Source organism: Bradyrhizobium sp. USDA 4538, from assembly GCF_024171045.1.
GTDB lineage: Bacteria > Pseudomonadota > Alphaproteobacteria > Rhizobiales > Xanthobacteraceae > Bradyrhizobium > Bradyrhizobium australafricanum.
On the sequence record NZ_JALJZE010000002.1, the window covers coordinates 574,866 to 632,536 of the forward strand.

General features: G+C 61.5%; 42 protein-coding genes and 8 pseudogenes (2 of these 50 cut by a window edge). 24 read left to right on the forward strand and 26 right to left on the reverse strand.

What is annotated here, in order from left to right; genetic code table 11:
- Positions 1-287, forward strand: the end of a protein-coding gene (locus tag J2R78_RS43840) for a 4'-phosphopantetheinyl transferase superfamily protein (protein WP_253610476.1). The gene continues 457 nt to the left of window position 1, outside the view; only the last 287 of its 744 coding nucleotides appear in the window; its start codon lies beyond the left edge, outside the window; it ends in the stop codon at positions 285-287.
- Positions 288-449: 162 nt separating this feature from the next.
- Here J2R78_RS43840 and J2R78_RS43845 read toward each other — a convergent pair whose 3' ends face one another.
- Positions 450-2,567, reverse strand: coding sequence for a recombinase family protein (locus J2R78_RS43845; protein ID WP_253610475.1), 2,118 nt, complete (start codon positions 2,565-2,567; stop codon positions 450-452).
- A 149-nt stretch (positions 2,568-2,716) separates the two neighbouring features.
- Here J2R78_RS43845 and tnpB (J2R78_RS43850) point away from each other — a divergent pair, with 149 nt between their 5' ends.
- On the forward strand, positions 2,717-2,869 hold the full coding sequence (gene tnpB, locus J2R78_RS43850; RefSeq protein WP_210241749.1) for an IS66 family insertion sequence element accessory protein TnpB: 153 nt from the start codon (positions 2,717-2,719) through the stop codon (positions 2,867-2,869).
- 121 nt (positions 2,870-2,990) lie between these two features.
- The gene (locus J2R78_RS43855; protein WP_253610474.1) at positions 2,991-4,526 is read left to right on the forward strand and encodes an IS66 family transposase; all 1,536 of its coding nucleotides are present in this window, start codon (positions 2,991-2,993) and stop codon (positions 4,524-4,526) included.
- A gap of 48 nt (positions 4,527-4,574) precedes the next feature.
- Here J2R78_RS43855 and J2R78_RS43860 read toward each other — a convergent pair.
- The 3 genes and pseudogenes from J2R78_RS43860 to J2R78_RS43870 all read right to left on the reverse strand — a co-directional run.
- Positions 4,575-5,558, reverse strand: a pseudogene (locus J2R78_RS43860) (IS4 family transposase); the annotation flags it as partial.
- A gap of 38 nt (positions 5,559-5,596) precedes the next feature.
- Complete coding sequence (locus tag J2R78_RS43865) at positions 5,597-5,953, reverse strand: transposase DNA-binding-containing protein (protein WP_253610473.1); 357 nt, start codon at positions 5,951-5,953, stop codon at positions 5,597-5,599.
- A 522-nt stretch (positions 5,954-6,475) separates the two neighbouring features.
- A pseudogene (locus J2R78_RS43870) lies at positions 6,476-6,636 on the reverse strand (helix-turn-helix transcriptional regulator).
- Positions 6,637-7,009: 373 nt separating this feature from the next.
- Here J2R78_RS43870 and J2R78_RS43875 point away from each other — a divergent pair.
- Both J2R78_RS43875 and J2R78_RS43880 read left to right on the forward strand, forming a co-directional pair.
- Positions 7,010-14,962 carry an IPT/TIG domain-containing protein gene (locus J2R78_RS43875; protein WP_309145065.1) on the forward strand — a complete coding sequence of 2,651 codons (7,953 nt, stop codon included), beginning with the start codon at positions 7,010-7,012 and terminating at the stop codon, positions 14,960-14,962.
- Positions 14,963-15,341: 379 nt separating this feature from the next.
- Positions 15,342-15,788, forward strand: a pseudogene (locus J2R78_RS43880) (transposase); the annotation flags it as partial.
- 75 nt (positions 15,789-15,863) lie between these two features.
- Here the strand turns inward: J2R78_RS43880 and ltrA (J2R78_RS43885) are convergent.
- A complete protein-coding gene (ltrA, locus tag J2R78_RS43885; protein WP_253610472.1) occupies positions 15,864-17,117 on the reverse strand; it encodes a group II intron reverse transcriptase/maturase in 1,254 nt (417 codons plus the stop codon).
- A gap of 559 nt (positions 17,118-17,676) precedes the next feature.
- Here ltrA (J2R78_RS43885) and J2R78_RS43890 point away from each other — a divergent pair.
- Positions 17,677-18,528: pseudogene (locus J2R78_RS43890) on the forward strand (IS5 family transposase); the annotation flags it as partial.
- A gap of 486 nt (positions 18,529-19,014) precedes the next feature.
- Here J2R78_RS43890 and J2R78_RS43895 read toward each other — a convergent pair.
- Positions 19,015-19,911 (reverse strand): helix-turn-helix domain-containing protein, encoded by an 897-nt coding sequence (locus J2R78_RS43895; RefSeq protein WP_253610471.1) that lies wholly within the window; start codon positions 19,909-19,911, stop codon positions 19,015-19,017.
- A 295-nt stretch (positions 19,912-20,206) separates the two neighbouring features.
- Here J2R78_RS43895 and J2R78_RS43900 point away from each other — a divergent pair, with 295 nt between their 5' ends.
- The 7 genes and pseudogenes from J2R78_RS43900 to istA (J2R78_RS43930) form a co-directional block, all read left to right on the forward strand.
- Positions 20,207-21,298 (forward strand): IS5 family transposase, encoded by a 1,092-nt coding sequence (locus J2R78_RS43900; protein ID WP_253610470.1) that lies wholly within the window; start codon positions 20,207-20,209, stop codon positions 21,296-21,298.
- Entirely contained in the window at positions 21,298-21,456 is a 159-nt protein-coding gene (locus J2R78_RS43905) for a hypothetical protein (RefSeq protein WP_253610469.1), read from the forward strand. The genes J2R78_RS43900 and J2R78_RS43905 overlap by 1 nt, the downstream gene beginning before the upstream one ends.
- Positions 21,457-21,671: 215 nt before the next feature.
- Positions 21,672-22,145: a transposase gene (locus tag J2R78_RS43910; RefSeq protein WP_253610468.1), complete on the forward strand. Its 474-nt coding sequence runs from the start codon at positions 21,672-21,674 to the stop codon at positions 22,143-22,145.
- Positions 22,126-22,479, forward strand: a complete 354-nt coding sequence (gene tnpB, locus J2R78_RS43915) for an IS66 family insertion sequence element accessory protein TnpB (protein WP_253610467.1) — start codon at positions 22,126-22,128, stop codon at positions 22,477-22,479. The genes J2R78_RS43910 and tnpB (J2R78_RS43915) overlap by 20 nt, the downstream gene beginning before the upstream one ends.
- Before the next feature lie 52 nt (positions 22,480-22,531).
- A complete protein-coding gene (locus J2R78_RS43920) occupies positions 22,532-24,103 on the forward strand; it encodes an IS66 family transposase (protein ID WP_253610466.1) in 1,572 nt (523 codons plus the stop codon).
- Complete coding sequence (locus J2R78_RS43925) at positions 24,004-25,053, forward strand: IS4 family transposase (protein WP_253610465.1); 1,050 nt, start codon at positions 24,004-24,006, stop codon at positions 25,051-25,053. The genes J2R78_RS43920 and J2R78_RS43925 overlap by 100 nt, the downstream gene beginning before the upstream one ends.
- A gap of 173 nt (positions 25,054-25,226) precedes the next feature.
- Positions 25,227-25,988, forward strand: a pseudogene (gene istA / locus J2R78_RS43930) (IS21 family transposase); the annotation flags it as partial.
- 18 nt (positions 25,989-26,006) lie between these two features.
- Here the strand turns inward: istA (J2R78_RS43930) and J2R78_RS43935 are convergent.
- The 4 genes from J2R78_RS43935 to J2R78_RS43950 all read right to left on the reverse strand — a co-directional run bounded on the left by J2R78_RS43935 (position 26,007) and on the right by J2R78_RS43950 (position 29,245).
- The gene (locus J2R78_RS43935; RefSeq protein WP_253610612.1) at positions 26,007-28,073 is read right to left on the reverse strand and encodes a recombinase family protein; all 2,067 of its coding nucleotides are present in this window, start codon (positions 28,071-28,073) and stop codon (positions 26,007-26,009) included.
- Positions 28,066-28,236 carry a hypothetical protein gene (locus J2R78_RS43940; RefSeq protein WP_253603673.1) on the reverse strand — a complete coding sequence of 57 codons (171 nt, stop codon included), beginning with the start codon at positions 28,234-28,236 and terminating at the stop codon, positions 28,066-28,068. Before J2R78_RS43940 ends, J2R78_RS43935 begins: the two co-directional genes overlap by 8 nt.
- A 104-nt stretch (positions 28,237-28,340) precedes the next feature.
- Positions 28,341-28,814 carry a helix-turn-helix domain-containing protein gene (locus J2R78_RS43945; RefSeq protein ID WP_253603675.1) on the reverse strand — a complete coding sequence of 158 codons (474 nt, stop codon included), beginning with the start codon at positions 28,812-28,814 and terminating at the stop codon, positions 28,341-28,343.
- A gap of 164 nt (positions 28,815-28,978) precedes the next feature.
- Positions 28,979-29,245, reverse strand: a complete 267-nt coding sequence (locus J2R78_RS43950; RefSeq protein WP_253610186.1) for a DUF5372 family protein — start codon at positions 29,243-29,245, stop codon at positions 28,979-28,981.
- 44 nt (positions 29,246-29,289) lie between these two features.
- Here J2R78_RS43950 and J2R78_RS43955 point away from each other — a divergent pair.
- Positions 29,290-29,475: pseudogene (locus J2R78_RS43955) on the forward strand (IS21 family transposase); the annotation flags it as partial.
- Positions 29,476-29,549: 74 nt separating this feature from the next.
- Here J2R78_RS43955 and J2R78_RS43960 read toward each other — a convergent pair.
- Genes J2R78_RS43960 through J2R78_RS43975 form a run of 4 tightly spaced genes read right to left on the reverse strand, consistent with a single transcriptional unit; the run spans position 29,550 to position 33,067 of the window.
- A complete protein-coding gene (locus tag J2R78_RS43960; protein WP_253610464.1) occupies positions 29,550-30,683 on the reverse strand; it encodes a cysteine desulfurase family protein in 1,134 nt (377 codons plus the stop codon).
- Positions 30,680-31,066 (reverse strand): GFA family protein, encoded by a 387-nt coding sequence (locus J2R78_RS43965; RefSeq protein ID WP_253610463.1) that lies wholly within the window; start codon positions 31,064-31,066, stop codon positions 30,680-30,682. The genes J2R78_RS43960 and J2R78_RS43965 overlap by 4 nt, the downstream gene beginning before the upstream one ends.
- Positions 31,063-32,322, reverse strand: coding sequence for an MFS transporter (locus tag J2R78_RS43970; RefSeq protein ID WP_253610462.1), 1,260 nt, complete (start codon positions 32,320-32,322; stop codon positions 31,063-31,065). Before J2R78_RS43970 ends, J2R78_RS43965 begins: the two co-directional genes overlap by 4 nt.
- Positions 32,323-32,326: 4 nt before the next feature.
- Positions 32,327-33,067 (reverse strand): MBL fold metallo-hydrolase, encoded by a 741-nt coding sequence (locus tag J2R78_RS43975; RefSeq protein WP_253610461.1) that lies wholly within the window; start codon positions 33,065-33,067, stop codon positions 32,327-32,329.
- Positions 33,068-33,140: 73 nt separating this feature from the next.
- Here J2R78_RS43975 and J2R78_RS43980 point away from each other — a divergent pair, with 73 nt between their 5' ends.
- From J2R78_RS43980 to J2R78_RS44000, 5 genes are all read left to right on the forward strand, one after another.
- A complete protein-coding gene (locus J2R78_RS43980) occupies positions 33,141-33,809 on the forward strand; it encodes a metalloregulator ArsR/SmtB family transcription factor (RefSeq protein ID WP_253610460.1) in 669 nt (222 codons plus the stop codon).
- Between the two features lie 68 nt (positions 33,810-33,877).
- On the forward strand, positions 33,878-34,654 hold the full coding sequence (locus tag J2R78_RS43985) for a nucleoside phosphorylase (RefSeq protein ID WP_309145058.1): 777 nt from the start codon (positions 33,878-33,880) through the stop codon (positions 34,652-34,654).
- 105 nt (positions 34,655-34,759) lie between these two features.
- On the forward strand, positions 34,760-35,077 hold the full coding sequence (locus tag J2R78_RS43990; protein WP_183231859.1) for a helix-turn-helix transcriptional regulator: 318 nt from the start codon (positions 34,760-34,762) through the stop codon (positions 35,075-35,077).
- A 133-nt stretch (positions 35,078-35,210) separates the two neighbouring features.
- Positions 35,211-35,486, forward strand: a complete 276-nt coding sequence (locus J2R78_RS43995; protein ID WP_375167175.1) for an SRPBCC domain-containing protein — start codon at positions 35,211-35,213, stop codon at positions 35,484-35,486.
- Between the two features lie 73 nt (positions 35,487-35,559).
- Positions 35,560-35,844 (forward strand): MetQ/NlpA family ABC transporter substrate-binding protein, encoded by a 285-nt coding sequence (locus tag J2R78_RS44000; protein ID WP_253610459.1) that lies wholly within the window; start codon positions 35,560-35,562, stop codon positions 35,842-35,844.
- On the opposite strand, the gene J2R78_RS44005 is transcribed toward J2R78_RS44000, so the two are convergent.
- The 6 genes from J2R78_RS44005 to J2R78_RS44030 all read right to left on the reverse strand — a co-directional run bounded on the left by J2R78_RS44005 (position 35,841) and on the right by J2R78_RS44030 (position 42,198).
- A complete protein-coding gene (locus tag J2R78_RS44005; protein WP_253610201.1) occupies positions 35,841-36,881 on the reverse strand; it encodes an HlyD family secretion protein in 1,041 nt (346 codons plus the stop codon). The genes J2R78_RS44000 and J2R78_RS44005 overlap by 4 nt on opposite strands.
- A gap of 4 nt (positions 36,882-36,885) precedes the next feature.
- Complete coding sequence (locus J2R78_RS44010; protein ID WP_253610458.1) at positions 36,886-38,508, reverse strand: MFS transporter; 1,623 nt, start codon at positions 38,506-38,508, stop codon at positions 36,886-36,888.
- A gap of 114 nt (positions 38,509-38,622) precedes the next feature.
- Entirely contained in the window at positions 38,623-39,537 is a 915-nt protein-coding gene (locus J2R78_RS44015; RefSeq protein ID WP_253610203.1) for a carotenoid biosynthesis protein, read from the reverse strand.
- Positions 39,538-39,586: 49 nt separating this feature from the next.
- Positions 39,587-40,315 (reverse strand): hypothetical protein, encoded by a 729-nt coding sequence (locus J2R78_RS44020; protein ID WP_253610457.1) that lies wholly within the window; start codon positions 40,313-40,315, stop codon positions 39,587-39,589.
- Between the two features lie 249 nt (positions 40,316-40,564).
- A complete protein-coding gene (locus tag J2R78_RS44025; protein WP_253610205.1) occupies positions 40,565-41,242 on the reverse strand; it encodes a TetR/AcrR family transcriptional regulator in 678 nt (225 codons plus the stop codon).
- 581 nt (positions 41,243-41,823) lie between these two features.
- Complete coding sequence (locus J2R78_RS44030; protein WP_253610456.1) at positions 41,824-42,198, reverse strand: alpha/beta hydrolase; 375 nt, start codon at positions 42,196-42,198, stop codon at positions 41,824-41,826.
- Between the two features lie 253 nt (positions 42,199-42,451).
- Between J2R78_RS44030 and J2R78_RS44035 the strand changes: the two are divergent.
- Positions 42,452-42,745, forward strand: a pseudogene (locus J2R78_RS44035) (ATP-binding protein); the annotation flags it as partial.
- Positions 42,746-42,885: 140 nt separating this feature from the next.
- Positions 42,886-46,935, forward strand: a complete 4,050-nt coding sequence (locus J2R78_RS44040; protein ID WP_253610455.1) for a hypothetical protein — start codon at positions 42,886-42,888, stop codon at positions 46,933-46,935.
- A gap of 101 nt (positions 46,936-47,036) precedes the next feature.
- Here the strand turns inward: J2R78_RS44040 and J2R78_RS44045 are convergent.
- Positions 47,037-47,980 (reverse strand): IS630 family transposase gene (locus tag J2R78_RS44045; protein ID WP_253610454.1). Its coding sequence is split into 2 segments (ribosomal slippage): positions 47,037-47,639 and positions 47,642-47,980, totalling 942 coding nucleotides; the frame shifts between segments, so codons are not numbered across the junction.
- A 389-nt stretch (positions 47,981-48,369) separates the two neighbouring features.
- A pseudogene (locus tag J2R78_RS44050) lies at positions 48,370-49,106 on the reverse strand (IS66 family transposase); the annotation flags it as partial.
- A 617-nt stretch (positions 49,107-49,723) separates the two neighbouring features.
- On the opposite strand from J2R78_RS44050, the gene ltrA (J2R78_RS44055) reads away from it, so the two are divergent.
- Positions 49,724-50,920, forward strand: a complete 1,197-nt coding sequence (gene ltrA / locus J2R78_RS44055) for a group II intron reverse transcriptase/maturase (RefSeq protein ID WP_253610453.1) — start codon at positions 49,724-49,726, stop codon at positions 50,918-50,920.
- Positions 50,921-51,302: 382 nt separating this feature from the next.
- Here ltrA (J2R78_RS44055) and J2R78_RS45580 read toward each other — a convergent pair whose 3' ends face one another.
- The gene (locus tag J2R78_RS45580) at positions 51,303-51,545 is read right to left on the reverse strand and encodes a transposase (protein ID WP_375167176.1); all 243 of its coding nucleotides are present in this window, start codon (positions 51,543-51,545) and stop codon (positions 51,303-51,305) included.
- Between the two features lie 204 nt (positions 51,546-51,749).
- Positions 51,750-52,667 (reverse strand): IS4 family transposase, encoded by a 918-nt coding sequence (locus tag J2R78_RS44065; RefSeq protein ID WP_253610452.1) that lies wholly within the window; start codon positions 52,665-52,667, stop codon positions 51,750-51,752.
- A gap of 187 nt (positions 52,668-52,854) precedes the next feature.
- Here J2R78_RS44065 and istA (J2R78_RS44070) point away from each other — a divergent pair, with 187 nt between their 5' ends.
- Together istA (J2R78_RS44070) and istB are read left to right on the forward strand one after the other, a co-directional pair.
- Complete coding sequence (istA, locus tag J2R78_RS44070) at positions 52,855-54,357, forward strand: IS21 family transposase (protein ID WP_253610645.1); 1,503 nt, start codon at positions 52,855-52,857, stop codon at positions 54,355-54,357.
- Complete coding sequence (gene istB, locus J2R78_RS44075) at positions 54,354-55,196, forward strand: IS21-like element helper ATPase IstB (RefSeq protein ID WP_253610451.1); 843 nt, start codon at positions 54,354-54,356, stop codon at positions 55,194-55,196. Before istA (J2R78_RS44070) ends, istB begins: the two co-directional genes overlap by 4 nt.
- Before the next feature lie 115 nt (positions 55,197-55,311).
- Here the strand turns inward: istB and J2R78_RS44080 are convergent, their stop codons facing one another.
- Together J2R78_RS44080 and J2R78_RS44085 are read right to left on the reverse strand one after the other, a co-directional pair.
- The gene (locus tag J2R78_RS44080; RefSeq protein ID WP_253610450.1) at positions 55,312-55,875 is read right to left on the reverse strand and encodes a transposase DNA-binding-containing protein; all 564 of its coding nucleotides are present in this window, start codon (positions 55,873-55,875) and stop codon (positions 55,312-55,314) included.
- 1,563 nt (positions 55,876-57,438) lie between these two features.
- A protein-coding gene (locus J2R78_RS44085; protein WP_253610449.1) for a plasmid pRiA4b ORF-3 family protein crosses the window boundary here: on the reverse strand, positions 57,439-57,671 show its end. 370 nt of this gene lie beyond the right edge of the window; only the last 233 of its 603 coding nucleotides appear in the window; its start codon lies off the right edge, out of view; its stop codon occupies positions 57,439-57,441.

Consider the following 57,671-nt stretch of genomic DNA (forward strand, 5'->3'; position numbering starts at 1 on the left):
CTCCGGCGTATCAGCAAAGGCGTTTTTTCCAGTATTGGACGTTGAAAGAAGCGTTCGTAAAGGCACGGGGGATCGGTTTGACCCTCCCCCTTGACGAGTTCTGGTTCGACCTGAATGAAGCGTTTCCGCGGGTGCATTTTTCACCAAACTTTCCTTGTAAGGCAGAACGTTGGCAGTTTCGTCAGTATTCTCCCACTCTCCAACACATGCTTGCAGTAGCTGTTTCTCTGGCTAAGAGCGATTTGGATATCCGTTTGCAGTGGGTGGTCCCGGCAGCACGCTTGTAGCGCCCACTATCACGCGTTTATCCGCACGCGCTGTTCAGCGGCTCCGTTCAGATGTAACGTAAGCGGCAAGGAGACCTTTCAATTAGGGGCCGCCGCGGCGACCTGATCAAGATCATTTGGCATGATGGCCAGGGCGCATGTCTGTTCACGAACTACGTGCATTCATACTACACCTCCTTCAGCTTCAGTTGAGGGTTTTAGCACCAGTGACGTCGTGAGGGCGGCGGCTCGATCGACAAGACGATTCCATCGGCTGCATTGCTTGCGGGGCAGGTTCGATGTGGGAATCTCGTATAGGCAATAGTGTGCATTGTAGGCATGCCTGGTAACGAGTCCATGTTCAGCCCACCTTGCGAGGGTCGTTTCGTGGATGTTAAGGCGCGCCGCGGCTTCCCGTTTTGTCAGCATTCCGCGATCTCGCAGTCGGTCATAGCGTGAGTGCAAGCCATAGCGATGGACGAGATATGCGACCCGCAAGGCCGTGAAGCGGGTCTCATGGCGGCCGGGGCGCGCTGATCCACCCGGGCGATATCCTTGCTGGTTGAGAAGTTCGGCAATCTCGGAATAGATGTGTTTGTCGAGGAGCTTGTCGACCAACTCGACGATACCGGGTTGCGTCTTGACCTGCTGCGCGGAAGATTTTGGGCTCATGGTGGTGAGCGTTTGGATTTTGCCGCCCTTGAAGCGAACATGAATTTTGGTGGTTCGTTCCGCCGGCATCTTGATGAGGGTGACATCTTCGATGATGTGGGCGAGCAGCCGTTTGCGTTCACGATCCGGCGTGTCTGGATCTGCCCAAAGCTTTTTGAAGTCGACGGTCATCGCGGTCAGCCGCTCGCGAACAGCTTCATCGAGGAAGAGCTGATCCTGCTCTCGCGCGCGCTCGCGATCGTCGCGGGCTTTGGCCAGCACGCGGAGCTTGTCATTCCATTCGCCTTCGAGCGTGTCGGCGACGAGACGATTATTGGGGTCGACCAACATGAAGCGGCGCTGAGCGAGATCCGCTTCGATTTTGGCCCGTTCGATCGCCCGACAGCGCAGCCGGTCTGCTTCCTCATACCTGGCTTCGATCTCCTTGCGGATGTCGAGCGTCAACTCGACGGCGGCCGGCGTCATCTGTTCGGCAATCAGCATGCCGATGGCTTTATCGATCTGAGGCCCGGCGATTGACTGGCAGTTTGGCTCGCCACGATAACCGTGAGCGCGATCACAGACGTACCAGGCATCCAGCCGTCCGCGCCGGGCAGTGTAGCGGATGCGAAAATGTTTACCGCATTGCCCGCACACCGCCCGTCCTTGCAGCAGTGCCGTCCCCTCCCGAGGAGGCGATGCGCGCGCCACTTCATATCCTCGACCGTTGGTCTTGAGAATTTTGAGATTCTCCTGGAACTGCTCCCACGTGATGTAGCCGGGATGGGCATCCGGGATACAAGCCAGCCAGTCATCGTGGTCACGCCGCTGCAGAGTCTTCTTACCGTCGATGGTTCGTCGATAGCGCCGGCGTCCATAGGCGTAGGCGCCGGCATACCGCGGATTGTTCAAGACGCGTATCGCCGTTGACGCGGTCAGTGTCCGAAACACCGTGGTCTCGCTGTTGCGCAGACGCGAGGGAAACAGAAGGCCCTCCTTGCGAAAGGCCTTGACGGTCTGGCATGCGGAGCCCACGCGAGAGAACGTGTCGAAGAAATGGACGATTGTCTCCCTGATCTGAGTGTCGGGATCGAACGTCACGTTGCCGGAGTGGTCATAGATCAGCCCGGTTGGCAAGACGCAGCGGTACTCGCCGCGCCTGACCTTGTTGAGGATTCCGCCGCGCAGCCTTGCTTTGATCACATGCAACTCGGCCTCACTCATTGTGCCCTTGAGCCCGAGCAGGAGGCGGTCATTGAAGCTTGACGGATCGTAGACGCCATCCTCATCGAGGATCAGGGTGTCGGCTAGTGCGCAGATCTCCAGCAAACGCTGCCAGTCAGCATTGTTCCGCGCCAGGCGGGAGACCTCCAGGCCCATCACGATGCCGGCGTGCCCCATGCCGACGTCGCTGACCAGGCGCTGAAAGCCCTCGCGCCAGACAGCCGATGCACCGGACTCGCCCTGATCGCTGTCGATGACGATTATTTGCTCGTCGCGCCAGCCAAGGGCAATTGCGCGTCCACGAAGTGCATATTGCCGCTTCGCGCTCTCGACGTTCTCGATGACTTGTCGCATCGAGGACTGGCGAATGTAGAGGTAGGCACCCCGTTCGAGGTGGTGAGGCTGGACTTTGAGGGACTCCTTCATGGCGTTCTCCGCTCGGGTGTGCTCATCGCCATTGTCGCGAGCACGTAAACGACAGCTGTGTGCTCGTTACGCGGCACTGGTGGAGTATACGAGGCAACTGACTGTTGAACGGGGGCTGCGGCGGCCATCCGAAGAGTCTGCATTCTCAGTTGAGGTACAAGCGGTTGGAGCGCGGCCGCTTTTTGTGGCCATCGCTGGCGGACGGCGTTGTGACGATCAGCGTTGCGCAACTATCCTATCTCCTGTCCGGAATTGACTGGCGAATGCCGCAGGCAACCTGGCGTCCGCAGGCTTCCGGTTAAGCTGTGGCTTATTGACTCACGAGGGAGATCGGTCGCGAATTTTAGCGGCGAATATGATTGATTTGCCCTCGTGACAACGCCTTCCGATCCGCTTCCCGCCGACCTTGCCGCTGCGCACGCAATGATCCTTGCGCAGCGCGAACAACTGGCGCTGGCGAAGAGCGAAGTGACCGTCGGTCGACTGGAAATCGAGCGGCTGAAGCTGATGCTGGCCAAGGCACGGCGCGAACAGTTCGGGCAATCCTCCGAACGCGGCAAGCTGCTGGTCGAACAGCTCGAGCTTGCCATCGAGGATCTCGAAGAGACGCAGGCCGAACAGGAAACCAAAGCCGAACTCGCCGCGCCAGGGGCCGCCAAGGAGAAGCGCGCGCAAAATCCACGGCCGCCGCGACGTCCGTTGCCGGACAATCTGCCGGTCGAGCGCGTCGTCGAACCCGCGCCTTGCGCATGTGGTAAGTGCGGCAGCGAGCGGCTGCATAAGCTCGGCGAGGTGGTCTCGAAGACCCTGGAATGCGAGCCGCGGCGCTGGAAGATTATCGAGCATGTCCGCGAAAAGTTCTCCTGCCGAGATTGCGAGGCGATCACAGAGGCGCCGGCACCCTCCCATCCGATCCCGCGAGGCTTTGCCGGGCCGAACCTGCTGGCGATGGTGCTGGTCAACAAGTTCCTGCTGCATCAGCCGTTGAACCGGCAGAGCAAGACCTATGCCCGCGAGGGGATCGAGATCGACGTCTCGACCTTGGCGGATCGGATTGGCGCCTGCGTGGTAGCACTCGCTCCCATTATTGAGGCCATCCGGATCCACGTCATGAGCGCGGAACGCATCCACGCCGACGATACGACGGTGCCGGTGCTGGCCAAGCTTAAGACGGTTACCGGCCGGATCTGGACTTATGTTCGCGATGACCGGCCGTTTGGCGGCACGGATCCGCCGGCGGCCCTGTTCTACTACTCACGCAACCGGGCTGGAGAACATCCGCAAAGCCATCTTGCCGGCTATGTGGGCCTCATGCAGGCCGATGCCTTCGATGGATATAACCAGCTCTACAAGGCCCAAAGGAAGCCGGCTCCGATCCTGGAAGCGGCGTGTTGGAGCCACGGCCGCAGAAAGTTCTTCGACCTGGCGAAGTCTGGAGAGGCGCCGATTGCCAGCGAGGCCGTGCGACGCATCGATACCTTGTTCGAGATCGAGCGCACCATCAACGGCAAAACGCCGGAACAGCGGCTTGCGACACGTCGTGATCAGTCGAGGCCGATCGTCGCCGATCTCGAAATCTGGATGCGCCAGCAGCGAACCTTGCTCTCATCAGGCAACGATACTGCGAAGGCGATCAACTACCTGCTCAACCGCTGGGCGGCGTTCACCCGCTTCCTGGAAGATGGCCGCATCTGCCTCTCTAACAACGCTGCCGAACGAGCGCTACGCGGTGTGGCTGTCGGAAGACGAAATTGGACCTTCGCCGGTTCAGATGCTGGCGGCAATCGTGCCGCCGCTGTCTATACCCTGATCGAAACCTGCAAGATGAACGACGTTGATCCGCAAGCCTGGCTCGCTGACGTGCTGGCCAGGCTTCCTGATCACCCCGTCAACAAAGTCGCCGACCTGCTCCCGTGGAATTGGAAGGCGACCCAACAGTCCAAAGCGGCTGCTGCCTGAACGCCGCGGCAGACCGCCACGCCTGCCCGGGGTGCTGGCCGGATGCGTACATTGGACCGGGAGATCGGTGAGGAGCTTCCACTCGATTTTCTTTCGCCGCTTCGGCCTTCCCCGCTCCTGAGCGTGGATCACGGTCAGAGTGAGTGCGGGATATTTCGTCTGTTTGCCGATCGGCGGCAGGACGCGTATCTTGCGGTACCTGATCTCAAGAACGGCGTCGTCGGGATCGCCTTTGTCGTCCTTGACCTTGATCCGATGTAGACCCTTGATCGTCACCTCGTCCATTTCGTCGGCAATTGTATGATTGCCGTCCTCGGCAAGCCGATCAACACAGGTTCGCACCAGGAAATGCGTTCCGACCTCCTCGGCCAGGCAAAACAGCTCATAGATGTCGCTCTCGCGATCACCAATATGAACGCATCGTCCAGGAGCAGCGAGAAGGTCGGTCGATTGCCGTAAATTCTCGAGCCAGCGGATGCTCTCCTTCTGCTCGATCGGCACCCGTGTCGGATTGATCTTTCGCTTCAGCGCCGTCGTCCCCTTGAACTTCTTGCGGGTCCAGAACTTGATTGCCGACAGTCCGAGCGGAAGCCCCTCGGTCGTCACGGCGAGACTAGAATGCATCAGGATGCCGCACTGTGTGCGTCCTGCCGTCTTGCCCGTAAAGCCGATCAGATCCGGCTTCTCGCGCTTGAAGCTGAATTCCGTCGTGTCATGGAGGACGAGGATCGGTCCCTCCGTCGCCGCTACGCGCCCGCGCGTCGCCTCGAAATGACCGCAAAGAATATCCGCCTCATTGACCCGCTCGTTGGAGAAGAAGCGATAGACGGCCTTCGTGTTGGCCCAGTCCTGACAAACCAACGGGATGCTTTGACCCATGTCGCTTCCGACTTGTGCGAGCAATTTGCAGAACCGGCGACCAAGCCGCTCATCCTTAAACTTGCATCCCGCAGTTTCTCGATCAACCCACGTCTCGATACCGGTCGTCAATCGCTGAGCACGCGTCTCCGCGCGTTCCTTCACCAACCCCATCGAGCACCCCACTTCCGAATCAGGTGCTCAACAATGAATCACAACAGATTCTGCCGATTCAAGATTTCGCCCGCCGCGCCTCGCTCAAATCCGACGTCAAATGTGGGTAATTGAAAGCCGCGCGTCGCCTCGAAATGACCGCAAAGAATATCCGCCTCATTGACCCGTTCGTTGGAGAGGAAGCGATAGGCGGCCTTCGTGTTGGCCCAGTCCTGACAAACCAACGGGATGCTTTGACCCATGTCGCTTCCGACTTGTGCGAGCAATTTGCAGAACCGGCGACCAAGCCGCTCATCCTTAAACTTGCATCCCGCAGTTTCTCGATCAACCCACGTCTCGATACCGGTCGTCAATCGCTGAGCACGCGTCTCCGCGCGTTCCTTCAACAGACCCATCGAGCACCCCACTTCCGAATCAGGTGCTCAACAATGAATCATAACAGATTCTGTCGATTCAAGATTTCGCCCGCGGCGCCTCGCTCAAATCCGACGTCAAATGTGGGTAATTGAAAGTTCTTCGAGACCGTCCCGGCTCGAAGCACCGCTTGAGTCGGGAGCTGCCGCCAGTTCTTCACGAACGACTAATTCGCCTATTTTGGGGACGATAGCCGCTCTGTCACGGCGTGCGGCGAGCTTTCACGGTTCCTTCCCTATGTCCGTAGCGGACGTATTTTCGTTGTCGGCGGCAATCCGCGCGGCGAAGTCCTCGCCCGTCATACGTCTGCCAATGATGCGCACCAGCCTGAGGGCGACTTGAGCGATCTTCGCAACACCTCGGGATCGGGACCGCCCACGTTATCGTTGGCCGGGATGGGATAGTTTAAGGGATCGGTCCATCATCCCGGCGTCATGGTCGACGGCCTTTCCGCGCGGCTATTCGTTGTCGTTGACGGCGCGCCACGAGGCGGGGTTTGCGACCTATCTGTCGGTGTCGGATTCGTGCGAGCCTGTACCGTTGGCGCTGATCCTGAGCTGGGCGGGGAACGTGCCCTCGGCGATCTTGCGGTAGATGGTGCAGCGAGATAACCGGTTCGGGAAAGCACTATCTTGAGACGAATGATGCGATCTGGTTGGCACATGGCGGCGCTGCCTCCTGCCGGCTGGTTCTGACGATTGCCGAGACCAGACAGGACAGGCCATCACGCGCGCGCAAGGCACAAAATCCTGCAGTGCGCCGAGCGGCGCACAACCGGCGTCAGGCGGCGCGGGCGCGGCATGACATGCGAAGCTGGCAGGTCGAGCGCCGCGGGCGCTCGCGGCATCTGATTAGAAGATTTCTTTTTTCAAATATTCTGACCGTTATTCCGATAACTGGTGTTCAAAACATTTTATGCGCGCCCCACGGCTATCCGTACGCCGTTTGGGGGTTAAGTGGTGCTTTATTCGTTTTATGCCGTTCTCGGCCGTGCAATCCGCTTGATCTTTCTGGCCGCCGTCGTGCTCGCTGGCTCCATGACCGCTGCGAGCGCCCTAGGGAATGACAAGACGCCCACGGTGACGTCGATCTCGCCAACATGGGGCTCGGAGGCGGGCGGCACCAAAGTGAAGATTGAGGGCGCATATTTTCTTGCGACGGGCGTACCAAACATACATGTGAGTGCGGTAAAATTCGGTAATGCCGATGCGCAAAGCTTCGAAGTGAGATCTGAGCAGGGAGGCTCTGCCTTTAATCGTCACATTTGGATCGTGGCGGTGTCGCCGGCCGGAACCGGCACGGTAGATATTACCGTGGTGACAAACTATGGGACCTCGGCCACCTCTGCTGCGGATCGCTTCAGCTATGTCGGCGCGCCGACGGTGACGTCGCTGTCGCCGACCTCCGGTCCGGAGGCCGGCGGCACGGTGGTGACGATCGCCGGCACCAACCTGGCCAATGCCAGCGCGGTGACGTTCGGCACCAGTGCGGCGCGGATCACGGCGAACTCGGCGACGTCGCTCACGGTGACCTCGCCAGCCGGCAGCGGTGTGGTCGATGTCACGGTGACGACGCCGGGCGGCACGGTGTCGCCGGGCCGCTTCAGCTATGTCGCGGCGCCGACGGCGACGTCGCTGTCGCCGACCTCCGGTCCGGAGGCCGGCGGCACGGTGGTGACGATCGCCGGCACCAACCTGGCCAATGCCAGCGCGGTGACGTTCGGCACCAGTGCGGCGCGGATCACGGCGAACTCGGCGACGTCGCTCACGGTGACCTCGCCAGCCGGCAGCGGTGTGGTCGATGTCACGGTGACGACGCCGGGCGGCACGGTGTCGCCGGGCCGCTTCAGCTATGTCGCGGCGCCGACGGCGACGTCGCTGTCGCCGACCTCCGGTCCGGAGGCCGGCGGCACGGTGGTGACGATCGCCGGCACCAACCTGGCCAATGCCAGCGCGGTGACGTTCGGCACCAGTGCGGCGCGGATCACGGCGAACTCGGCGACGTCGCTCACGGTGACCTCGCCGGCGGGGACCGGTGTGGTCGATGTCACGGTGACGACGGCCGGCGGCACGGTGTCGCCGGGCCGCTTCACCTATGCGCCGGCGCCGACGGCGACGTCGCTGTCGCCGACGTCGGGTCCTGAAGCGGGCGGCACGGTGGTGACGATCAGCGGCAGCAACCTGGCCAATGCCAGCGCGGTGACGTTCGGGGCCAGCGCGGCGCGGATCACGGCGAACTCGGCGACGTCGCTCACGGTGACCTCGCCGGCGGGGACCGGTGTGGTCGATGTCACGGTGACGACGCCGGGCGGCACGGTGTCGCCGGGCCGCTTCACCTATGCGCCGGCGCCGACGGCGACGTCGCTGTCGCCGACGTCCGGTCCGGAGGCCGGCGGCACGGTGGTGACGATCAGCGGCAGCAACCTGGCCAATGCCAGCGCGGTGACGTTCGGCACCAGTGCGGCGCGGATCACGGCGAACTCGGCGACGTCGCTCACGGTGACCTCGCCAGCCGGCAGCGGTGTGGTCGATGTCACCGTGACGACGCCGGGCGGCACGGTGTCGCCGGGCCGCTTCAGCTATGTCGGGGCGCCGACGGTGACGTCGCTGTCGCCGACGTCCGGTCCGGAGGCCGGCGGCACGGTGGTGACGATCGCCGGCACCAACCTGGCCAATGCCAGCGCGGTGACGTTCGGCACCAGTGCGGCGCGGATCACGGCGAACTCGGCGACGTCGCTCACGGTGACCTCGCCAGCCGGCAGCGGTGTGGTCGATGTCACCGTGACGACGCCGGGCGGCACGGTGTCGCCGGGCCGCTTCAGCTATGTCGGGGCGCCGACGGTGACGTCGCTGTCGCCGACGTCCGGTCCGGAGGCCGGCGGCACGGTGGTGACGATCAGCGGCACCAACCTGGCCAATGCCAGCGCGGTGAAGTTCGGGGCCAGTGCGGCCACCAGCTTCACGGTCAATTCGGCGACGTCGCTCATCGCGACCGCGCCGGCGGGGACCGGTGTGGTCGACGTGGTGGTGACCACCCCGGGCGGCACCAGCGCGACGTCTGCGGCCGACCAGTACACCTATGCGCCGGCGCCGACGGCGACGTCGCTGTCGCCGACCTCGGGCCCCGAGGCGGGCGGCACCAGCGTGACCATCACCGGCACCAACCTGGCCAATACGATATCGGTGTGGTTCGGCCCCAACATGGCGCGGATCACGGCCAAGTCGGCGACCTCGATCACCACGATCACGCCGAGGGGGACCGGGACGGTCGACGTGGTGGTGAACAACCCGGGCGGCACGGTGTCGCCGGGCCGCTTCACCTATGTCGGGGCGCCGACGGCGACGTCGCTGTCGCCGACGTCTGGTCCTGAAGCGGGCGGCACGGTGGTGACGATCAGCGGCAGCAACCTGGCCAATGCCAGCGCGGTGACGTTCGGGGCCAGCGCGGCGCGGATCACGGCGAACTCGGCGACGTCGCTCACGGTGACCTCGCCGGCGGGGACCGGTGTGGTCGATGTCACGGTGACGACGGCCGGTGGCACGGTGTCGCCGGGCCGCTTCACCTATGTCGGGGCGCCGACGGCGACGTCGCTGTCGCCGACGTCTGGTCCTGAAGCGGGCGGCACGGTGGTGACGATCAGCGGCAGCAACCTGGCCAATGCCAGCGCGGTGACGTTCGGGGCCAGTGCGGCGCGGATCACGGCGAACTCGGCGACGTCGCTCACGGTGACCTCGCCAGCCGGCAGCGGTGTGGTCGATGTCACGGTGACGACGCCGGGCGGCACGGTGTCGCCGGGCCGCTTCAGCTATGTCGCGGCGCCGACGGCGACGTCGCTGTCGCCGACGTCGGGTCCTGAAGCGGGCGGCACGGTGGTGACGATCAGCGGCAGCAACCTGGCCAATGCCAGCGCGGTGACGTTCGGGGCCAGCGCGGCGCGGATCACGGCGAACTCGGCGACGTCGCTCACGGTGACCTCGCCGGCGGGGACCGGTGTGGTCGATGTCACGGTGACGACGCCGGGCGGCACGGTGTCGCCGGGCCGCTTCACCTATGCGCCGGCGCCGACGGCGACGTCGCTGTCGCCGACCTCCGGTCCGGAGGCCGGCGGCACGGTGGTGACGATCGCCGGCACCAACCTGGCCAATGCCAGCGCGGTGACGTTCGGCACCAGTGCGGCGCGGATCACGGCGAACTCGGCGACGTCGCTCACGGTGACCTCGCCGGCGGGGACCGGTGTGGTCGATGTCACGGTGACGACGGCCGGTGGCACGGTGTCGCCGGGCCGCTTCACCTATGTCGGGGCGCCGACGGCGACGTCGCTGTCGCCGACGTCTGGTCCTGAAGCGGGCGGCACGGTGGTGACGATCAGCGGCAGCAACCTGGCCAATGCCAGCGCGGTGACGTTCGGGGCCAGTGCGGCGCGGATCACGGCGAACTCGGCGACGTCGCTCACGGTGACCTCGCCAGCCGGCAGCGGTGTGGTCGATGTCACGGTGACGACGCCGGGCGGCACGGTGTCGCCGGGCCGCTTCACCTATGCGCCGGCGCCGACGGCGACGTCGCTGTCGCCGACGTCGGGTCCTGAAGCGGGCGGCACGGTGGTGACGATCAGCGGCAGCAACCTGGCCAATGCCAGCGCGGTGACGTTCGGGGCCAGCGCGGCGCGGATCACGGCGAACTCGGCGACGTCGCTCACGGTGACCTCGCCGGCGGGGACCGGTGTGGTCGATGTCACGGTGACGACGCCGGGCGGCACGGTGTCGCCGGGCCGCTTCACCTATGCGCCGGCGCCGACGGCGACGTCGCTGTCGCCGACGTCCGGTCCGGAGGCCGGCGGCACGGTGGTGACGATCAGCGGCAGCAACCTGGCCAATGCCAGCGCGGTGACGTTCGGCACCAGTGCGGCGCGGATCACGGCGAACTCGGCGACGTCGCTCACGGTGACCTCGCCAGCCGGCAGCGGTGTGGTCGATGTCACGGTGACGACGCCGGGCGGCACGGTGTCGCCGGGCCGCTTCAGCTATGTCGGGGCGCCGACGGTGACGTCGCTGTCGCCGACGTCCGGTCCGGAGGCCGGCGGCACGGTGGTGACGATCGCCGGCACCAACCTGGCCAATGCCAGCGCGGTGACGTTCGGCACCAGTGCGGCGCGGATCACGGCGAACTCGGCGACGTCGCTCACGGTGACCTCGCCAGCCGGCAGCGGTGTGGTCGATGTCACCGTGACGACGCCGGGCGGCACGGTGTCGCCGGGCCGCTTCAGCTATGTCGGGGCGCCGACGGTGACGTCGCTGTCGCCGACGTCCGGTCCGGAGGCCGGCGGCACGGTGGTGACGATCAGCGGCACCAACCTGGCCAATGCCAGCGCGGTGAAGTTCGGGGCCAGTGCGGCCACCAGCTTCACGGTCAATTCGGCGACGTCGCTCATCGCGACCGCGCCGGCGGGGACCGGTGTGGTCGACGTGGTGGTGACCACCCCGGGCGGCACCAGCGCGACGTCTGCGGCCGACCAGTACACCTATGCGCCGGCGCCGACGGCGACGTCGCTGTCGCCGACCTCGGGCCCCGAGGCGGGCGGCACCAGCGTGACCATCACCGGCACCAACCTGGCCAATACGATATCGGTGTGGTTCGGCCCCAACATGGCGCGGATCACGGCCAAGTCGGCGACCTCGATCACCACGATCACGCCGAGGGGGACCGGGACGGTCGACGTGGTGGTGAACAACCCGGGCGGCACGGTGTCGCCGGGCCGCTTCACCTATGTCGGGGCGCCGACGGCGACGTCGCTGTCGCCGACGTCTGGTCCTGAAGCGGGCGGCACGGTGGTGACGATCAGCGGCAGCAACCTGGCCAATGCCAGCGCGGTGACGTTCGGGGCCAGCGCGGCGCGGATCACGGCGAACTCGGCGACGTCGCTCACGGTGACCTCGCCGGCGGGGACCGGTGTGGTCGATGTCACGGTGACGACGGCCGGTGGCACGGTGTCGCCGGGCCGCTTCACCTATGTCGGGGCGCCGACGGCGACGTCGCTGTCGCCGACGTCCGGTCCGGAGGCCGGCGGCACGGTGGTGACGATCAGCGGCAGCAACCTGGCCAATGCCAGCGCGGTGACGTTCGGCACCAGTGCGGCGCGGATCACGGCGAACTCGGCGACGTCGCTCACGGTGACCTCGCCAGCCGGCAGCGGTGTGGTCGATGTCACGGTGACGACGCCGGGCGGCACGGTGTCGCCGGGCCGCTTCAGCTATGTCGGGGCGCCGACGGCGACGTCGCTGTCGCCGACGTCGGGTCCTGAAGCGGGCGGCACGGTGGTGACGATCAGCGGCAGCAACCTGGCCAATGCCAGCGCGGTGACGTTCGGGGCCAGCGCGGCGCGGATCACGGCGAACTCGGCGACGTCGCTCACGGTGACCTCGCCGGCGGGGACCGGTGTGGTCGATGTCACGGTGACGACGGCCGGTGGCACGGTGTCGCCGGGCCGCTTCACCTATGTCGGGGCGCCGACGGCGACGTCGCTGTCGCCGACGTCTGGTCCTGAAGCGGGCGGCACGGTGGTGACGATCAGCGGCAGCAACCTGGCCAATGCCAGCGCGGTGACGTTCGGCACCAGTGCGGCGCGGATCACGGCGAACTCGGCGACGTCGCTCACGGTGACCTCGCCAGCCGGCAGCGGTGTGGTCGATGTCACGGTGACGACGCCGGGCGGCACGGTGTCGCCGGGCCGCTTCAGCTATGTCGGGGCGCCGACGGCGACGTCGCTGTCGCCGACGTCGGGTCCTGAAGCGGGCGGCACGGTGGTGACGATCAGCGGCAGCAACCTGGCCAATGCCAGCGCGGTGACGTTCGGGGCCAGCGCGGCGCGGATCACGGCGAACTCGGCGACGTCGCTCACGGTGACCTCGCCGGCGGGGACCGGTGTGGTCGATGTCACGGTGACGACGGCCGGTGGCACGGTGTCGCCGGGCCGCTTCACCTATGTCGGGGCGCCGACGGCGACGTCGCTGTCGCCGACGTCTGGTCCTGAAGCGGGCGGCACGGTGGTGACGATCAGCGGCAGCAACCTGGCCAATGCCAGCGCGGTGACGTTCGGCACCAGTGCGGCGCGGATCACGGCGAACTCGGCGACGTCGCTCACGGTGACCTCGCCAGCCGGCAGCGGTGTGGTCGATGTCACGGTGACGACGCCGGGCGGCACGGTGTCGCCGGGCCGCTTCACCTATGCGCCGGCGCCGACGGCGACGGTGACCTCGCTGTCGCCGGCCTCCGGACCCGCGTCCGGCGGCACGTCGGTGACGATCACCGGCACGGGCTTGACTGGCGCGAGCGCGGTGAAGTTCGGCGCCAGCGCGGCCACCAGCTTCACGGTCAATTCGGCGACGTCGATCAGCGCGACGGCGCCGGCGGGGACCGGCACGGTTGACGTCACCGTGACCACGCCGGGCGGCACCAGCGCGACGTCCGCGGCCGACAAATTCAGCTATCAGGCAATTACGAGCGTGACGCTGGCGTCGTCGCTCAATCCCAGCAGTTACGGTCAGCCCGTCACCCTCACCGCGACCGTCACCGGATCCGGTGGAACGCCGGCCGGGACCGTGGTCTTCAAGGATGCCGGCGCGGTGATCGGCTCCGCCACGCTGTCCGCAGGCATTGCCTCCTTCGCCACCACGACGCTCGCGGTCGGAACTCATTCGATTACGGCCAGCTATGGTGGCAACACCGTATTCGCCGCGAGCACCTCGCCCGTCCTCAGCCAGACCGTCAATATCCCGGCCGACAGTGTCAAGCTGCGTCAGCTGCAGGTCAACCTCTCCAGGATCGTGGCGCAAAACTCCGGACAGGCGATCTCGGGTGCGATCGACGATGCGATCAGCGAGGGATTCGCCCAGGACTGGATCTTCGCGACCCCGGGCCAGTTGGGCGTCCGTTTCAATTTCGCCGCGGACCCTTACGAGAGCCGCGACGATCAGGGCGATGCGGCGTCCACGTCCGGCACCGGACCCCGCAGCAACATCTTCGACAGCGGAGCAGGCAACGCATATGGCGCGGCCCCCGCGTCTGGCGGCAGCCGACGCAATCCCGCGTCGCGGATCAATGACACCTTCGCCGCGATCGATCCGCAGACGCCGCGCAAGGTGTCGCCAAAGAGGATCCGGGAGAACAAGGACTGGCTGTTCTGGGTCGACGTTCGCGGCACCGGTCTAGATCGCCTGACCTCGACGACCACTGCGGCCGGCATGACCACGACCGCTGCGCCGCTCTACGGCCTACAAGTCAATGCGCTGGCGGGACTGACGTACAGGATGTTGCCTAACTTCCTTGTCGGTGTGGTCGGCGGCTATGAGACCTTCAATTACACCGAGCAGGACATCAACGGCAAATTGACCGGCAACGGCTGGACCGTGGGTTCATATCTGGGCTGGAAGATCACGCCTTCGCTGCGCTACGATGCAGCCGTGGCCTATTCCGGCATCGGCTACAACGGTGTCGCCGGCACCGCCCAGGGCAATTTCAGCGGCAACCGCTGGATGCTCTCGACCGGCCTGACCGGCACCTACCAGGCGCTGGGTTTCACCATCGAACCGTCAGCCAAGGTCTACGCACTTTGGGAGAAGCAGGGCGCTTACGTCGACTCGCTCGGCACCCGCCAGGCGAACTATGACTTCTCGACCGGCCGTGCCTCCGGCGGCGTCAAGTTGGTCTATCCCTTCACCTGGGCCGACAGCATCCTGCTGGCTCCCTATGCCGGTGTTTACGGCGACTACTATTTCAACCTGGACGATGCTGCCGCGATCCTGCAGGCAGGCGGCCTGCCGCTCGCCTCGACACCGCTGCTTCAGGGCTGGTCAGCGCGGGCGGCCGCCGGCATCAACGCCAGATTCGAAAATGGGGTGATGGTTGGTGCAGGCGCCGAATACGGCGGCATCGGCGCCAACTTCCAGACCTGGACCGTCAAACTCAGAGGCCAGATGCCATTCAACGCTCAGTGACAAATGCTCAGCATCGAGAATGGTCAAACATGGCAATATAGGAGGCCAGATGGGGTGAGCAAGGGCCTGCTTGCGAGGCAGGCTTCAAAACCAATGTCGAGAGCAAAATAAATGAGACAACGGACCGTACTCGGGAGTATGGATGCGTGAGGCAATGCGGTGGTGGTGTTTGCGTCGCAAGGGCTGTTCGGCAGGCTGTTACGCTTGCAAGTCTTCCGTGAAGAACTTCCCAAGCCATTGAGCGGGAGTCGATTTCTGGACCGGAGAGAGGTTTGAGATTGCAAGCTTTCGGGCTTGGAGGAGCCAAAAGCTTGCAATGTCATTTTCAGGATTCCGTCGAATCGCACGTCGTGATTCCGTGGTGACATCGGAGGGGACGATGAAGCCAAAGGAACGACGCGACAGCGGACAGGCCGATCTTCTGCGCTCCCGGCTGGACGCGATCATCGATATGGGTCACCCGCTGGTGAAGCTTTCGCGGACGATCGACTGGTCGTTCCTCGAGCAGCGGCTCGGGGCGGTCTATGAGGACAAGCCGGGCCGGCCGCCGCTGCCGACGCGGCTGATGGCAGGACTTGCCATTCTCAAGCACACCTACGACCTCTCCGACGAGGTGTTGTGCGAGCGCTGGGTGGAGAACCCCTATTACCAGTTCTTCTGCGGCGAAGAGTTCTTCCAGCACCGGCTGGTGTTCGATCGCTCCTCACTGACGCGCTGGCGCCAGCGCATGGGCGAGGAGAAGCTGCAAGCCTTGCTCCAGGAGAGCCTTGCGGTCGCCACCAAGACCGAGGCGATCAAGCCGTCCGATCTCAATCGCGTCATCATCGGTCGAGTAGCCCCAGGGAATTGCACCCCGAGGCTCTCACGAAACCGGACGTGAACCTCTCGATTCATCCGGCTTCTATCTTCCAGCCGCAGGTCGAATGCCGACTCGCCACAAATAGAGTAGGTTCGGATCGCGCTGTGCGAGCCGTCCCAACCAATATACTGAGGCGACTTTCCGGCCTTTCAACCGCTTGTATTTCCGCCTCGTCCAACGGGCGAGCGCGTCGTTTACGTGACGAAGGACGTTGACACATTCCGTCCGGTAAAACCGTCCGTAATAGTTCAGCCATCCTTGCACGACAGGATCAATCAGCTTGGCGAGTTCTTCAAGACTCCAGTGGTTTCGCGTCGAACCCAGTCGCCATGAGCGAATGGTTTGTCGGATTCCTTTGGCAGCCTTGTTGCTGATTGCCGGGAGGAAGTTGAGGAACTTCTCGCCCTTTCGATCGCGAGCGCTGCGCGGCTGGAAGGTGTAGCCAAGGAAGTCGAACGAGATGTGTTCGCATTCCTTTCTCCGTTTATTATCCTTGCAGTAGACGATCCGGGTTTTCTCCGGATGGAGCTCCAGACCGCATTCCGCAAGACGTTTTCGGATCGCCTCCATCACGGTTCGAGCCTCGCTTTCAGTTCTGCAATGGACTATCACATCGTCAGCGTATCTTTCGAAACACAAACAAGGGAAGGTCCGCTGCATCCAGCGATCGAATGCATAGTGCAGAACCAAATTTGCGAGCAGCGGTGAAACCACTGAACCCTGAGGGGTTCCGCGTGTTCTCTCCACTAGGATTCCGTCTTCTTTCTCCACGGGAGCTAGCAGCCACCGCTTTACGTAGAGACGAATCCAGCTCAGTTCCGTGTGGTGGGCGACGGCCTTTTCGATCAGGTGCCAAGGAATCGAGTCGAAGAACGACTTGATATCAAGGTCGATAACCCAGTCGAATTTCCAGCAACGCTTTCGCGCTGTCCCCACTGCGTCAAGCGCCGAACGGCCGGGCCGATAGCCGTAGGAGTCGGGATGGAATATTCGTTCCATCGTCGGCTCCATAACCATCTTTGCAACCGTCTGAGCCACGCGGTCAGCTATAGAGGGTATTCCTAACGGACGCTTCCCTCCATTAGCCTTGGGAATTTCCACGAGACGGACGGGAGGCGGAAAGTATGTCCCCGACGACATTCGATTCCAGATCTTGTAGAGGTTTCTCTTCAAGTCCTTTTCGAATTCCTCGATGGAGACCCCATCCACACCCGCTGACCCGCGGTTCGCTTTCACCTGTTTCCAAGCTTCCCAAACGAGATGTTTGGGGATCTGATACGACTTTGCCTCAGTCATCGGCTCCTCCCGTTTCCGGTTGGCCTGTGACTTTGGCTGGAAGATCGGGTCCCTTCGCTCCGCCCGTATTACCGGGCCTCATCACTATTACGAACCCGTCCGCCCCTGCGTCGCGCATTGGTACTCTGCCCTCGGCGGGTCCGCCGCCTTTGGGGTCTCCCTTGGCATCGCGACGCAGGTTCCCATGTTCCGCGCAAGAGCCTGCCATCGGGATCACGCCGCCTCTACACCGGTTGCCGCCCGGCCAATAGACAGGCTCTCGCCGCGCTTGATCCCAGGAGGTGGTATCGCCCCCGGTTTCGACAACACCTGAACTGTACTTTCGATGCATCATCGGCGGTTTACTTGCGTTCGTCTTCCCGTGGCTCACCTGACAGGCTGATTGCCCGCCTTTTCCAGCAACGCTCACCACCTCAGCCATTGAGCTAAAGCAGCTTGTGGCGGTTTGGACTCTGATCCTGCAATCCGAGTCCGAGGGGCCTGCCCTCATCTCTTGCGCAGCAAGGGCTCGGAAGATGGTCTACATACTCAACCTCCTTCTTCGCGCCGTCATGGCGCACACACCACGGTGCAGCCCAAGAACGTGATGTTCCCGACCGACGCGCGACTTCTGAACCGCGCCCGTGAGATCCTGGTGCGGCTCGCCAAGGGCGCCGGCATTAAGCTGCGTCAGTCCTATGGGCGGGTCGGCAAGTTCGCGCTGATCAAGCACCAGCGCTACGCCCACGCCAAGCAGTTTAAGCGCGCCAACCGGGCCTTGAAGACGCTCCGAACCTATCTCGGTCGCGTCATCCGCGACATTGGCCGCAAACTCGGTGGCAACGTCGATTTGCTCGGTGGGATCGTGTTGGAGCGCATGCTGGCGCGGGCGCGACGGGTGCTTGAACAGAAACAGCTTCAGCGCGGCCAGAAGGTCTATTCGCTGCATGCGCCGGAGGTGGAGTGCATCGGCAAGGGCAAGGCCCACCGGCCCTACGAGTTCGGGGTCAAGGTCTCCGTCGCCACCACGCTATCGCCCGCCCGAGGCGGCCAGTTCGTCACCCACGTGAAAGCGCTGCCCGGCAGCCCCTATGACGGCCATACACTCAAAACCGTGATTCCGGACATGGAGGCACTGATCGGCAACATCATCGAGCGCCTCGTTCTCGACAAAGGCTATCGCGGCCACAATGCGCCACCCGACTACAAGTTCAGGGTGTTCATCTCAGGTCAGAAGCGGCGCGTGACGCCAAAGATCAAACGCGAGCTGCGCCGGCGTTCCGCCGTCGAGCCGGTCATCGGTCATCTCAAATCCGAGCACAGAATGGGCCGCAATTATCTCTGGCATCGCGAGGGCGACGCCGCCAATGCCATCCTCGCCGCCGTCGGCTACAACTTCCGCCGTCTGATCCGGTGGCTCGCTCTCTTGCTGTCCCAAATCCTCGCCCCCGATCACGGTTCGCCTTCATCTCGTCACCGGCTGAAATCGGCGTTCTTCACGGACGACTTGCAAACGCCACCCAACGAACCGCAAGCGACGCCATGGATGGTACGAAACAGCGTCAACCGCATTGCGTCCGCCGCCGCCAGACGCGGGTTTCGTACCAAACGGCGAAGCCACCGGTACACGGTGAGGGCGGTAGATCCTTTGGCAGCATGCGCCAGCCTCCGCCAGGGTGTCATGTGGAGGATCGCGTTCAGCGCCTCGCGCAAGTCCGCACCTGGCTTGCGGCTCCGCCTTCTCGGCCTGGGTAAGAACTAGGTAATCCTTTCCCACGTCTCATCCGTGAGATCTGTCGGATAGCGTCAGGTCGTCTGTTCGATCGCCGCAATGCGATCTCGCGTCTCTCGTGTCCACATGCATAGCATAGCGCGATCACAGATGACGCGTCCAGGTAATCCGTTCTAAAGCGTTCTCTTAGGAGGCGAGTTTTCGATATTGTGATGGCGACTTGCCAACGGCGCGCCTGAAGGACATGCTCAAATGCGATTGATCAGCGAAACCGCAGATCAGTGCAATGTGCGTCAGGGGCAGGCTGGTCGTTGCCAACAATTCTTGGCAACGACGAATACGCGTCTCCATCAGGTATCGATGCGGCGTCTGATGAAACGATGCCCTAAATCGCTTGATAAAAAGCGTGCGGCTGACTCCTACCAGCTTCGCAAGATCCTTCAGAAGTATTTCCGAAGAAAGGTGTTCGCGGATGTATTCGGTCACCAAACGAGCCTGCTTCGTCGTTAGGCGTTCGGCGCCTTGAACACCAATGAATCGCGCTGAGGTGACATGCTTCGAGAGCACGTCGATCGCTAGCGCACGTGAAAGATGCTCGATCTTGAGGCTCGAATGCTGTCCGGGCTCAGAGAGTGCATAGTTCAGGGAATCTAGCAGCAAGCTCATGCTGGGATCGTGAAATCCGAATGCCGAGACAATTTCAAAGCTCTTGGCGTCGCGATCGAATATCTCGCTTGCAACCTCGGCGAGGATCTCCGCCTTCAGAAACACGTGAAGTCCGCGAATCTCGCTCTCCCTACGCACCCCAATCGGGGTCTCCGGTGCGAGCAGCAGAAGCCGCCGGTCCTGAAAGATAAAGCGCCGTTCTCGCTCGCCCGCATTCAGAAATACATCCATCGGACTATACGACATGGCGATCCAAACGTCGGGCGTGGCTGGATGGGTTATTTCGTAGCGGTGTGGGAGTCCCCTTGCAAAACTAGCGTTGATGTTCGGCCACCCGAGGCTCTCACTCGTCCTCACGATGGAAAACTCCGAACCAATCTTCAGCACCGTTTGGTCAAGTCGATACGGCACTTTCATAGACGACATCTTCATAGACGACATCAGCTCCATTGCTTGAGCCTAGGGTATGGTTTGGTTCTTGGTATTTTCTTTTAGAAACGGGCCGCCTTTTTTAAAAACGGTCAAAAATGGCCTAGGTACTAACGCTTCCGAGTCTCCGGCGCCTGCCCGAGACAGTCTCGCGCTTGCCGCTTGCTGATGCACTGGCTCCGCGCCGCCCAGTAATCTGTCATCTAGCAGGCTGTTGAAAAAGGCGCTCGCCGGCGAGCGACGACCATGATTCATTGGCTCCGACGAGATTCGGAGACGGTGCGTGCGCGGCGACGACAATCGAACGGGCGAGCTGTTCAGCTACGTCGATCTGGAAGCACGGGTGCGGCGTGATCATCCGCTGCGAGCGATCCGGACGATCGTGAACGAGGCGCTGGCGGTGCTGGAACGCGAGCTCGCCGCGCTTTATTCGCCGATTGGGCGGCCGTCGATTCCGCCGGAGAAGCTGCTGCGGGCGATGCTGTTGCAGGCGTTTTATTCGATCCGCTCGGAGCGGCTTCTGATGGAGCGGCTGGAATATGATTTGCTGTTCCGCTGGTTCGTCGGCATCGGCGTCGACGATGCAGCCTGGGACCATTCGGTGTTCTCGAAGAACCGCGACCGGCTGCTGGAAGGCGACATCGCGGCCAAGTTCCTCGCGGCGGTGCTGGCGCAGCCCAGGGTGAAGGGGCTTCTGTCGAGCGATCACTTCTCGGTCGACGGCACGCTGATCGAGGCCTGGGCCTCGATGAAGAGCGTCAAACCGAAGGACGGCTCCGGCGAGCCACCGGCGCCAGGTGGCGGGCGCAATGCCGAAGCGGACTTCCACGGCCAGAAACGCTCCAACGACACCCATGCTTCGACAACCGATCCGGATGCCAGGCTGTACCGCAAGGGGAAAGGCAAGGAGACGAAGCTGTGCTTCATCGGGCATGGGCTGATGGAGAACCGCCACGGCCTGCTGGTCGACGCCTGCCTGACGCAGGCCGACGGGCATGCCGAACGGGTAGCCGCGCTACACATGATCGAGCAGCGTGCCGATCGGCCGACAGCGATCACGCTTGGCGCCGACAAGGCCTACGATGCAGAAGACTTCGTCAACGAGCTGCGCTCGATGAACGTGACACCGCATGTTGCGCAGAATACCAGCGGCCGCAGCTCTGCGATCGACGGGCGTACGACCCGGCACGGCGGCTATGCCGTCAGCCAGCGCATCCGCAAGCGGATCGAGGAGGCATTCGGCTGGATCAAGACGGTCGCCGGGCAAGAGAAGACCAGCTTCCGTGGGCGTGATCGTGTCGCATGGGCCTTTACCTTCGCTGCCACCGCCTACAATCTGGTGCGGCTGCCCAAGCTGATCGCGGAGGCTGGCTGATGGCCAAGGTGCCCGGCTTCGCCCAGGCCTTTGTCGGCCGCTGGCGCATCGTCGAGATGGACGTCTGGGATAGCGACTTCCTCGGTACGCACACGACGAGGGCCGCCCGATTGACGCATGCGCGCGGGTCTCGAGAGCGCTATGATGGCGTTGGGTGAAGATCAGGCGGCCCGCTGATCGGAGGGCTCTGCAGCCTGGCGCAGAAGCTTCCATTCCCAGGGCAGCAGTTCGTGCAGACGCGAAGTGGGAAGATCGGCGATACGGGTGAGGTCCCGGGTCAGCAAATTCCTGGTAAGCGCGAATTTCTCCGCACCTTTTGCTTTTGAGTGCTCTGATGCATGAGGTGTCCACCAAAATAGGTGGACACCTTGTGATGGCAGCGGACGATCAGAAACTGCGGGTCAGGCTTGTTGGCCGGAACGGTCGCCGGCGCTACGAGGCGGCATCGAAAGAGCGTCTTGTCACGGCCTGCCTTGAGCCTGGGGTTTCGGTATCGAGGCTTGCATTCGAACATGGGGTCAACGCGAACCTGCTTCGGAAGTGGATCAAGAAGCACACCGCGACCAGGTCGCTGCCGCCGTCCTCACGCCCGGCGTTCATCCCGGTTCAGCTTGAGGGGGCCGCCGATCGAGCCCTGTCGCGGCACGACAGCGTGGCGACGGTGGATTTGCCGGCGACTTGCGATGAAGTGCGTGGTTCGGAACCCAAAGGGACTCCAGCTTTTTGTTCTCCGGCCAAAGTGAGCGTGTCGCTGCCGAACGGCGTGAAGCTCGCGCTGGAATGCGGCGATGTGGATGCATTGACGGCGATCATCGGAGCACTGGGCCATGTTCAGACTGGGCGGTGACCGGCAGGTCTATCTGCACCGTGAGCCGATCGACTTCCGGGCTGGCATCAACAGCCTTGCGGTCCTGGTCCAGGAGACGATGGCGCTCGATCCATTCACGCCGGCGGTTTTTGCGTTCTGCAATCGCCGTTGCGACCGGATGAAGTTGCTGTTCTTCGACCGGTCCGGCTTTGTGCTGGTCCTGAAGCGGCTGACCGAGGACAAGTTCCGATGGCCGCGCCGCCAGGAGGCGGTCGTCCGGCTTACGACCGAGCAATTGCACTGGATCCTTGATGGCATCGATATCGATGCGATGGTCCGCCATCCGGTGCGGCACTATCAGGTTGCCGGCTGAGCTCTCGAGTTGAGCGGTTGACGCGTCGGTACGGTTCAGATTCAAGATTCCGATGAATCGAACCGGCTATCCGAGTGTTGAAGTGCTGTTGGCGCGCATTGCTGCGCTGCAGGCGGAGAACCATCAACTCGCCGACCGCGTCGTCAAACTCGAGGAAGAACTGGCGCTGGCACGCCTGCATCGTTTTGCGCCACGCAGCGAAAAGCACGTCGATCGTCTCTTCAATGAAGCCGAGCAGGCCGCCGATGAGGATGACGCCGGCAGTGAAACGAACAATATCGCCGAACTTCCGGACACGGGCTTGCCACCCGTCGAAAACACAACGGGAAAGAAGCGCGGCCGCAGGCCGCTGCCGGCGAACCTGCCGCGTGAGCGCGTCGAGTATGACCTGCCCGACGATCAGAAGGCGTGTCCTTGCTGCCGTGGCCAGATGCATCGCATGGGCGAGGCTGTCACCGAGCAACTTCATATCGAGGTGAAGGCGAAGGTTTTACAGAACGTACGCTTCAAATATGCGTGCCGCCATTGCGATCGCACCGGAATCAACGCCCCTGTCGTGACCGCGCCGATGCCGACGCAGCCGCTGCCGGGCAGCGTTGCCACGGCCTCAACGCTGGCGTTCGCGCTGGTTCACAAATATGTCGATGGCACGCCGCTCTACCGCCTGGCGCAGGCCTTCGAACGCGCCGGCGTTCCGGTCAGCCGCGGCGCTTTGGGTCGCTGGGTGATCGGCTCGAGCGAGAAAGATCTCTCCCGCATCTATGACGCCCTGAAGCTGCGGCTCAGATCGCAGCCTCTCATCCATGGCGACGAGACGACGGTTCAGGTCCTCAAGGAGAAGGATAAAAAGGCCACCAGCACATCGTATATGTGGGCTTATCGCAGCGGCAAGGGCAGTCACGAGCCCATCGTTCTTCTGGATTATCAGCCGGGCCGCGGCCAAATCCACCCCCAGGCCTTCCTCGGCGATTACCGCGGCATCGTGATGAGTGACGGCTATACCGCATGGCGCACGCTGGAACGGGCCACCCACATCGGCTGCATGGCCCACTCCCGGCGGCGCTTTGTCGATGCCCTCAGGGCGAGGAAGAAGGGCGGCGGTCCGCCCGAGCAGGCGCTGCGGTTCTTCGACCAGCTCTACCGGGTTGAAAGGCAGGCGCGGGACGGAATACCGGAGAAGGGTGAAACACAGGCCGACTGCATTCGCCGCTTCCGCCAGCAACATAGTGTTCCCACCCTCAATGCTCTCAAGGTATGGCTCGATGACATGGCCCCGAAGGTCTTGCCTGACAGCAAGCTCGGCGACGCCGTATCCTACACCCGAAACCAATGGGAATATCTGACGCGCTACACCGGGGACGGCTGCATGCCGATCGACAACAATCTTCTGGAGCGCGACATCAGGGTTTTTGCAACTGGCAGGAAGAGTTGGTTGTTCAGCGATACCGTGGACGGAGCCAAGGCCAGTGCCGTCGTCTACAGCCTGATGCTGACCTGCCGCGCCTCACGTGTCGAGCCGTTAGCGTGGTTGCGCCACGTCCTCACCGAATTGCCTCAGCGCGCCGGCGACGCCGATATTACCGACCTGCTGCCCTTCAACTTCCACAAAGCCGCCACTGCCTGAACGGCCCGGTATCGCCCGATACTAGGGCAATCCTTCAAAACCGCCGGCGTCAACGTGAGGGGAAAATCGCGCTTACGATCCTCGTCCTCCATGACACGACGGAATTCAGCTTCAAGCGCGAGAAGCCGGATCTGATCGGCTTTACGGGCAAGACGGCAGGACGCACACAGTGCGGCATCCTGATGCATTCTAGTCTCGCCGTGACGACCGAGGGGCTTCCGCTCGGACTGTCGGCAATCAAGTTCTGGACCCGCAAGAAGTTCAAGGGGACGACGGCGCTGAAGCGAAAGATCAATCCGACACGGGTGCCGATCGAGCAGAAGGAGAGCATCCGCTGGCTCGAGAATTTACGGCAATCGACCGACCTTCTCGCTGCTCCTGGACGATGCGTTCATATTGGTGATCGCGAGAGCGACATCTATGAGCTGTTTTGCCTGGCCGAGGAGGTCGGAACGCATTTCCTGGTGCGAACCTGCGTTGATCGGCTTGCCGGGGACGGCAATCATACAATTGCCGACGAAATGGACGAGGTGACGATCAAGGGTCTACATCGGATCAAGGTCAAGGACGACAAAGGCGATCCCGACGACGCCGTTCTTGAGATCAGGTACCGCAAGATACGCGTCCTGCCGCCGATCGGCAAACAGACGAAATATCCCGCACTCACTCTGACCGTGATCCACGCTCAGGAGCGGGGAAGGCCGAAGCGGCGAAAGAAAATCGAGTGGAAGCTCCTCACCGATCTCCCGGTCCAATCGCGCAAGGACGCCATCAATAAGATCGAATGGTATGCCTTGAGGTGGAAGATCGAAGTCTTCCATAAGATCCTCAAATCGGGCTGCAAAGCAGAGGACTCAAAATTGCGAACTGCTGAGCGTCTGGTCAATCTGATCGCGGTCTTCTGCATTGTGAGTTGGCGCGTCTTCTGGATGACGATGCTCAATTGCTGATTCCGCTCGATGTCGCCCACGATTCCGGAATGATCTCGCCCACCATTCCGGGATGATGTCGCCCGGGGTATCGCAAGGGCGAACCCGGGGTGACGAGGCCTCTTCTGGCTCCGATACGGTCCCGCCTTTCGGCTTTGCGAAGGGGGACCTGGATGCCGACGGAGAGGTTTGCGATGCGCCATGTGCGCGATGTGATCAGATTGAAGTCGGCCGGGATGCCGACCCGCGAGATTGCGCGGCGGGTGGGGACAGCCCCTTCGACGGTGCGGTTGACGATCCACCGGTTCGAGGCGGCGGGGCTGACCTGGCCATTGCCCGACGACATCACCGACGCTGCGCTGGAAGCCCGGCTGTTCGCCAGCGCGGGAGCCGGTCCCGGCACCCGGCGGGGCCATCGCCGGCAGGCCGAGCCGGACTGGGCGGCGGTACACCGCGAACTCCGGCGCAAGCATGTGACGCTGTCGATCCTGTGGGACGAGTACATCGCAGGCGAACCCGGCGGGTATCGTGATTCGCGGTTCTGCGAGCTCTACCGCGCCTGGGAAGGCCGCCTGTCGGTGACGATGCGCCAGTCGCATACGGCCGGCGACAAGCTGTTCGTCGACTATGCCGGCGACGGCGTGCCGGTGGTAATCGACCGGTTCACCGGCGAGCGACGCGCCGCGCAGATCTTCGTCGCGGTGCTCGGCGCATCGAGCTTCACCTACGCGCAGGCGACCTGGACGCAGGGGCTCGCCGACTGGATCAGCGGCCACGTCGGCGCCTTCGAGGCGATCGGCGGCGTGCCGGCGCTGCTGGTGCCGGACAATACCAAGGTCGCAGTGATCAAGGCCTGCCTCTACGACCCGCAGATCAACCGCAGCTACGCCGACATGGCGGCGCATTACGGCACCGCCATTCTGCCGGCCAGGCCGCGACGGCCATGGGACAAGGCGAGCGCTTCATACTGCACCTCATTCCTTTGATGGCGCGGTGATAGCGGTGAGCTGCGCCGAGCGGGCGCCGCGCCCACCACAGCCCTTGCGGATCGTCATGCCAGGCGGGACCTCCCACAGGCCACGGTTCAGACTGTCGGTATAGCATTTTATGATGAGCCCCTGGCGACCCCACGTGTGTACGGCTGTCTCGGAGACGCAGAATTTGGCGGCGATCTCGCGCGTCGTAAGCATACCACGTCGACGCAGCCGCTCATATCGGCTCGCGAGTTTGTAGGCGCCGCGAATGAAGGCAACCTTCTTCAGATTGAACGCCTTCGCCTCCCATGTACGCCAGCCGTGATTATTGAGAATCTCGGCGACCTCGCGATCGCAATGATCGTCAAGAAGACGATCAACCTCGGCGACGAGTTCAGGTTTGAACTTGCGGATCTGGGCGATGGGTAGCGGCCGGTCGAGCACCAAGGTACGCGTGGCGCCGCCCGACAGGCGGACATGGGCCGTGATCATTTGCGACTTGATCAAGGTTACGTCGTCGATGAGCAGACGCACGATGCGCTTGCGCTCACGGGAGTCAACTCGCGGATCTTGCCAGATCCGCGGAAGCTGCTCGGCGAGGTCAAGGATGCGTCGTTGGGCTTCTGCGCTGAGTGCCGCAGCCTGCTGTTTGCTCCGGCGCTCGTAGTCTTCAGCGGCATCGGCATGACGGCGCAGCTTGTCGTTCCATTCGGCCTCGAGCGAATCGGCGACGAGTCGGTTGTCGGGATCGACCTTCATGTAGCGTCGACGCGCAAGCTCGGCTTCATAGCGCATCCGCTCGACATGCTGGCGACGCGCAGCGTCGGTCTCTGCGGCGCGCGCCTCAAGCTCGCGCTGCACCTCAAGGGTGACGGCCAGCGTCATCGGCGTCATCAGCTCGATCATCAGGCTCGCGATCGCCGCATCGACGATCTTCCCGGGAACCGTTTGGCAGGTCGCTCCCGCGCAGCGTATTACGTTCGCCTGGCACAGATAGGTTGGGACGGTGCGGCCGTGCTCCTGGCTGTAGCGCACACCCATGCGTTCGCCACATAGGCCACAGACTACGCGACCTTGGAGGAGCGCCGGTCCCTCGCGCGCCGGCCCTGACCGCCGCTCGCCACCGAAGGCACGAGCGTTGTCGGCGAGCCGCCGCTGGTTGGCCTCGAAGCGCTCCCAGTCGATGTAGCCCTGGTGCATTCCCGGCATGACGAACTGCCAATCGGCCCTGGCAACCTTGACGACACTGGTGCCACCATCGGGCCGGTGCCGTATGCGCGTTCGGCCATACGCAAAAGCGCCAGCGTAGCGCGGATTGTGGAGCACCTGCAGGACGCGCGCATGGTGCGGCGCAGCCCATAGGAGGTCACCCTTGTTCGGCCCTGTCCGGAGCCGGCGTGGGAACAGCAAACCTTGCTCCCGGAAGAAGCGGACTGTCTGCATCGCACTTCCGGTCTGCTCGAAGGTATCGAACACCAGACGGATTGCGTTCTGCACCTGGAGGTCGGGATCGAGGCCGATGATCCGATCGTTCCGGTAAACCAACCCGACCGGAGGGCACATCTCGAGCTCGCCGCGCCGGGCCTTGTTGAGCTGACCGCCACGCATGCGCGCTTTGAGGATGTGCAGCTCGGCCTCGCTCATCGTACCTTTGAGGCCGAGCAGGAGGCGGTCGTTGAAGCTGGCTGGATCGTAGATACCGTCTTCGTCAAGGATGAGCGTCGCCGTCAATGCGCAAAGCTCGATGAGCCGGTGCCAGTCAGCCGAGTTGCGCGCAAGGCGCGAGACCTCCAGTCCCATGACGATACCGGCCTTGCCGAGCGCCACCTCGCTCACCAGTCGCTGGAAGCCGTCGCGTGCTGTCATACTTGATCCGGACTTGCCGAGATCGCGATCGATGACGTGGACGCGCTCGACCGGCCAGCCGGCCACAACTGCTCGGTCCCGCAACCCATATTGGCGCTGGGTACTCTCGCCGTGCTCGGCGACCTGGCGAAGGGTCGATTGGCGGACATAGAGGTAGGCGTCGCGCTTGAGATGGTCGGCGGTGACTTTAAGCTCAGGCATGGAAGGGCTCCATTGCGATGGCGACGAGGATGCCGGCGATGAGGCGCGTGACGTCGCTTGTTGCAGGCGACGGATCGTCCAGGGCCGAGTGTGCGAGCCGATGGTCGCGGTAGGCCTCCTCGGCATCGACCTCCTGTCCGCGTGCTCGGATCCACGCTGCCAATCCCCGTCGACGAAGAATGGCGAGACCCGGGCAGGCCGTGAACTCGGCACGCAATGCGGCGGCGCGCAGCTTCTCGTAGCTGTCTGTTGCGTCCGGCGCGACAATCAGGCTGGGTTGAGTCGTTTTTTTTTGCGCGCCAGCGCCCGCTCCAGGCTGCGTCGGTGCACCTTGACGCCGAATCGCGCCTCGATCGCATCGAGGCAGTGCGACGTGGTCAGTTCGGGCCTTGCAGCTTTGAGAGCGGCGACGAACGCAACGACCTCGGCGGAGACCTTGTGGCCGCCTTTGGGGCCTCGCCGGTTCGGCAACAGGCCGGCAAGCCCGACGGTCTGCAGGGCGCTCTGCGCCTTGTAGAAGGTCGGCCGTGTGACGCCGAATGTCTCGGCGGCCTCGCTGATCGCAACGCCGTCGACCTGGTGGCGTCGCACCATCTCGTAGCGCACCTGCACCAGGTCCTTCGCATCGAAGAATGGGTTGCTGACGAACGAGGTGTCGCGGACTGCTTCCGGATTTGGATTGAGAACGCCGTCTTGCGCCAACGCCTCGCTCTTCGGATCCCGCTTCTTCGCCGTGGCCATGCTCGGTCTCAATCTGACGTAAATATAAATACGCCTCTATATGTTGGGCGTCAATGGAAACGTCAACGCTATATGAGGATTTTGCGCTAATAATCGCGAAGTAATACGCCGCATCGCGTCGACGGCATGGCATTATTATCTTTACATAGGCGGCGTATTTATATTTACGCATCGCTGGCGCCTATGCTCTCGGCAAGTCGGTCCAGCGCGTCACAAAGCGCCAACAGGTCAGCCACGCAAAAGGCTGCTCTGCCCGTAGCGATCAGCCGGAACTCATCGGGTGGATCGATATCGGTCCACGCGCTCGCGATCGTGCAAAGTCGACCGTTCTGGCCCTCATAGACCACCCGGTCTTCGCCCCAATGACGGCGTCGGCAGATCAGCTCGAACTTGCGACCGCAAAGCGGATGGAACGGATGCGTGATCCGCACCTTTTGCCGGGCCGTACCCGCATGACCTGCAGTCGACGACTTTTGACAAGGCGAAGGTCGAACAGGCGGTCCTCATGGTCGAGCGCTGGCTGCTCGGGCGGCTGCGCCACCGCACCTTCCACAGCCTCGCCGAGGTCAACGCGGCGATCACCGAGCTAATGACCCGGCTCAACGAGGAGCGGCCGATCCGGCGGCTCGGCGTGACCCGCCGCAAGCTATTGGAGGAGGTATGGATGTCCACACCGCGGCAGATAACGCGAATCAACCGGCTCTTGTGCTGGCGACGAAGCGGTAGTCGAAGCGATCAGACCGCCGCGCTTGCGGCCAGGCGTACGACGACGTGGTCGATCTCGTCGACTGTCGTTTGCCTTCCCAAGCTGAAACGTATCGCCCCCATTCCGGTCCTCTCGGGCACGCGCATGGCCGCGAGGACCGGTGAGAGTTCGATCTGCCCGGAATGGCACGCCGAACCTGTCGACGCCGCGGTATCGCGTAGCTGACCCAGGATGTCCGCGCCTATTTTGCCAACGAACGCTACGTTGAGGGTATTCGGCAAGCGATGCGTGGGATGGCCGTTGAGCGCCACGCCTTCACCGAACCTGTCTTGCAGTGCCTGCCATAAACGATCGCGCAAGACCCGGACGTGGTCCATAGGTGCAAGATCCGCGGCCAGTGCACAGGCGGTCCCAAGCCCGACTGCCAGCAAGGCACTCTCGGTTCCGGCGCGTCGGCCCGATTCATGACCGGCGCCGTGGACCAACGGCTCAAGCTCGATGCCTCGCCTGACATAGAGCGCGCCGACGCCCTTTGGCGCGTAGAGCTTGTGACCGGCGATCGTCAGCATATCGACACCGAGCTCGTCCACCTTGGTCGGAATTTTTCCGACCGATTGAGCCGCGTCGGTGTGGAAGCGGATTCCGTGCTCTCGCGCGATCGCGCTGATTTCAGCGATCGGCTGGATGGTGCCGACTTCGTTGTTGGCGTGCATGATGCTGATCAACAGCGTCTGCGGAGTAACGGCGCGCCGCACGTCCTCTGGATGGATTAAGCCTGTCCCGTCTACCGGAACGTACGTGACAGTCGCGCCGAACCGTTCGAGAAACCGGCAAGGAGCAAGGACGGCGGGATGCTCGATGGCCGAGGTGATGATGTGCGTCCCTTTTCGGTTCGGCGCGAAGAACGTGCCCTCGATCGCAAGGTTGTTGGCTTCGCTGCCACCGCTGGTGAATACGATCTCATCGGGTGCTACGCCGAGGAGTCCAGCGACCTGGCTGCGAGCCCGATCTAGCGCGGCCTTCGCCGGCGCGCTGGCCCAATGGCCGCTGGACGGATTGCCGAACGCGCCGTCCAAAAATGGCCGCATCGCTTCCGCCACGGCTGGATCAACCGGTGTGCTCGCGTTGTAATCGAGATAGATCAGCCGCGTCGTCGCAGTCATTTACCTTGCTCGCTGTGGTCAAGCTGCAGCCAGGGCAGTTGCTCGTTGGCGAAGAAATGCTTCCCCGGTCGGAGCTCCGCCGCCCGATCGAAGGCGCCGACGTGATAGTGCGTCTCCGTCGGAAAATGCACGGTAGCGCAGGGCAGCGTCGAGCCGCAGCGGGCACAGAAGCCGCGCGTCGTTCCTGGCGATGATTTGAACGTCGTGATGGCGCTTTCGGTCACCGTGACAGCGTCGTTCTCAAACCCGACGAACACGCTGACGGGAGCGCCGGAATGACTGCGGCAGCTATCGCAGTGACACCAGAAGACTCCCTTCGGCCGACGTCGCGCCTCGAAGCGCACCGCCCCACAAAGGCAGCGTCCTGAAAAGGTCTCGTTCATTGTCGTGCTCCGGGCCGGCCCTCCATGGCGATGAATACTATCGCCCCCGAGAGGAAAGTGAGTGCGCCGATCGCTCCGATCGCCCAGGCCATGCCGAACAGGTCGGCGATGATTCCGGCCGATAGCGCCCCGATCGCGTAACCGAGATCGCGCCAGAATCGGTAGACGCTTAGTGAGCGTGCGCGCCAGCTTGGGTGCGAAGCGTCGGACACCGCAGCGATCAAGCTCGGATACACCATGGCCGTACCAAGTCCGAGAAGCAGGCTGCCGATCAGCCACCATTCGAAATGGGTCGTTGCAGCGGTCAGGAATAGACCCGCGGCCTGCACCCACATCCCGGCCACGATTAAGCCCTTGCGGCCCCAACGGTCGGAAAGTGGGCCGGTGGCGATCTGCAGGATGCCCCACGTCGCCGGGTAGACGGCTTTCAAGATGCCGATCCGGTCGACGTGCAGGCCGAACGAGGCGAAGAACAGCGGGAAGATTCCCCAGCTCATCCCATCATTCAGATTGTTGACGAGTCCGGCTTGCGACGCAGCGAACAGATTCCGATCGCCGAACGACGTGAGGACGAATATCTCCCTGAAGCTGATCGGAGACGCTTGACGCGCATGCGCCGCGGTCTCCAGCCGGACGTGCTCGCGTGTGTCGCGCACCAGCAGGATCGAGAGCGCGGCGCCGAAGACGGCGTAGACTACGCCGAGATAGATCGGCGCTGGTCGCAGTCCGTACTTCGAGGCAAAATATCCGGTAAGGAAGGCGGTCACGCCGACCGCGAGATAGCCGGCGAACTCGTTCAGGCCGACGGCCAGTCCTCGCGACTTCGGGCCGACGAGGTCGATTTTCATGATCACCGTCATCGACCAGGCAAGACCCTGATTGATGCCGAGAAGGGCGTTTGCTGCGATGACCCATCCCCAACTCGGCGCCCACATGATCATGAACGGCACCGGCAGGCCGACGAGCCAGCCGAGGATCAGAACACGTTTGCGTCCCCAGGCGTCGGCGAGTTGGCCGGAGACCAGGTTGGCGCACGCCTTCACGACGCCGAAGCTGACGATGAAGGAAACGACGAGCGTCGTCGAACTGATTTTGAACTCCTCGGAGCCGATCAGCGGCACGACCGTCCGCTCGATTCCGACCATCCCGCCGACGAAGGCGTTGATCAGGACGAGCAAGGCGAACTGCGGCCAGTTCTCTTTCAGCCCCAGCCGGACAGACGACGCAGTCTGTGGACCGCTTACAGCCTCGGTCATGAGATCAGGCCGCAGCCGCGGCCGTGCCTGAATTGGCAGCCCTGATCTTCGCGGCTTCCGGAGGAGCCGGCGGAATCTCGGCGACCATGAACCGAACGAACTCGGCTTCGTCCTCGATCATGAACGCCTGATTGTGCCGTTTCTCGAAGCCGATTGCGGACGATGGCTTGCCGCTTAGCCGCCGACCACAGACCGAGCCTGCATAGGCACCCGGCAGCACCTCGATGTAGTCAGGAAGCTCCTTGAGCCTTCGTACGCTCCTGAACAATTGCCTCGCACCTTCCTCAGCGCTCACGGCAAGTTCGGTACGGCCAAGATCACCGACCATGAGGGTGTGTCCAGTGAAGACGAACCAAGGCTCGTCGGCGCGCGTTCGGTCTGTCACAAGGATGCAGATGTGCTCGGGCGTGTGACCCGGCGTGTGCATCACGGTTGCCGACACATTGCCGAGCGGAAGAACCTCGCCGTCACTCACGCCCTTGTACGGAAACGATACGCCGGCCTGAGCAGAAAGCACGTACTCGGCGCCCGCCGCGGCGGCGAGAGCCCGGCCCGCCGACAGGTGGTCGGCATGGACGTGCGTGTCGATGACGAAATGTATCCGCATGCCGGCATTGTCGGCGGCCTTCAGGTAGGGCTTGATGTCACCGACCGGGTCAACCACGGCGCCTGCGGCTTTGCCGCCGCAGCCGAAGAGGTAGGAGATACCGACTGGATCGCTATGCAAGAACTGGCGGAGAATCATGGACTTGCACTCCCTCGTGAGAAACGCTAGATACATTCAATCGATCTGCTGAATGATATATTGAAGGAGCGCCGTGTCAAGCTCGGGACCGAAACAGGCGATCTATGAAAACCTTGCCCAGGTGGCGCAGGCGCTCGGCCACGCTCACCGGCTTGAGCTCCTGGAGCACCTTGCGCAGGGGATACGCACTGTCGAGGAGCTGTCCGCTCGGGCACATCTGACGTTCGCCAACACGTCGCGGCACCTACAGATCCTGAGGCGCGCGCGTCTTGTCGAGACCGAGCGTCGCGGCAAACATATTCTCTATCGTCTCGCCGGCGATGCCGAAGTAGTCACGCTGATCAAAGCGCTGGGACGCGTAGGTGAACGGAATGTCGCCGAGATCGGTCGTGTTGTGACCGATTACTTCCAGGCCCGTGATGCGCTTGAGCCCGTCTCGCGTGACGACCTGGTCGCGCGGTTACGGGACGACCTGGTTACGTTGCTCGATGTGCGGCCCGAGGATGAGTTCGCGCTCGGCCATCTACCAGGTGCGCTCAACGTCCCGCTTGCCGAACTGGAACGACGCCTCGGCGAACTGCCGAAGGGCCGCGAGGTGATTGCCTACTGTCGCGGGCCCTATTGCGTTCTTTCGTTCGAAGCCGTGTCGGCGCTGAGAGCGCGCGGTTATCGCGTTCGCCGTCTTGAGGACGGTTACCCGGAATGGAAAGCCGCCGGCCTGCCGGTCGAATCCGCGGCTTGAGACAGATCGTCAGGTGCATCATGGATGATAAGCCGCATCGCGCGGAATCCGCGTGGCCGATCGTTGGCGTGAAGGATCACAAGGCGCCCTCGGTGTTCCGGCCTGAATCCCTGTTGAGGGAGGCGCGCCGGCAGAGACAGTTGCCGCTCGTCGCAGTGCCCGAAATCTGCGTGCTCGATCCGGACGGTGACGTCGTCCGTCACCTCAAGCGGACCGGTGCCGGCCGCGTCCACGAAGGTTGGGCCTGCTACCATACCGAGCTTCTTGCCTTCGATCTCGACGGCATCGGCGAGGTCGGGATCGTCGGCTGCGCCGTCGGCGCCGCCTTCGCCGTCCTGGTCGCCGACCAGCTCTTCGCGTCGGGCTGCCGGTTGCTCGTCAGCGTCACCTCGGCGGGCCAGATCAATCCCATCGGACCGACTCCCTACTTCGTCCTGATCGACCGCGCGTTGCGCGACGAGGGGACGAGTTATCACTACCTGCCTGGCTCGGCTTTCGCCGCGGCACCCGACTTGTCGCTTCTGGATCGCGTCGAGCGGGCGGGCCGATCGCTGCCGGAGAAACTGCATCGGGGCTCGACCTGGACGACGGATGCTCCCTATCGCGAGACCGAAGCGGCGATCGCGCGAGCGCGCGATCTGGGGACGCTCGCCGTGGAGATGGAAGCTGCGGCCCTCTACGCTTTCGGCACAACGAGCGGCAACTCGATCGTCTGCTTCGCTCACGTCACGAACTCGATGGCGCAGACCGAAGGCGACTTCGAGAAGGGCGAGGCGGACGGTGCCAAGGCCACGCTCGCCGTCGTCGCCGCTGCGGCGCGGGGGTGGCGAAGTTCCGGGTCATGACCTGCCTGTGATCGGTATGCGAAAGTTTGGCTACATCTCCATTTGACGCAATCATTAGTTTACGCTAATCATTAGTCATAACTAATGATATGGCGTCAGACAGCCATGGCTAAAGACAGCGTGCAATTGGCCGCTCTGGGCGATTCCACTCGCAGACGAATTTTCGAACTGGTGGGCGCGCGGCCTCGCACCGTCGTTGAGCTCACTCGAGAGCTGACGGTCTCCCAGTCAGCCGTCTCCCAGCATCTGAAGGTGCTGCGCGAATCTCGTTTGGTTCGTGCCGAGCCAAAGGGGGCCAGCAACATTTATCACATCGATCCGGCGGGGCTCGGCCAGATGCGCGCCTGGCTTGACCGGTTCTGGAGCAGCACACTGGCAGCCTACAAAGTGGCCGTCGAAAAATCAGTGGAGGACCAGCAATGATTAAACGTGTATCGGCCGCGCCCATCAAACAATCAATCGTGGTCGAGGCGCTGCGTTCAAGGTCTTTACTGAGGACTTCGGCAGCTTCAAGCTCCGCGAGCATAATCTGCTCTCCGTCCCCATCGCAGAGACCGTGTTCGAACCCCGGGTTGGGGGGCACGTTTATGATCGGGGTGTCGATGGCAGCGAATGCCGCTGGGCGCGTGTGTTGGCTTTTGAGTCGCCAGATCGCGTGGTTCTAAGCTGGGACATCGGCCCGCGTTGGCAAATCGAAACCGATCCTGACGAGACCAGTGAGTGGGAGGTGCGGTTCATCGCCGAGACGGCGAGCCGGACGCGATTGGAACTGGAGCACCGTCACCTCGAACGTCATGGCAAAGGTTGGGAAGGCGTGCGCGCCGGCGGATAGGCCGCTCCTTGCGGGCCGCAACGGGATTATTCGCATTTGCCCTTCTGGGGTTTCTTGTGTCAGGTCAGGGCCGATGAAGGCCGCGGAACAGGACAAGCCGCTCCGCATCGGGCTGGCGACCAACATCTCGAACCAAGCGATTGAGATCGCGGCCCGCGAGGCGAAAGCTCAAGGTCTCGATGTCCGGCTGATCGAGTTCAATGACTGGAACACGCCCAATCGTGCAGTCGCCGAGAAGGAGATCGAGGCGAATCTGTTCCAGCACGTTCCGTTCCTCGAGGATGGCCGGTCGCCATTACCCTCTAATCGGGATTTTCATGACATAATCCGACGGATCAACGCGCGTGGATTCGCCTAGCCGCCATGGCTGGTGTCGACCGTCACGGTCACCGAAAGACCAGGGAGCAGACGTTCGACATTTGGTTGACCCTCGTCGAACTTGATACGGATAGGCAGTCGCTGCGCTACCTTTGTAAAATTGCCCGTAGCGTTGTCGGGTCGAAGCACGCTGAACTCCGAGCCAGTTGCCGGTGCTAAGGTCTCGATCTTGCCCGTGAAGTTGAGGTCGGGAGCAGCGTCGAGAACCACCTTGGCCGGCATGCCAGGCCGTATACGGCGTATTTGGGTTTCCTTGAAATTGGCGATGACCCAGCGTTTCGGCGGAACGATCGCCATAAGTTGCGTGCCTGCACCGACGTATTGTCCGAGACGTGCGCCGATCTCCCCAAGCTTGCCGTCTTCCGGGGCCTCAATGCGAGTGTTCATCAGATCGATGGTTGCCAGTTGTACGGCTGCTTCAGCGGCGGCGACGGCCGATTCCAGCGTCTGCCGGTGGACCAGCATGCCCTGCAGATCCTGCTGGGCGACATCGAGGTTGGTGGTTGCCTGGACATAGGCTGCGCGCGCCTGTTCCAGCCCGCTTTGCGCCTGATCTAGATTGCTCTGGGTCGTTGCACCGCGGGTATTCAGGTACTCGATACGCTGATCGTTCGCCTCGGCATTGTCCCGGGTCACCTTGGCGGCCCGGACCGATGCCTCGCCAGCGCGGATCTTGGCTTCCGCCGACAGAGGCTGTTGCTCGGAAGAAGCAAGGGCGGCCTTTTGCCCTTCCAGGGTCGCCTTTGCCTGATCGAGCTTCTGCTGATAGATGCGATCATCGAGGCGCACGAGGATCTGCCCCTTCTTGACCTCCTGAAAGTCCTGCACGGCGACCTCGGCGATGTATCCGGCGAGTTGTGGTGCGAGAATGGTGACGCGACCGCGCACATATGCGTTGTCAGTCGACTGTTCGACACTTGTAAAGGGCGGCAATCGCCAAGCATAGAGAACCGTGGCGATGCCGGTCACGCCAACCGCGATTGCAACTATGGTTGCGGCCGATCGAAGAAACTTCATGATGTCAGTTGCCCGTTGGTTGGGGACTCGGCTGCACGGCGCGTATTGCAGCCTTGGCAATGGTGCGAACGAGAAGGATCAGGAAAGCACAGGCGGTAACGATCGAGATCAATAGGAAGGCGTCGTTGTAGGCGAGCACGTTGGCCTCTCTCGTGGCCTGTTGGCTGAGCAATGCGATGCCTTCGGCATTGAGCAGGGCTTTATCGGTAAGAACCCTTGAATAGGCGCCGCCAAGCTGCGAGATGCGCTGCGCCACGATCGGGTCGGTCAGGGCGATGTGTTCAACCAGGTAATTGGAATGAAGCTTCTCGCGCAGCGTAATGAACGTCCCGAATATCGCCGATCCGAGCAGGCCCCCGACCGACTGCGTCGACAGGAAAATGATGACGAAGCTGAGGATGTAGTTCGGCCCCTTGGCCAGCGCCGACGTCAAGCCGGCAATCATGGCCGGCGGCAGGAAAAGCGCGCTGGCGAACGCGATCATGGCCTGGCTTACCAATAGATCGTTGGGACGCGTCAGGCTGGTCGATTGACTGTCGAGCCATGCGCCCACGGCGATAAGCGCTAGTGCGACCAGATGGATTTTCGTCGCACGGCCCGGCTGCATCACGGCTGCGCAGGTCAGGCCGCCTGCAATCGATGCGCCGAGGATCACCCAGTAGAGCGTCGCCATCTGCGCGTTGGACAATCCAAGCACCAGGAACATGCCCGCCGCGCCCGTGGTTTGCTCCGAAAGCAGGAGCCGAAACAGCAGTAGAACCCCGGCGAAATGCAGGATACCGGGGCTGACGAGCCATCGTATGTTGAGCAGTGGGTTCTTGCGGTTGAGCTCGATGAGAACGGAGGCAGTGATGGTCGCGAAGGCGATCGCCAACAACACACCGAGCCAGGGCGCTTCGAACCACCAGTACAACCGGCCCAGCGAAAGGACGATGGCGGTGCAGCCCATGCCGGTGGCAATCAGCAAATAGCTGAGGACGTCGATCTTTTCAATCACCTTGGCGCGCGGTTGCGGCTGCGACAGGGGCAGCATGTAGACAAAGCCGAACGCCACAAGCGCCAGCCCGACATCGAGGATGGCGATGCTGTGTAGCCCCTGTATATCGAAGAGATAGGGCGAGATCAGCCGAGCGATGGGTGTGCCCAAAGTCGTGTTCATCAGGGCCAATGGTGCACCAACACGTAGCTTCAGATTCGGTGGGAAGGCCTCCATCATGTAGAGGAAGCCGAGCGTCGAAATCGGCGCAGCCGCTATGCCATTCAGGAAGCGCGTCACCACGGCCGAATTGAGGTCCATGATGTAGAGGTTGAGCAGTGACGCGCCGACAAAGAGAGCGATGCTCGCTTCAGCGAAATTGCGCAGGCCAAATTGGGTACGGACCTTGATCAACGCCAGCGCCAGTGAAACGTTGGGAGCCCAATAGGCCGCGATCAGCCAGTTAGCCTCGCTTGTTGTGGCGGCGATGGCACCCTGAATCTGCGGGATGTTAACGCTGATGAGGTTCATCGCGAGCCCTTGCGTGAGCGCGAGCCAGATGGATGCAATCACGTAGGCCGACGCTCGTAGCTTGCTCAGCGAGTAGGGCGGCGGCGTGGTGGGGGGTGTCGGTGTGGCCGGATCGGACATGACGCTACTGGTGGGCCTCAATGTTCCGAGATATGTGCGTCAGGGCCTTCAATGCCGTGCGCGGATCGTTGACCAGGGCGGGCATCAGCACGCGCTGCTCAGTCAATCGCTCAATCAGTTGCCGGTCGCCCGAGCTCCTGAGCCGATCTGCGGTTTAGAAAAATCGACGGCTAGCCGATGCAAACACAGCACCACGAATGGAAGTACCGTGAATAACGATACGAGCGTCATCGAACCGTAGATATCGCCAGTCCACCAAACGTGATGATCGTGGGTCGTTATCTGGACGCTTTCACGACCAAGCATCCCAGCCGGATACTCGGCAATGATCGTCGCGTACATGAATGCTGGAAGTTGCCAATAGAGCTCTTGGTCAGGTCCGGGCCGACCTTCGCCGTGATTGGCCGATCTGTTGTACAGTGCGAAAATAAGAAAGAATGTGAAAACACAGAGGTACCAGCCAAGAAAATTGACGAAGGGCACTCCAAAATACGCGCCCCCTTGGGGCCAATCCCACGTACCCGTAATCGATGAATTGATCGGATCCATGGTCACGTCCCAAGCGACCATTATGAAGGACGCCACAATGGGCACCATGAACACGTCGGTGCCGACCGTGCGGCTGTCGCGCCTGGACAAAAGTCCGGCGGCAATGCTCCACGCCAAATAGCCGAACGCAAAATATGCCGGCATGATCGATAAGGGAACCGTTCCGATCTTTGTCCCAAGCAGGCTCGAGTAGTGATAATGTCCGAATGGGAAGCCCGTCGCGATGCTCAAGGACTCGTAGCTCCAACTTATGATGGATACGAGAACAACGAAGACGATCATCTTCCGGGCGCCATAGCGCAGGTAGCCGTGCCACAAGGCGAAGGGCGTCACCAATACGGGCGTCATCACGCCGGCGATCGTGGTGGCGGCATAGGGCTCGCTAAAGCCCTTGAAAAAAGCGTGCATGAGATGCCCAAGGATCAGGATGAAGGCCACCCCGACGAATAGCCGGTAGCCGCGGATCTCGTTCGTTGCCATGCGTTATTCCTTCGCTGAAGAAATCCGAGGATGGATCTTGTCGCTGCGGTTATCCGATGATCGAGCGCAGCTGTTTTGCCTGGGCGTCGACCGATTGCGGCCCGTTGGACGTGAGGAGACGAAGATGCGGCTCCCAAATCACCCGAACCGCGCCGGGGTTGAGCGACAGGGAAACCTCATAGCCCGCCTGCTTCAGTGTCTCGTCGACATAGTAGGTCAGCCGGGTCTTCTGGCCCGGAATCTTCGGATAGCTGGTCGTGAGCGCGACCACTTCTCCATAGTTGGGTACCGTGGTCAGCTTCGCGCCGCGGAACGGATGGTCCTGGAAATCGCGGGGCGCGCCATCCTGATCGATGCGAAACCGCGCCGAAGTCATGGCCACCGGTGCATGACAGATCAGAGAAAGCAACACCTTCTCCTCGCAAGCGAGGTTGATGATCTCGCCGAGCCAGGGCGAATCCCGGAAATCGACCATGGGAGCGTGGCCGCCGGGAAAATGGATGAAGTCGAAATCCGCGAGCGAGAAGTCATCGTTTGGGTCGCGATGCCGCTCGACCACTGCTTTCGCTGACAGATAGTCTTTCTTCGCCAACTCGCCGAAGGACGCAACGATCTCGTCACGCAAATCGGCTGCCTCCGGATCGGTGTTCGGCAGACTGTCGGACACCGGGAGCGGGCCGAGATGGCGACGACCCAGTTCCAGCTCGGCGTTCCGCCGCGCCACCAGATCGGGACGGCGCCGGGCAAATCCGCCCGGAGCGAGCATTTGAGAGGCCATTGCTCCGGAGCCGGTCGGTCGCCATGAATGGGAGCGACATGCCGTTGATATCGAGTTGCGGCGTCGCGCCATCAGGCGTGCAGAGCGTGAACGCGTGCGTGCCCTCAAACTCCTTCAGGATTTGCGCCAACTCGACCAGAAAGAACCCGGTCGAGATCGGCGCATGATCGGCCGGCTCGCGGAGCGGGAGGGCTCGCGCCGACGACAGGATGATAAGCGCCTTGCGTTTGGACGAATGTTCCGGAATGGTCATGACGATCTCCGATGCTGCGGAGGCTCGATGCGCGCGACGGGCTTCGCTGCCCGGGCGTGTCCTGCTGGGTGTTTCTGGAAAAGGGCACGGAAAAAGACAGGGAGCACGCTTGAGCCCGTCCCGACGCCGAGCGCCCTGTCGAGTGAGACGCCGTGCGAAAGCGCCATCAGTCCGCTGGCAATGTCTTCTAGCGGCGCCGGCGGAGTCGCTCCGCTGAGATCGAACAGCCGGCGCGCGAGGTCTGCATATAGCGCGAGCTGCTTGGCCATGGCAGCTGAATATGCGGCGCCGAAATTGGGGTCGCGGACAGCCTGCAACTGAAGCTCGAGGGCTAGCATTGCGTGCTTGGGGGTTTTGGAGAGCTGTTCCGCCCAAGTTTCAATGCCGGCAAGCACCTTTGAGAAATCGCCGCCAGCAGAATCGATGATCGAAGCGACCCGCAGCGCTTCCTCGGACCTGTGAAGACTAAGAACCTCCAGCAGCAGCGATTCCTTGCTGTCGAAGTTCGAATAGAAGGCGCCCAGCGAATAGCCGGCGTCTTCTGCGATGTCGCGCACCGTCGCGGCATTGAAACCGCGCGTGGCGACCTGCCGACGGGCGGACTCGATCAGACGCCGACGGGTCTGTTCCTGGCTCTGTTCACGGGTAAGGCGGCGACGGCTTGGATGTCCCATGATATCCAAATATCATATGTTATCTTAATGTTCAACCTACTCCTAAAATTCTTCCGCCCTTGTGCCGAGGTGAGGATGGCGCTGTGCCCAGTTCGTCGGGCGCATCCTCAAGCACGTCGAGTTCGGGATTACGGTCTCATCGGACTTCCGCCGGTACACTTAGATCGTAGCGGAGCCGCTTAGATTAGCCGTTGTTCCGGCTCTGCGGGGCGGAGAAGTCGGCGAAAAATTCAGATGCGGGCTTAACGCCGACTGACATGCTGGCTCGATTCGGAGGCCGGTACCGAGGTGGAAGCCCGAGCGCACTGCTATCAGCGCGTCGATGGGCGCAACTGAGAGCCCAATTAGTGCGGCGTCCGGCGGTATTCGGCGTTCGCAAACAAAGCAGATTTTGGGGAAGTTGGCGCGCCGTCTCGGGCGATGATGCGAACTATGTCTCCTCCATAGCCCTCTAAGGCCCTCCCTTTTGCCAGGATGGAGTTGGAACGCTGGCCGCACCGGTTGGCGTATGATCGTCGCGGCTCAGCCTCGGCCGGCAAGTTGATCGCCCGCGGCGCCACGCCCGTAGGCGTCAGCAGCTCTTAATTCCCGGCAACGGCTGCCCGCGGCGCCGAAATCAGCGCAATTGGCAACTTGACGATGGCCTCAAGCGAATTTCCGGCGATCTCGGGTGCGCTCGCGTCCCTCCGTTGTGGCCCGATGCCTTGCTCCAAAACGGCCTCCAGTTGCGGAGCGACGGCCGCTAGCTGCGCGAACTTGTCGTGGTTGGTGGAGTCCAACGCTTTCACATCCGTCATGTCGATCACGGTTGCGCCCAGCTCCGCCAACTCGGCCGTATTGGCATCCGCACCGAGTCGCGTCTGCCCGCCAGCGAGGAAATTCGACACGCCGAGCGCCTTATCGTCCTTTGACACGATTATGTAGAACGGCTTGGTTGGCTTGCCGAAACGCCGCATCTGCGACTCGCGACCCGCACATTGAGTAGGTGGTCTGAATTACCGGTGTGATAGGCGATGCCGCGGCCAGATCCGGCCTCCGTTCGATCAGCGTGACGCGGAGATCGCGGGCTGGCTGGTGGGCAGCTGGTACGCCAGCAGCACGCCGCTCGCGCCACCACCGATGCCGAACGAGTAAGCTGCACCAAAATTGCGTCAGCAGAGCCAAATTGAACACGATGACGTAATTGCGGTCGGCGCTCGCGGCACGAAAGGGCCGATTGACAGCGATGGACGCTATGCCCGCTTGCTCAAAACCCTTGGCCGCGTCCAGCTTCTGATTTTGGACGATTGGGATTGTCGGTGCTCAAGCCGCCGAGCGGCGCGATCTACTCGAAGTCCTCGAAGACCGCCATGCCTCCACCATCGTAACCAGCCAACTCCCTGTGGACACATGGCACGAAGTTATCGGAGACCAACCTACGCCGACGCCGTCCTCGATCGCCTCGTCCATAACGCTCACCGCCTCCAGCTTGCCGGCGAAAGCATGCGAAAACGCAACGCCAAACCGGGCCTTGAGCAGGCTCCGCGGAGATCATATTTTAAACGTAAACCACGAAAGCGCTGGGACGTCATCAGTAAAACTGAGTTCGATATTTTGGATTTCGTTGCGACACATTCATGAATGGAACGAGGAAATATCAAAGAATGCCGTTCGTGACGCCACCTGGGTCTCGCCCCGTTTTCGCTGAGGTCAAAAGCAACCCGCCTGAGGGCGCCACTCCTCAGGCAACCGGTAACCAGCCCGGGACGCCTCCCAGTCCTGGTGCCGCCGACGCTGTCCAGCTTATCCTTCCAGGAAACAGTGAATCCGAAACGCTGGCCGCAACCTATCAGACTATTCGCGACATTCCCGGTGCAACCGATGAAGCAAGAGCGGCAGAGAATGAACTGACGGAGGCGGTCCAACGACGCAATCCTGCCAACCCTACAACTGAGCAGCAACGGCGGTTTATCCGAGCGCTTATGAACTACACCAGGGTGGCCAATCGGATCTATCAGGCTTCGCAAAGCCCAAAGGCGCCAACTGATCCGTCGCTGAGAAGTTCTCTGACCAATCTCGGCGTCGGGATGATGCGCAACGTCTTTACCTTTACACTGCCTGTCGGCCTCAGTGTATACGCCGGGCAACTTGCCCGGCAGTCCGGGGGAGATGAGGCAAATGTGCGCAATATGCAGTCGGGAGTCTTTGCAGCGGCGATTGGAATCATAAGCGCGTTGATGGAGCCAGCTGGCGATGCCCTTCGCGCCAACCTGAAGGGTAATGTCTCATCTATCCTGATAGCTGGTAAGAGCGCAGCAACGGAAGGTGTCTACAAGAAGATCGTAGGTGGGCTTGCCGAGTCCACTGTCGCCACTGCCATCTATGCTTCAGCCCGCGCGGGAATGCTTGCCCATCTGGCAGGGGGCGGGCCCATTGCCGACATCGGTAAGGCTATAGGTAGCGCCATGGCCGCCGCGTTAACTGCCGGAGGTGTCATGAACTTGACGAGAGAGGCCGCTCTGGCTGGCGGAGCCAAGGCAACCCTTAGGGCCAACGGAGTGTCGACGGCAGAGGATCTGCCGATTGTTCCCCACAACCGGACGCTGAAGAACGGCATCTACATGCGCTCTACGGACGGCTTTACCGATGAGGGAACTACATCACAAAAGATCAAGAAATACATTGGAAGCGCTATCGGCTGCGCCGTGGGTGCAGCCGCGCAATTTGTTGTCGAATTGGGGCTGGGCAATGGGTTGCAACACTTCGCACTGACTTCTCCAGATTCTGCACATCCCTACTCCACGGTTGCCAACTCCACTGTTGCAAACAGCGCGACATTGGCGCCCGACGTCTCAACGGTTGTAGGCGACGAAGTTGCGGACATTTTTCTTCGATTCACTACGTTCTTCACCGTCAAGGCGGCTGTGGAAGCGCTTTGGACCACCTATGTTACCCACCCCGACAAACATGCCAATGCCGCCGGCATCGCTGAATCAGAGCAGGCTGTGCGGAACCTGCGGGCCTCTGCTCTCAATGGATACGAATCGCTTCTGGACCAGGCCAGCAAGGAGCTTGAACAGGGCATTGACACAGATCAGGCTAAACTCAAAAAAGAGGCGCAACAGTCTTGCTTGATTCTATCAGGGACAGTCTTCGGCCTGAAGGAAAATGCCACAGGGAAGGTTTTAGAAGTCGCCGAGCTGTTCAGCGCGAAAGCAACCAAAGTGCGCAATCTTGGAGACGAACAGCTCTTTTCCAGGATGGCCGTACACCTGGAGCGTGCTGCCAAATCTCTCCACGAGCTTGCTAACAGCATAGATAGCGGAGCCCCGGTACAGCCTTGGCTCAAGGACGCTCAAGGCAGACTGCGGGATGTGCAAGCAATTTTGGCCGAAAACACGGTACAGCCAGAGGTGCAAGTGCAACCTGACAAGGTCAATAGCGCAATGGGCGAAATCGTGCCATTGCTCGTTGGATTGCGCGAAGTGGATCGCCGGAACAATGCACATTCCTTCATTCATGCTCTTGATGACTTTGACCGAGGAGACGGGGGGCCCGATACAGTCCTGGCAACCCTCAATCGAGGTGGTCACGGTGCCTTTTTTGCCAGCGATGCGGTCAGGGTGATCCGTGAATCTGGACAAAACGAAAAAGTCATCGAGAGCGCTGCTGCAAAACTCATGGCCAATCTTTCTGACAAAGCCAAGTCGTCCAATTTAGGGGCTCTAACCAAGCTGAACATCGTTCTAGGTTCTCTAAACGAAAGATTGCCGGCCGATCGATGGGGCGAAAATGCGCTCGTAGGCGCCCTTCATGAAATTAGTCAAACCCAGGATAATGAACGAGCAGTGGAATTGACTCGAGATCTGCGAACGGGCCTGAGAGAGGGGCGTGTCGACGCGAAAACCCTCGGTAAAGTACTCGATCAAGTATTGGACTCGTCAGTGACCAACCTTGCCGGCCCCTCTCATGCACAGGATCCTGAGGCGGCTGGGGCAGACATGGCACATCGCACGTTTACAGATGCGCAGCGAAGGCAGCTTGAGAAGCATCTTGGAAGCGCCTTCATCTCTGCTGTAACGCATGAGACGACGACCTCTGAACGCGGCTTGCTGAACGTGTACGTGCAAAGCGGCCAGCTGCTGGCAACGTTGGCTGCGGACATCGCCGCAATGCCCAAAGGGCATCAGGCCCTCTATAGGGAGGCATCCAGATTGTCTACGTCTCTCGCCAACCCGGTCGAGCTTAACTCGGTTAAGCAGAATGATGTGCATTTTCACCCAACCAGCTATTCAGGCAAGGTCAATAACCTTCAGCTGCTTGTAACATACATGGACGCTAATGGAATAGACCGAACAAACCTGGCTGGAATCCCGTCCCAGGTACGTAAGCCAACGAGCGAGCAGAAATACTATGCCAACTCGCAAAAGGGGATCGATTACCGTGATCACGACATGCCGCTTGCCGACCAGCTTGCTCAGATCAAGCGAAAGGATCCACCTCAATACGAGGCATTGATGCGAAGGTTCGATCTGTCCATCACCGGGATCGACATTACCAATGGCCCGACCGTCGGGCAGGAGCTCAATCATCGTCAGCGCATGTATCCGGGCATGTTTAAGTCCGTCGGCGAGGTAACCCTGAAAAAGGAAATCGTCAGCCACAAAAATCCCCACAATCCGCACATCGAAAGCAAGGATACGCAGACCTTCTTAACTGAGACGTTCATGCACGGATTTCCTCTGATCCTGCATTGTGACCGGGGCAAACCAGGTGACAAACAAGCCTATGAGAAGAAGCTTATCGAAGCGCTGGAAAAATCGGTCAGGGATTTGGAGAAATGGTCCCCTAGCAATGATCCTATGGTTCGGGCGGGTATTGCAAGCGCGGACGTGCCGAGGCCCAAAGCAAAGGTAATTTGGGCACATGGAGCTGGCATTAGTCGCTTCACCGTTGCCTCGAATTCGCACACCCAGCGGCTCGACTCTCTGTTGAATCGCCCGTCGCTAAGGGATGCTTTAATGATTGATCTATCATGGGATTTCATTGCTCATGACATCCTGCGCAATACCTATGACCTCTTTGTGCGCAAAGGATTGCCCAAACCGATAACGGACGGCATCCAGGCGATGCTAAAGACCTATCAGGCCTTTGCCGTCGAGGGTAGCCGCGCCGACAAGGCGAGCGATCTTGGTGATGAAAACTTGGCGGCGATGCACCGGGTCGCCGCCGAGAAGATCGCCTCGCTTCACATGCAAACGTTGGCCAACTTCCGCCACCTGATTCACACCGAGGTAGAGGCAAACCCTGTGGTTCGTGGCAAGCTAGACGAGCTTATCACAGCGCACGGCAACGACGGCAACAACTGGCTCTACGTACTCAACAAACATAAGGATCGCATGGTGTTTGGAACGGATGCATTGGCGGTTGGGATCAAATCCCACGGGGATGCAGCCTACGCGCTGAATACGCGGATGCTTTATCCGATCTATGACATCTTCTCGGCGATCGCACGGAGCAAGAATGAAGCGGATCAAGTAACCCCCAAGATTGCCAGAGATAACTATGTAAAGTTCATGGATGACGAGGCAAACGGTAAGCGACGTGCGGCTTGGGAGAGCTATCTCGCCAATCATGATCCATCATCCTGGTCCACTAATGCCACGCCCCAGGCTTTTACAATATCAGAAGTTGCAGAACCGTTCCTTAGGTAAGCGAGGCTTTTCTCCCATTTGATTGATGGGTTTCCGCTCGGTTTTGTGCTCTGCGATTCTTGGCTGTTCAGGCAGCTAGAGCATTTTCCACATGATGTGGATCATCTGGTGTATCCAGCATGCCTAAAGTAGTTGGCACACATCTGCGGCGCAAACGACTTGACGAGTTTGCCGATGAGTTTGAGCAGGGCTTGGACCGTGCGGGTGGCGCCTTTGCGCAGCGCAGCTTTCAACCGGGAGAAGGCCTGTTCGATTGGATTGAGGTCGGGCGAGTAGGCCGGCAGATAACGCACGCGGGCGCCGACAGCCTCGATCGCCTCGCGGACACCGGCGATCTTGTGAGTGCGCAAGTTGTCCATGAAGACGATGTCGCCCTTGCGCAAGGTCGGCGCCAGGACTTGCTCGACATAAGCCAGGAACGAGGGCCCATCCATTGCACCGTCGATGACATAGGGCGCCGTGAGGCCATCGATGCGCAGCGCGGCGACAAGCGTCAGCGTCTTCCAGTGACCATGGGGCACGCCAGAGACGAGGCGCTCACCGCGAGGAGAGCGCCCATAGTGCCGGACCATCTTCGTCGTGACCGCAGTCTCGTCGATAAAGATGAGGCGCGGTGCACGCAGCTTGGGCTGCTCGGCTTTCGGCGCGGCACGCTCGGCAGCGACGTCAGGTCGATCCTGCTCGGCGGCGTGCAGTGTTTTTTTTTGAAGGTGATGCTGTGACGGTCGAAGAAACGCCAGATCGAACCGATGCCGGCCTTTTGCTTTCTCTGAGAGCGCAGACGCGCGCGGATCTCCTCGAGCGTCAGGTCCGGCTCCGCGGCGATCAGCTCGATCAGCCACTGCTTGTGCTGCTCCAACGGCGAGCGGCTGTGCCCGGTGCCGGGCTTGGCCTCAACGTTTCCGGTCTTCCTCCAACGATCCATCCATCGGATCGTAGTCGAAGCGCCGAGATTGAGAATGCGCGCAGCCTCACGTGCGCTTTCGCCGGACTCAACAAGCTCAACCGCACGCACCCTGAGGTCCTTGGAGTATCCCTTCGCCATCGCATGCCCCGCATGTTGTCGCGGGCAACACCGAATCTGATTTGCGTGCCCGTGGGAATCCCCTTTGACTGTTCCGATTCACCTCAACTGGAAACCGCTCTAGGAGGAGCTGGCGGCGATGGAACTTTCGAGCGAAGAGGCCGAAGCTGACGGTTTTGCGGGGAAGCTTGCGCGCCGTACGCGTTCTGGAGGTCCCTTGTGGCCTGCGGAGATTAAGGGGCGCGCTGTTTTCGAGAGCATGAAGCCTGGCGCCCGGGTATGACGCAGACGTGTCAGCGGTGCGGATCGCGGAGATCGTAGCTGCGATCGAGCGCGGCGCATGATCATTCCGGCGCAGGGACCGCGGATTGTGCTTGCTGTACGTCCTGTCGATTTCCGGCGCGGGCACGGAGGAAGCGGGCGAAGTCGTCCCAGCGCCTGAGCATGTAGTTGATCGGCTTCAGGACCTCGGAGGAGCGCGAGAGGGTTTCGCGCTCACGCAGCAACCAGGCGTGCATGTCGTCGAGGAGTGGCTTGCTCTGTTCCTGTCGCACGGCGCGACGCTCGTCGGCGCCGCGGCCGTTGGATGTCGCGCTCGATCTCGAACAACGCATCGAGGCGCCTGACCGCCTCCAGCGCAATCGGAGAGGCCGGCTTGCCCTTCTTACCTTCCCGAGCATTTTTCTCGATGTCAGCCAGCTCGAAGAAGCCCCGTCGTGCATGGGCAAAGCAAAATGCCGGCGTAATCGGCCGCACCTTCTTCTGCGGGTCGAACAGCGGTTCGAACCCGCTGTAGCAATCGGCTTGCAGGATGCCAGCGAAGGCGGCCAGATGCTTCTGGGGATGCTCGCCTCGTCGGTCGCTCGAGGCGTAATAGACCGCCGCCGGCGGCGCAGGCCCGGTCATCCCGCACATAAGTCCAGATCCGCCCGGTCGTGCACTTGCCCTTCGCCAGGATACGGATGGTGGTGTCATCGCCATGAAGGCGCTCGGCAGCGAGCACATGGCGTTCGATCAAGTGGAAGAGCGGCATGACGGCGAAGGTCCCGTGGCCGACCTGGTCGGCCAGCGTCGACAACGGCAGGTCGATCCCCTCGCACTTGAAGCGCGCACTCTGGCGGTTGAGCGGGATATGCATGCCGAACTGTGCGTCCAGCGAAGGCTGGCATGTTCAGCAGGAGTTAGTCCTGCCGGGGAAAAAGTTAGCTCCCCGTAGTGTGGATAGCAGAAAGGAGAGAAACCGAATTTCTGAAGCCTATCGACAAAGACTCCCTTGGGGAGCTCACGAGTCACCGGGCCGTATCAAAAGAGAACGCGCTGTGGCCTCGAAAATGCTCAGAACCGAAAGCCGAGCCCGCAGTTTAGGGGCGAAGGCAGCATGATCCGACGAATGCTAACTGATGCGACGGATCATTTCGGCGGGGTGAAAGCGACAGCACGGTGACAAGGACATGCAAAGCAACTGGAGAAGCCTTCCTCATCCCGGAGAGAAATCGCCGGAAGAAGGTAGGCCGTATAACCGGCGCCCCCGGGAAATCGGCCGAAGATGAGAAGGTGGCGGCCGGGTCCGCAGTAGCGCTGAAGCGGGGTAACACCCGTGGAGCGAAGGGACCCTGCCATTTGTGATGTCTCCAACGTAAGGAAGGCAAGGACGAGATGACAAAGGCGTCCATCGATTTGCAGGACCTGAGGCGGAGGCTATACGTCAAGGCGAAGGCTGAACCGTCTTGGCGTTTCTGGGGTCTATACGTCCACGTGTGTAAGATGGAGACGCTGCGCGTAGCGTATGAGATGGCGAAAGAAAACGACGGCGCTCCGGGAATAGACGGAGTGACGTTCGAAGCCATCGAAGCGCGAGGCGTGGAGTCGCTACTCGAACAATTACGGGACGAACTGATCGGGCGCAGCTATCAGCCACTCCCATCAAGGAAGCGGGAAATACCGAAGGACGGGGGCTCCAAGGTCCGCGTTCTGTCGATTCCGGCTATCCGCGACAGAGTGGTGCAAGGCGCGCTCAAGCTCGTACTCGAACCTGTATTCGAGGCGGATTTCCAACCGGGATCGTTTGGATATCGGCCCAAGCGTACGGCACATGAAGCGATCAAGCGAGTTGCCCAGGCAGTAGCCGAGCGGAAGACGCGGATTCTCGACGTTGATTTGCGCGCCTATTTCGACAACATCCGGCACGATCGGATGCTAGAGAAGGTGGCTCTGCGAATCGACGACAAGGAAATTCTGCATCTGCTGCGGCTGATGCTGAAAGCATCTAGCAAGAAGGGCGTTCCACAGGGCGGGGTAATTTCACCCTTGCTCAGTAATCTCTACCTCAACGAGGTGGATAAGATGCTGGAGCGAGCGCGTGAGGTAACTCGTCGCGGCAAGTACACCAACGTCGAATATGCACGATTCGCTGACGATCTGGTGGTCTTGATCGACGCCCACAAGCGGCATGACTGGCTGCTCGGTGCCATAGACAAGCGATTGCGGGAAGAGTTCACCAAACTGCAGGTTGAAGTGAATGATGAGAAGAGCCGCATAGTCGACCTGGAACGAGGCGAGAGCTTCGGCTTTCTGGGATTCGACTTCCGCTACCTCCGCAGTCTGCGCGGAGTGATGCGGCCGTATTACACGCCCAAGCTCAAAAAGCGGACGGCGCTTCTGCGGGGGCTCAAGGAAGTGTTTCGCCGCCACCGGTCGCAACCGATTGGCCGGGTGATAAGCCTGATCAATCCGAAGCTCCGAGGGTGGGTAAACTACTTCGCGATGGGCGATTCCGGTAAATGTTTCGCCTACATCAGAAACTGGGTAGAGAAGAAGGTCAGACGCCATCTGGCGAAGGCTCGGAAACGAAAAGGCTTCGGCTGGAAGCAGTGGAGTAGGTCGTGGCTGTACGACACCTTGAAGCTGTTCAATGGCTACCGGGCGAGTACTGGCAAGGCGAAAGCCGCTCCAGCACGATAGGTCAAATAAGCCTTGGTGCGAAGCAAATGGGAGCGCGTAGTGCGGGAAATCCGCATGCTGCGTGCGATGTGGCGGGGGCTGGAAACGTGCGCGATCGAAAATTTGGTCGAGCGGCGCGCCAGTCCTCGACCCTACGTGCGTCCAGCGAAGGCTGGCATGTTCAGCAGGAGTTAGTCCTGCCGGGGAAAAAGTTAGCTCCCCGTAGTGTGGATAGCAGAAAGGAGAGAAACCGAATTTCTGAAGCCTATCGACAAAGACTCCCTTGGGGAGCTCACGAGTCACCGGGCCGTATCAAAAGAGAACGCGCTGTGGCCTGGAAAATGCTCAGAACCGAAAGCCGAGCCCGCAGTTTAGGGGCGAAGGCAGCATGATCCGACGAATGCTAACTGATGCGACGGATCATTTCGGCGGGGTGAAAGCGACAGCACGGTGACAAGGACATGCAAAGCAACTGGAGAAGCCTTCCTCTTCCCGGAGAGAAATCGCCGGAAGAAGGTAGGCCTGGCGCCTGAAAGCTCGCTGCCGTCGCGCACTTGCGCCGCCACACCGTCAGCAGCCCACGGACAACGCCGTGGCGCCGAGCGACCTCGGAAATATTGGCCCCTTCCTCGAAGCTCTCCGCCACGATCCGGCCTTCTCTTCCGCCGTCCAATGCCGTCGCCGACGCTGCCCCGTGATCACCTCGATCCGACGATAGGAGCCGCCTTCCTGCCTGGCATCAAGCATGGCTTCATGCATGGCATCTGCCATAGCCCACCTCCAAAAGACAGTTCATACCCGGCTGTATCGCATCTCATTCGCGCGATGCCCAGGTGGGGGGCTCATACTTTCAATTACCCATAATTTTTGCCTCGATCGCAGCTCCCAGTTCGATGTCGGTCAGCCGCGATAGTCCGCGCCAGATCACGGTATTTCCTGGAGGCGGATCGTTGGCTCGGGCTAAATATCCTCCGAGCCGCGCGATCTTGACGACATAGTGCGGGAGCGTGCTTCGTCGAGAGCAATCGCCACCCCTGTCTTTCACCAAATGATCAAGAAGCCTGATTTCGGGATCTGTCAGCGCGGTTTGCGGTAGGGTATTCGGCGAGGAGCGATTGAGCATCGTCATCCAGAAGACGCGCCAACTCACAATGCAGAAGACCGCGATCAGATTGACCAGACGCTCAGCAGTTCGCAATTTTGAGTCCTCTGCTTTGCAGCCCGATTTGAGGATCTTATGGAAGACTTCGATCTTCCACCTCAAGGCATACCATTCGATCTTATTGATGGCGTCCTTGCGCGATTGGACCGGGAGATCGGTGAGGAGCTTCCACTCGATTTTCTTTCGCCGCTTCGGCCTTCCCCGCTCCTGAGCGTGGATCACGGTCAGAGTGAGTGCGGGATATTTCGTCTGTTTGCCGATCGGCGGCAGGACGCGTATCTTGCGGTACCTGATCTCAAGAACGGCGTCGTCGGGATCGCCTTTGTCGTCCTTGACCTTGATCCGATGCAGACCCTTGATCGTCACCTCGTCCATTTCGTCGGCAATTGTATGATTGCCGTCCCCGGCAAGCCGATCAACACAGGTTCGCACCAAAAAATGCGTTCCAACCTCCTCGGCCAGGCAAAACAGCTCATAGATGTCGCTCTCGCGATCACCAATATGAACGCATCGTTCAGGGGCAGCGAGAAGGTCGGTCGATTGCCGTAAATTCTCGAGCCAGCGGATGCTTGCGCGGCGGCGATCAGGGTGAGACTTCAGCGACAATCAAGGTGAGACTGCGCCGATGGGGGCGGACCGAAGGGAGGGCGTAGCCCGACCGGAGGACCGTCCCCATCGGCGTCGCGCGTTTTTGGACCCGTCTGGCGGCCGGGTGCGGCTGGTGCAAGCTGTTGATTCGTCTCGACAAGAGGGAATCGATGCCTTGCCTGGCCTCCACATCACCGACCACCAGATGAGGCTGTACATGACCTACCGACAGACACTGTCCCCCGAGGCCGCCGCGGCCAAGGCGGGGTTCTCGAAGGCAAGCGCGTATCGAATCGAGGGCGATTGTCGCCCGCCATCGCAGAAGAAGACGCCGAGGGGCCGGCGCCGGTCCGATCCGCTCGCGCAGTATTGGGAGGCCGAGATCGTTCCGATCCTGAAGGCTGCGCCCGGCATCCGCGTGATCGGCGTGCTGGACGAACTGCGCCGACGGCATCATGACCTGAACCCGAACATCCGCCGCACGCTGGAGCGGCGCATCAACGCCTGGCGGGCGCTCAACGGCCCCGAACAGGACGTGATCTTCCGCCAGCAGCACGAGCCCGGCCGCCTGGGTCTGTCCGACTTCACCGACGTGAGCGCGCTCGGTATTACCATCGCGGGTGAGCCGCTCGATCACCGGCTCTATCACTTCCGGTTGGCGTTCTCCGGCTTCGAGCATGCCCATGTCGTGCTCGGCGGCGAAAGCTTCGTCGCCCTGGCGGAGGGCTTGCAGAACGCGCTGTGGGCGCTTGGCGACGTGCCGCGGGAGCATCGCAGCGACAGCCTGTCGGCAGCGTTCCGCAATCTGGCCGCCGACGCACGGGAGGATCTGACGCAGCGCTACGCCGGGCTGATGGGCCACTATGGCATGGCGCCAACGCGCAACAATGCGGGCATCGCACATGAGAACGGCTCGATCGAGAGCGCGCACGGCCATCTCAAGCGGGCACTGGAAGATGCGCTGTTGCTGCGGGGGACGCGCGACTTCGCCAGTCTCGATGCGTACCGGGCTTTTGTCGACGAGATTGTCGGCCGGCGCAACGCCAACCTCGCCAAGCCGATCGCGCTCGAGAAGGAGGCATTGGCGCCGCTGCCAAAAGGCCGCACGACCGACTTCGAGGAGAAAGTGATCCCGGTGACGTCGTCAGGCGGCTTCATCCTGCGGCGCGTGTTCTACACCGTGCCTTCAAGATTGATCGGCCATCGCCTGCGTGTGCGCATCTTCGACGACCGGCTCGAATGCTTCCTTGGCGTCACACCGGTCGTGACGCTGCGGCGCGGTCGGCCTGTGTCCGAGAGCCAGGGCGGTCATGTCGTGGATTACCGGCATGTCATCCATGCCCTGCGGCGCAAGCCGATGGCGCTCCTCAATCTCGTTTATCGCGACCAACTCTTCCCGCGCGCAGCTTACAAACGTCTGTTCGAGACCTTGCGGGAGCATGGTGATGACCGGCGCGCCTGCAAGGTGACGGTCGAGCTTCTGGCGCTGGCTCACGAGCGCGCCTGCGAAGCAGAACTCGCCGAGGCGATCGCGATGGATCTGGACGCCGGACAGTTACCCGATCTTGCCGCGCTGCGCGACCGCTTCCGGCCCGAGGCGGCCTCGATCCCGCGTGTCGCCGTCAAGCTGGCGCCGCTCGACGTCTACGATGAACTCGCCTCCGTCAGCGTCATGTCGGGCCGCTCGAACCTGGGAGAGGCAGCATGACCGGTATCGCTACCTCCGTCGATGCTGCCCGTGTCGAGCTGCTTCTCAATGAGCTCCGCCTGCCGGGCGTCAAGGCGATCTGGCCGAAGCTCGCCGCACAGTCGGACAAGGAAGGGTGGCCTGCCGCCCGCTTCCTCGCCGCCCTTGCCGAGCACGAGGCCGCCGATCGCACCCGCCGTCGGATCGAGCGGCACATGGTGGAAGCGCGTTTGCCCGCCGGCAAGACGCTCGCAACCTTCGACTTCGAAAGCGTGCCGATGCTATCAAAGGCACAGGCGATGGCGCTCGCCGCCGGCGACGCCTGGTTGAAGGCCGGCGCCAATTTGCTCTTGTTCGGTCCACCGGGCGGCGGCAAGACCCATCTCGGCGCGGCGATCGGCCTGGCTCTCGTCGAGAACGGTTGGCGCGTTCTCTTCGCGCGAACCACTGATCTGGTGCAACGGCTGCAGGTCGCGCGGCGCGAGCTGGCGCTGGAGTCCGCGATCGCCAAACTCGATCGCTATGACCTCCTGATCCTCGACGACATCACATATGTGAGCAAGGATCAGGCGGAAACCAGTGTGTTGTTCGAGTTGATCGCCGCCCGCTACGAACGACGCTCGCTGCTGATCACGGCCAATCAGCCATTTGGCGAATGGGGGCGTATCTTCCCGGACCAAGCAATGACGTTGGCTGCCATCGATCGTTTGGTCCACCACGCCACGATCCTCGAGATGAACGTCGAAAGTTACCGTCGAAAAGTTGCCCTCGATCGCAAGCGCGGTCCAGGCCGGCCGCCTGCTCACACTACCCCAAACGAACTCGACAAGACTTTGATTGACGCTGGCAGCGCCGCTTGATTGTCGCGCAGCGTCAATCAACGCTTGCCAAGTCGACGGCCAGCGTCAATTATCTCCTGACTCGGCCGCCTCGTCTCATCTTGATTGACGCGCCGCTCTCATCCTGATTGTCGCGCTATAGGATGCTCTCCTTCTGCTCGATCGGCACCCGTGTCGGATTGATCTTTCGCTTCAGCGCCGTCGTCCCCTTGAACTTCTTGCGGGTCCAGAACTTGATTGCCGACAGTCCGAGCGGAAGCCCCTCGGTCGTCACGGCGAGACTAGAATGCATCAGGATGCCGCACTGTATGCGTCCTGCCGTCTTGCCCGTAAAGCCGATCAGATCCGGCTTCTCGCGCTTGAAGCTGAATTCCGTCGTGTCATGGAGGACGAGGATCGGTCCCTCCGTCGCCGCTACGCGCCCGCGCGTCGCCTCGAAATGACCGCAAAGAATATCCGCCTCATTGACCCGCTCGTTGGAGAAGAAGCGATAGGCGGCCTTCGTGTTGGCCCAGTCCTGACAAACCAACGGGATGCTTTGACCCATGTCGCTCCCGACTTGTGCGAGCAATTTGCAGAACCGGCGACCAAGCCGCTCATCCTTAAACTCGCATCCCGCAGCTTCTCGATCAACCCACGTCTCGATACCGGTCGTCAATCGCTGAGCACGCGTCTCCGCGCGTTCCTTCACCAACCCCATCGAGCACCCCACTTCCGAATCAGGTGCTCAACAATGAATCACAACAGATTCTGCCGATTCAAGATTTCGCCCGCCGCGCCTCGCTCAAATCCGACGTCAAATGTGGGTAATTGAAAGGGGCTCATACCGGTTACAAACGATGGACATCGCTGACAACGATGAAGGAGACACCAAGCAGTACCTGATAGGCCGCAACCACCGGCGCTATCGGCCAGTTCGACACCAACCCGGCGAGCTCAGCATTGAGCCGCTCCAGCCGGTGAGCACCCCCGGTTTGCTTACAGCTGCAAAGAATACGGGGGGCCACCCAGCTCAGACCACGGGTCATAACGTCGAACTACAAACAGGCAACGTCGAACGACTACCGATGCGGGTTGACGTGCGCAGGAAGGTATACAATGTCGCCGGGGTCGTCCAACCCGGGCATAAGCGAGTTGCCGATAGCTGCGAAAACGCGGGCGACCCTGCTGATTCCGCTTCTCGGAGTTTCTAAGGGAGGGGGCGCTTCTGACTCCCTCTCCGCATCTGCTGCTAGCTCCCTCAGCGCTTCCTCGTACGTAGGGGGTGCTTTTGACTTCCACTCAGCCTCTGCTTTTGACGCCCTCTTCGCTTCCTTAAACGTAGGGGGCGCTTCCGACTCCTTCTCCGCTTCAACCTCGTCTTCATACACTTCAAACAGTTCTGCCTTGCTAGCTTGTCAAGGTTCAACGAAGGACGCCCTGGACGAGGTGGCCCAAACTTGGCAAGTTCAGCCAACTCTTTACGTGTTAGCGGCACAGTCCTGAGATCGTCTGTCTCCGCCGCATTTCGCGGTACGAGATCGCTCCGATCGGTCAGTTGCTTCAGAGCTCATGGCGCCCCGTAAGTGATGACGAACGCTGACTGTTGTCGTCGCCGAAGTGCGCACCCTGCCAAGGGCATCGGCAAAAACATCGCTAGCTCGAACCACTTCGACACCACCCACTGCACCTTCCGGTTCACGCGCAAGATGGTGATCACGCGATGCAGCGCTGTGTTCGACGGGTGTCGGCGAGGGCCTGCTTGGTGGCGCAGTCTGCGCCTGCACGACCGCGCTGAATTCGCCAGAACTGAGTGAATGAGCAACGGTTGGACGTAGCATCAGCATGGACCTCTGTGGCTGGGCTGTTATCGGGCCTGTTTTGGTGAATAACATCCTTGTTCAGAATATCGCAATTTGATCATCCGATAGTCTGCTGGAGACACCGAGCAGCGATCCCAAGATTCTCTGCCGCCTCCGCCGGTACGTGGGGCAAAGTTCCAGGCAGGAGAGTCTAGATCAGCGGGTGGGTGCCGTCACAAGCTGGGGTCGGAATAAGATTTGTTCCCGCAGACACGCTAAGGCCGTAAGCGGCGTTTACGTCCCATTCGCAAAGATTTGGAGGGACGGATTGCAACGGGTTGGCGCAACGGACTGCAAATCCGTTGATTAACACGTTGCAAATCGTTGAAGTCGCGACTGTGGCGGCAGCTGCGGAGAATTAGGAGGTGCGGGCGAACGACCGTAAGCGTAGCCCTGCAGCCCTTTTGAATGACGCTTGACGCCTATTTTGTTCGCGTGGCGCGTCGCCGCGGTATCCATGTGTCGGACAACGCGTTGACGGCGGCTTCGAGCGCCCTCCGGTCGACGACGTTGGGATCGAACCGCTCCGGGCCCCAGAGGCGCATGTCTTCGTGCTCTGGATGGGTGGGGTCGCCGATGGCGGCGAGGTATTCGGCATAGCCTGCCGCACCGCCGACGTCTTCCGGAGGACAACGACCGGCGGCCTCGAGCAGGA

Bases quoted from the DNA above. Each gene is read 5' to 3' on its own strand.
- J2R78_RS43970 (WP_253610462.1), bottom strand. From the start codon at position 32,322: ATGACCGAGGCTGTAAGCGGTCCACAGACTGCGTCGTCTGTCCGGCTG.
- J2R78_RS43865 (WP_253610473.1), bottom strand. From the start codon at position 5,953: ATGGGTCTGTTGAAGGAACGCGCGGAGACGCGTGCTCAGCGATTGACG.
- J2R78_RS43990 (WP_183231859.1), top strand. From the start codon at position 34,760: ATGGCTAAAGACAGCGTGCAATTGGCCGCTCTGGGCGATTCCACTCGC.
- J2R78_RS43965 (WP_253610463.1), bottom strand. From the start codon at position 31,066: ATGAACGAGACCTTTTCAGGACGCTGCCTTTGTGGGGCGGTGCGCTTC.
- J2R78_RS43910 (WP_253610468.1), top strand. From the start codon at position 21,672: ATGGCAGCGGACGATCAGAAACTGCGGGTCAGGCTTGTTGGCCGGAAC.
- istA (WP_253610645.1), top strand. From the start codon at position 52,855: ATGAGGCTGTACATGACCTACCGACAGACACTGTCCCCCGAGGCCGCC.
- J2R78_RS44080 (WP_253610450.1), bottom strand. From the start codon at position 55,875: ATGGGGTTGGTGAAGGAACGCGCGGAGACGCGTGCTCAGCGATTGACG.
- J2R78_RS44025 (WP_253610205.1), bottom strand. From the start codon at position 41,242: ATGGGACATCCAAGCCGTCGCCGCCTTACCCGTGAACAGAGCCAGGAA.
- J2R78_RS44030 (WP_253610456.1), bottom strand. From the start codon at position 42,198: ATGCGGCGTTTCGGCAAGCCAACCAAGCCGTTCTACATAATCGTGTCA.
- ltrA (WP_253610472.1), bottom strand. From the start codon at position 17,117: ATGACTGAGGCAAAGTCGTATCAGATCCCCAAACATCTCGTTTGGGAA.
- J2R78_RS44010 (WP_253610458.1), bottom strand. From the start codon at position 38,508: ATGTCCGATCCGGCCACACCGACACCCCCCACCACGCCGCCGCCCTAC.
- J2R78_RS43905 (WP_253610469.1), top strand. From the start codon at position 21,298: ATGGCCAAGGTGCCCGGCTTCGCCCAGGCCTTTGTCGGCCGCTGGCGC.
- tnpB (WP_253610467.1), top strand. From the start codon at position 22,126: ATGTTCAGACTGGGCGGTGACCGGCAGGTCTATCTGCACCGTGAGCCG.
- J2R78_RS44000 (WP_253610459.1), top strand. From the start codon at position 35,560: ATGAAGGCCGCGGAACAGGACAAGCCGCTCCGCATCGGGCTGGCGACC.
- J2R78_RS43945 (WP_253603675.1), bottom strand. From the start codon at position 28,814: ATGGCCACGGCGAAGAAGCGGGATCCGAAGAGCGAGGCGTTGGCGCAA.
- istB (WP_253610451.1), top strand. From the start codon at position 54,354: ATGACCGGTATCGCTACCTCCGTCGATGCTGCCCGTGTCGAGCTGCTT.
- J2R78_RS43975 (WP_253610461.1), bottom strand. From the start codon at position 33,067: ATGATTCTCCGCCAGTTCTTGCATAGCGATCCAGTCGGTATCTCCTAC.
- J2R78_RS43935 (WP_253610612.1), bottom strand. From the start codon at position 28,073: ATGCCTGAGCTTAAAGTCACCGCCGACCATCTCAAGCGCGACGCCTAC.
- J2R78_RS43875 (WP_309145065.1), top strand. From the start codon at position 7,010: ATGACCGCTGCGAGCGCCCTAGGGAATGACAAGACGCCCACGGTGACG.
- J2R78_RS43895 (WP_253610471.1), bottom strand. From the start codon at position 19,911: ATGAAAGTGCCGTATCGACTTGACCAAACGGTGCTGAAGATTGGTTCG.
- J2R78_RS43920 (WP_253610466.1), top strand. From the start codon at position 22,532: ATGAATCGAACCGGCTATCCGAGTGTTGAAGTGCTGTTGGCGCGCATT.
- ltrA (WP_253610453.1), top strand. From the start codon at position 49,724: ATGGAGACGCTGCGCGTAGCGTATGAGATGGCGAAAGAAAACGACGGC.
- J2R78_RS44040 (WP_253610455.1), top strand. From the start codon at position 42,886: ATGCCGTTCGTGACGCCACCTGGGTCTCGCCCCGTTTTCGCTGAGGTC.
- J2R78_RS44005 (WP_253610201.1), bottom strand. From the start codon at position 36,881: ATGAAGTTTCTTCGATCGGCCGCAACCATAGTTGCAATCGCGGTTGGC.
- J2R78_RS43960 (WP_253610464.1), bottom strand. From the start codon at position 30,683: ATGACTGCGACGACGCGGCTGATCTATCTCGATTACAACGCGAGCACA.
- J2R78_RS43845 (WP_253610475.1), bottom strand. From the start codon at position 2,567: ATGAAGGAGTCCCTCAAAGTCCAGCCTCACCACCTCGAACGGGGTGCC.
- J2R78_RS44015 (WP_253610203.1), bottom strand. From the start codon at position 39,537: ATGGCAACGAACGAGATCCGCGGCTACCGGCTATTCGTCGGGGTGGCC.
- J2R78_RS43855 (WP_253610474.1), top strand. From the start codon at position 2,991: ATGATCCTTGCGCAGCGCGAACAACTGGCGCTGGCGAAGAGCGAAGTG.
- J2R78_RS44020 (WP_253610457.1), bottom strand. From the start codon at position 40,315: ATGGCCTCTCAAATGCTCGCTCCGGGCGGATTTGCCCGGCGCCGTCCC.